The 50,008-nt window shown below is 34.4% G+C and carries 49 protein-coding genes, 1 pseudogene and 1 other annotated feature (1 of these 51 cut by a window edge); of the genes and pseudogenes, 43 read left to right on the top strand and 7 right to left on the bottom strand.

What is annotated here, in order from left to right:
* Positions 1–97 precede the first annotated feature (97 nt).
* Together pepD and JOD07_RS05395 are read left to right on the top strand one after the other, a co-directional pair.
* Positions 98–1,222 (top strand): annotated as a pseudogene (gene pepD / locus JOD07_RS05400) (beta-Ala-His dipeptidase); the annotation flags it as partial.
* 97 nt (positions 1,223–1,319) lie between these two features.
* Positions 1,320–2,522, top strand: coding sequence for an AI-2E family transporter (locus JOD07_RS05395; protein WP_158738833.1), 1,203 nt, complete (start codon positions 1,320–1,322; stop codon positions 2,520–2,522).
* Between the two features lie 31 nt (positions 2,523–2,553).
* Here JOD07_RS05395 and tyrS read toward each other — a convergent pair whose 3' ends face one another.
* From tyrS to JOD07_RS05365, 6 genes are all read right to left on the bottom strand, one after another.
* Positions 2,554–3,780: a tyrosine--tRNA ligase gene (tyrS, locus tag JOD07_RS05390; protein ID WP_204612653.1), complete on the bottom strand. Its 1,227-nt coding sequence runs from the start codon at positions 3,778–3,780 to the stop codon at positions 2,554–2,556.
* A gap of 197 nt (positions 3,781–3,977) precedes the next feature.
* Positions 3,978–4,191: a binding site (T-box leader), on the bottom strand.
* A 115-nt stretch (positions 4,192–4,306) separates the two neighbouring features.
* Positions 4,307–5,521: a peptidase T gene (pepT, locus tag JOD07_RS05385; protein WP_204612650.1), complete on the bottom strand. Its 1,215-nt coding sequence runs from the start codon at positions 5,519–5,521 to the stop codon at positions 4,307–4,309.
* Positions 5,522–5,774: 253 nt separating this feature from the next.
* Positions 5,775–6,188, bottom strand: coding sequence for a twitching motility protein PilT (locus tag JOD07_RS05380; RefSeq protein WP_204612648.1), 414 nt, complete (start codon positions 6,186–6,188; stop codon positions 5,775–5,777).
* Positions 6,189–6,341: 153 nt separating this feature from the next.
* Positions 6,342–6,560: a DUF378 domain-containing protein gene (locus JOD07_RS05375; RefSeq protein ID WP_158738837.1), complete on the bottom strand. Its 219-nt coding sequence runs from the start codon at positions 6,558–6,560 to the stop codon at positions 6,342–6,344.
* A 102-nt stretch (positions 6,561–6,662) separates the two neighbouring features.
* Complete coding sequence (locus JOD07_RS05370; RefSeq protein ID WP_158738838.1) at positions 6,663–7,037, bottom strand: hypothetical protein; 375 nt, start codon at positions 7,035–7,037, stop codon at positions 6,663–6,665.
* Positions 7,038–7,114: 77 nt separating this feature from the next.
* The gene (locus tag JOD07_RS05365) at positions 7,115–7,441 is read right to left on the bottom strand and encodes a YtrH family sporulation protein (protein WP_158738839.1); all 327 of its coding nucleotides are present in this window, start codon (positions 7,439–7,441) and stop codon (positions 7,115–7,117) included.
* A 177-nt stretch (positions 7,442–7,618) separates the two neighbouring features.
* Between JOD07_RS05365 and JOD07_RS05360 the strand changes: the two genes are divergently transcribed.
* From JOD07_RS05360 to JOD07_RS05320, 9 genes are all read left to right on the top strand, one after another.
* Complete coding sequence (locus tag JOD07_RS05360; RefSeq protein WP_330636153.1) at positions 7,619–8,866, top strand: M14 family metallopeptidase; 1,248 nt, start codon at positions 7,619–7,621, stop codon at positions 8,864–8,866.
* Positions 8,867–9,066: 200 nt separating this feature from the next.
* Positions 9,067–9,330, top strand: coding sequence for a metal-sensing transcriptional repressor (locus JOD07_RS05355; RefSeq protein ID WP_158739259.1), 264 nt, complete (start codon positions 9,067–9,069; stop codon positions 9,328–9,330).
* Positions 9,331–9,429: 99 nt separating this feature from the next.
* The gene (locus JOD07_RS05350) at positions 9,430–9,600 is read left to right on the top strand and encodes a hypothetical protein (protein WP_158738840.1); all 171 of its coding nucleotides are present in this window, start codon (positions 9,430–9,432) and stop codon (positions 9,598–9,600) included.
* An 18-nt stretch (positions 9,601–9,618) separates the two neighbouring features.
* Entirely contained in the window at positions 9,619–9,942 is a 324-nt protein-coding gene (locus tag JOD07_RS05345) for a YHS domain-containing protein (RefSeq protein WP_158738841.1), read from the top strand.
* A 49-nt stretch (positions 9,943–9,991) separates the two neighbouring features.
* Positions 9,992–10,753, top strand: coding sequence for an SDR family NAD(P)-dependent oxidoreductase (locus JOD07_RS05340; RefSeq protein WP_158738842.1), 762 nt, complete (start codon positions 9,992–9,994; stop codon positions 10,751–10,753).
* 78 nt (positions 10,754–10,831) lie between these two features.
* Entirely contained in the window at positions 10,832–13,753 is a 2,922-nt protein-coding gene (locus JOD07_RS05335) for an insulinase family protein (protein WP_204612646.1), read from the top strand.
* Between the two features lie 110 nt (positions 13,754–13,863).
* Positions 13,864–14,427 carry a nuclease-related domain-containing protein gene (locus JOD07_RS05330; protein WP_158738844.1) on the top strand — a complete coding sequence of 188 codons (564 nt, stop codon included), beginning with the start codon at positions 13,864–13,866 and terminating at the stop codon, positions 14,425–14,427.
* Between the two features lie 98 nt (positions 14,428–14,525).
* Positions 14,526–15,983 (top strand): copper amine oxidase N-terminal domain-containing protein, encoded by a 1,458-nt coding sequence (locus tag JOD07_RS05325; protein ID WP_158738845.1) that lies wholly within the window; start codon positions 14,526–14,528, stop codon positions 15,981–15,983.
* An 81-nt stretch (positions 15,984–16,064) separates the two neighbouring features.
* Positions 16,065–17,069 carry an RluA family pseudouridine synthase gene (locus JOD07_RS05320; RefSeq protein WP_243144504.1) on the top strand — a complete coding sequence of 335 codons (1,005 nt, stop codon included), beginning with the start codon at positions 16,065–16,067 and terminating at the stop codon, positions 17,067–17,069.
* A 46-nt stretch (positions 17,070–17,115) separates the two neighbouring features.
* On the opposite strand, the gene JOD07_RS05315 is transcribed toward JOD07_RS05320, so the two are convergent.
* Positions 17,116–18,297 (bottom strand): hypothetical protein, encoded by a 1,182-nt coding sequence (locus JOD07_RS05315; RefSeq protein WP_204612644.1) that lies wholly within the window; start codon positions 18,295–18,297, stop codon positions 17,116–17,118.
* Positions 18,298–18,405: 108 nt separating this feature from the next.
* Between JOD07_RS05315 and JOD07_RS05310 the strand changes: the two genes are divergently transcribed.
* From JOD07_RS05310 to JOD07_RS05155, 32 genes are all read left to right on the top strand, one after another.
* Positions 18,406–18,957 (top strand): Holliday junction resolvase RecU, encoded by a 552-nt coding sequence (locus JOD07_RS05310; RefSeq protein WP_158738847.1) that lies wholly within the window; start codon positions 18,406–18,408, stop codon positions 18,955–18,957.
* A gap of 39 nt (positions 18,958–18,996) precedes the next feature.
* Positions 18,997–20,283 carry a glycosyl hydrolase gene (locus tag JOD07_RS05305; protein ID WP_158738848.1) on the top strand — a complete coding sequence of 429 codons (1,287 nt, stop codon included), beginning with the start codon at positions 18,997–18,999 and terminating at the stop codon, positions 20,281–20,283.
* 167 nt (positions 20,284–20,450) lie between these two features.
* Complete coding sequence (udk, locus tag JOD07_RS05300; protein ID WP_274596552.1) at positions 20,451–21,086, top strand: uridine kinase; 636 nt, start codon at positions 20,451–20,453, stop codon at positions 21,084–21,086.
* 238 nt (positions 21,087–21,324) lie between these two features.
* A complete protein-coding gene (hisZ, locus tag JOD07_RS05295; protein ID WP_204612642.1) occupies positions 21,325–22,602 on the top strand; it encodes an ATP phosphoribosyltransferase regulatory subunit in 1,278 nt (425 codons plus the stop codon).
* Positions 22,599–23,240 carry an ATP phosphoribosyltransferase gene (gene hisG / locus JOD07_RS05290; protein ID WP_158738851.1) on the top strand — a complete coding sequence of 214 codons (642 nt, stop codon included), beginning with the start codon at positions 22,599–22,601 and terminating at the stop codon, positions 23,238–23,240. The genes hisZ and hisG overlap by 4 nt, the downstream gene beginning before the upstream one ends.
* A gap of 12 nt (positions 23,241–23,252) precedes the next feature.
* Positions 23,253–24,548, top strand: coding sequence for a histidinol dehydrogenase (gene hisD / locus JOD07_RS05285; protein ID WP_408609338.1), 1,296 nt, complete (start codon positions 23,253–23,255; stop codon positions 24,546–24,548).
* On the top strand, positions 24,541–25,596 hold the full coding sequence (gene hisC / locus JOD07_RS05280; RefSeq protein WP_158738853.1) for a histidinol-phosphate transaminase: 1,056 nt from the start codon (positions 24,541–24,543) through the stop codon (positions 25,594–25,596). Before hisD ends, hisC begins: the two co-directional genes overlap by 8 nt.
* 50 nt (positions 25,597–25,646) lie before the next feature.
* Positions 25,647–26,243, top strand: a complete 597-nt coding sequence (gene hisB / locus JOD07_RS05275) for an imidazoleglycerol-phosphate dehydratase HisB (RefSeq protein ID WP_158738854.1) — start codon at positions 25,647–25,649, stop codon at positions 26,241–26,243.
* A 1-nt stretch (position 26,244) separates the two neighbouring features.
* Positions 26,245–26,868: an imidazole glycerol phosphate synthase subunit HisH gene (hisH, locus tag JOD07_RS05270; RefSeq protein ID WP_158738855.1), complete on the top strand. Its 624-nt coding sequence runs from the start codon at positions 26,245–26,247 to the stop codon at positions 26,866–26,868.
* Positions 26,846–27,568 carry a 1-(5-phosphoribosyl)-5-[(5-phosphoribosylamino)methylideneamino]imidazole-4-carboxamide isomerase gene (gene hisA, locus JOD07_RS05265; RefSeq protein ID WP_158738856.1) on the top strand — a complete coding sequence of 241 codons (723 nt, stop codon included), beginning with the start codon at positions 26,846–26,848 and terminating at the stop codon, positions 27,566–27,568. The genes hisH and hisA overlap by 23 nt, the downstream gene beginning before the upstream one ends.
* A 4-nt stretch (positions 27,569–27,572) precedes the next feature.
* A complete protein-coding gene (gene hisF / locus JOD07_RS05260; RefSeq protein ID WP_158738857.1) occupies positions 27,573–28,334 on the top strand; it encodes an imidazole glycerol phosphate synthase subunit HisF in 762 nt (253 codons plus the stop codon).
* Between the two features lie 32 nt (positions 28,335–28,366).
* Complete coding sequence (hisIE, locus tag JOD07_RS05255) at positions 28,367–29,008, top strand: bifunctional phosphoribosyl-AMP cyclohydrolase/phosphoribosyl-ATP diphosphatase HisIE (protein WP_204612634.1); 642 nt, start codon at positions 28,367–28,369, stop codon at positions 29,006–29,008.
* 56 nt (positions 29,009–29,064) lie between these two features.
* Complete coding sequence (locus JOD07_RS05250) at positions 29,065–29,481, top strand: putative ABC transporter permease (RefSeq protein ID WP_158738858.1); 417 nt, start codon at positions 29,065–29,067, stop codon at positions 29,479–29,481.
* Positions 29,482–29,604: 123 nt separating this feature from the next.
* On the top strand, positions 29,605–30,375 hold the full coding sequence (locus tag JOD07_RS05245; RefSeq protein WP_158738859.1) for a glycosyltransferase family 2 protein: 771 nt from the start codon (positions 29,605–29,607) through the stop codon (positions 30,373–30,375).
* Between the two features lie 28 nt (positions 30,376–30,403).
* Positions 30,404–30,766: an EamA family transporter gene (locus JOD07_RS05240; RefSeq protein ID WP_158738860.1), complete on the top strand. Its 363-nt coding sequence runs from the start codon at positions 30,404–30,406 to the stop codon at positions 30,764–30,766.
* Positions 30,759–32,186 carry an ArnT family glycosyltransferase gene (locus JOD07_RS05235; protein WP_158738861.1) on the top strand — a complete coding sequence of 476 codons (1,428 nt, stop codon included), beginning with the start codon at positions 30,759–30,761 and terminating at the stop codon, positions 32,184–32,186. Before JOD07_RS05240 ends, JOD07_RS05235 begins: the two co-directional genes overlap by 8 nt.
* A 156-nt stretch (positions 32,187–32,342) precedes the next feature.
* Positions 32,343–33,506 (top strand): RNA-binding domain-containing protein, encoded by a 1,164-nt coding sequence (locus tag JOD07_RS05230; protein WP_158738862.1) that lies wholly within the window; start codon positions 32,343–32,345, stop codon positions 33,504–33,506.
* Between the two features lie 64 nt (positions 33,507–33,570).
* Entirely contained in the window at positions 33,571–33,933 is a 363-nt protein-coding gene (locus tag JOD07_RS05225) for a DRTGG domain-containing protein (protein ID WP_158738863.1), read from the top strand.
* A 3-nt stretch (positions 33,934–33,936) separates the two neighbouring features.
* The gene (locus JOD07_RS05220) at positions 33,937–34,347 is read left to right on the top strand and encodes an ATP-binding protein (protein WP_158738864.1); all 411 of its coding nucleotides are present in this window, start codon (positions 33,937–33,939) and stop codon (positions 34,345–34,347) included.
* 26 nt (positions 34,348–34,373) lie between these two features.
* Positions 34,374–35,687, top strand: coding sequence for a [Fe-Fe] hydrogenase large subunit C-terminal domain-containing protein (locus JOD07_RS05215; RefSeq protein ID WP_158738865.1), 1,314 nt, complete (start codon positions 34,374–34,376; stop codon positions 35,685–35,687).
* An 11-nt stretch (positions 35,688–35,698) separates the two neighbouring features.
* Positions 35,699–36,034 carry a DRTGG domain-containing protein gene (locus JOD07_RS05210; protein ID WP_158738866.1) on the top strand — a complete coding sequence of 112 codons (336 nt, stop codon included), beginning with the start codon at positions 35,699–35,701 and terminating at the stop codon, positions 36,032–36,034.
* A gap of 2 nt (positions 36,035–36,036) precedes the next feature.
* Positions 36,037–36,735 carry a PHP domain-containing protein gene (locus JOD07_RS05205; RefSeq protein ID WP_158738867.1) on the top strand — a complete coding sequence of 233 codons (699 nt, stop codon included), beginning with the start codon at positions 36,037–36,039 and terminating at the stop codon, positions 36,733–36,735.
* A 175-nt stretch (positions 36,736–36,910) separates the two neighbouring features.
* Positions 36,911–37,402, top strand: a complete 492-nt coding sequence (locus JOD07_RS05200; RefSeq protein WP_204612623.1) for an NADH-quinone oxidoreductase subunit NuoE family protein — start codon at positions 36,911–36,913, stop codon at positions 37,400–37,402.
* Between the two features lie 20 nt (positions 37,403–37,422).
* Positions 37,423–37,821 carry a (2Fe-2S) ferredoxin domain-containing protein gene (locus tag JOD07_RS05195; protein WP_204612621.1) on the top strand — a complete coding sequence of 133 codons (399 nt, stop codon included), beginning with the start codon at positions 37,423–37,425 and terminating at the stop codon, positions 37,819–37,821.
* A gap of 21 nt (positions 37,822–37,842) precedes the next feature.
* A complete protein-coding gene (nuoF, locus tag JOD07_RS05190) occupies positions 37,843–39,636 on the top strand; it encodes an NADH-quinone oxidoreductase subunit NuoF (RefSeq protein WP_158738870.1) in 1,794 nt (597 codons plus the stop codon).
* Between the two features lie 20 nt (positions 39,637–39,656).
* The gene (locus tag JOD07_RS05185; RefSeq protein ID WP_158738871.1) at positions 39,657–41,420 is read left to right on the top strand and encodes an NADH-dependent [FeFe] hydrogenase, group A6; all 1,764 of its coding nucleotides are present in this window, start codon (positions 39,657–39,659) and stop codon (positions 41,418–41,420) included.
* Positions 41,421–41,670: 250 nt separating this feature from the next.
* A complete protein-coding gene (locus JOD07_RS05180) occupies positions 41,671–42,918 on the top strand; it encodes a DUF1015 domain-containing protein (protein WP_158738872.1) in 1,248 nt (415 codons plus the stop codon).
* A gap of 91 nt (positions 42,919–43,009) precedes the next feature.
* Positions 43,010–43,168 (top strand): YtxH domain-containing protein, encoded by a 159-nt coding sequence (locus JOD07_RS05175; protein ID WP_158738873.1) that lies wholly within the window; start codon positions 43,010–43,012, stop codon positions 43,166–43,168.
* A gap of 154 nt (positions 43,169–43,322) precedes the next feature.
* A complete protein-coding gene (locus JOD07_RS05170; protein WP_158738874.1) occupies positions 43,323–44,354 on the top strand; it encodes a M15 family metallopeptidase in 1,032 nt (343 codons plus the stop codon).
* Between the two features lie 23 nt (positions 44,355–44,377).
* Positions 44,378–47,020, top strand: a complete 2,643-nt coding sequence (gene alaS / locus JOD07_RS05165; RefSeq protein WP_158738875.1) for an alanine--tRNA ligase — start codon at positions 44,378–44,380, stop codon at positions 47,018–47,020.
* Positions 47,021–47,149: 129 nt separating this feature from the next.
* Complete coding sequence (locus tag JOD07_RS05160) at positions 47,150–49,750, top strand: PEP/pyruvate-binding domain-containing protein (protein WP_204612619.1); 2,601 nt, start codon at positions 47,150–47,152, stop codon at positions 49,748–49,750.
* A gap of 54 nt (positions 49,751–49,804) precedes the next feature.
* Positions 49,805–50,008 carry the start of a CapA family protein gene (locus JOD07_RS05155; protein WP_204612610.1) on the top strand. The gene runs 1,053 nt beyond the window's last position, so 204 of the gene's 1,257 nt are visible here — the first part of the coding sequence; its start codon is at positions 49,805–49,807; the stop codon falls past the right edge of the window.

The raw sequence follows: 50,008 nt of genomic DNA, 5'->3' as shown, positions 1-50,008 counted from the left end.
AATACTTTTGCCCTTTTGCCATTGTAGACACTTCCTTCCCTTTTTATATTTTAAGGTGTTCGGCTTTTTGTGTCTACACTAATATACTAACACCACAACTTTAGGTGCGGATAATGGAATTGCTATCGCTTACAGTCTCGCATTATTGGCTTCAGAAGATATTCCTCATCCTCCACTTGAAGTTGTGATTACTACTAACGAAGAGACAGGTATGGAAGGTGCAGCTGAACTGGATGCTTCCAAACTGGAAGGAAAAATATTAATTAATATGGATTCAGAAGCAGAGGGAGAATTTCTAGTAAGTTGTGCAGGCGGAGCAAGAGCTCATTTAGTATTAAAACCTGAATGGATACCAGGAAAGAAAGAAGGAGCAGTGTATTCTATTCAAATCAGAAATTTAAAAGGAGGCCATTCTGGTCAAGAAATTGACAAAGGAAGAGGCAATGCCAATAAGATGATGGGAAGAATTCTCTTTGATCTTCAGGAGAAAATGTCCTTTAATTTGATTTCTGTAAATGGTGGTCTTAAGGATAATGCTATTCCACGAGAGATGGATGCGATTGTGCAAGTTAGTGATAATGAAGTTGAGAAATTAACAGAAGTCATAGATGAATGGAATGAAATATTTAAAAACGAATATAGAACTTCTGATGGTGATGTTAATGTTAGATTGGAGCTTGTAAGAGAATCAACAGATGAAATTTTATCAGAAGAAACCAAGAGAAAAGTCATCGACGTACTTACCCTTATCCCCAATGGAATTCAGACTATGAGCATGGATATGGAGGGATTGGTAGAAAGTTCTACCAATTTAGGTGTTGTAATAACGGACAGAGAATCAATCCAATTTATCAGTGCAGTGAGAAGTTCGGTTAAAACCCGTAAATATGCCATCATCAACCAGATTAAAAGGTTGGCGGATGTAGTCGGTGCTGAGTTTTTTACCCGAGGAGAATATCCTGCATGGCAATATACGCCCCATTCAAAATTACGCAATCTTTTTGTTAAAATCTATGAAGAAAAGTATGGCAAGAAACCTAGTATCAATGCAATTCATGCAGGAGTTGAATGTGGATTCTTTGCAGAAAAAATAGAAGGTATAGACATGATTTCTATTGGACCCAATATGTATGATATTCATACTCCAGATGAAAGATTAAGCATTTCTTCTGCCAAGAGAACTTGGGAGTTTTTATTGGCTGTACTTAAAGAGATTAAGTAAATACTGATTTTTGTATTGTCCTGCGACACTTTAATATGTATAATAACCATAAATGAAATTTGAACTTAAGTCTGTAAGAAAGATGTGATCATTGTTTATGAAATTGCCGTGGGATAAAAACTATTTAAAAATATCTTTTCATGTTATCTTTACACTGCTTGTGATATACGGTATAGCAATTATTATTCAAAATATTATTCCAATATCTGCATGCCTAGGTTTAATTATTTCAAAAATATTTTCAATACTTTCTCCGTTTTTTTTGGGAGTAGTGATTGCATATTTATTGGATCCTCTTGTGGAACTTTATCAAAAGAACCTTGTGGATCCCCTAAATTTAAAATATAGCAATAAGAAAAAATTTCCTAAAAAAATCAATTCAAAGGATTATAATAAAAAAGCCAATACTAGAACGATTTCGACGCTTCTTACGTATATTACAGTGATCTCAATCATTCTTTTAGTGTTGCTTTTATTTTCTTCCAGTATAGGAAACAAAAAAAGTTTTAGGAATGTAGATAATTTAGTAGACATCATTAGAGCTTATACACAGTCCTTTAACAATATGGTATATAATATTCAACAAAAGTTAGACAGTATAGGATTCCTGCAAGAAACTGAGGAAACTATACAAGAGCTTTCAGGGAAATTAGGAAACATTGTGCAAAGTATTACGACAAAAGTGATCGAAGGCATCACCAAGGCGGGCAATCATGTCGTCAATTTTGCCATGGCGATGGTTATAGCATTTTATCTGTTAAAAGATAAAGCCGGTTTCATAAATTTAATGAACAGATTGTTGAAAATCATTTTACCTGAAAGAATTCTTAAAAGCGGGGAACGTCTTTGGAAAGATATTGATTATGTTTTATCCGGTTACATAAGAGGACAGTTAACGGATTCATTGATTATGGGAATTCTGATAGGAGTCAGTGTTGCTATAATAGGAATTGATTTTCCAATAATTATTGGTATTATCGCAGGAATTGCCAATGTTATTCCTTATTTTGGACCCATCATAGGAATGATTCCTGCAGCACTTATGGGATTAATCAGTGATAATCCTATGAAGGCTTTATACGCAGTCATTACGCTTTTAATCCTTCAGCAAATAGATGGGGCAATTATAGCTCCCAAAATTGTAGGAGAAAGCGTGGATGTACATCCAGTTGCCATAGTCGTAGCCCTTGCAGTGGGAGGGTCTTTGTTCGGAATCCTGGGAATGTTATTGGCAGTACCGGCGGCAGCGTTTTTGAAATTGTTACTTGTTCGATATATGGATAGCAGGTCAAATGTTTAAAAACCTTGGGAAGCACATGCTCCCAAGGTTTTTATATTAATTGAACACGATGGAATACTTTTTTACCTTTTTGAATCATTAAAGCATTTTCTGAAAAATCTTTCTCTGTTACTAGGTAATCTAGATCTGTTACCTTTTGATCCTGTACTTTAATGCCTCCTTGCTGAATCAAACGACGTCCTTCTGAACGGGAAGGAGCAAGGCCTGTTTTTTGAAGAAGAGAGATGAGATCCATACCATCTTTAAATTCATCTTTAGAAATTTCAGTGGTAGGGATAGAACCACCCTGTGCACCACCACCAAATAGAGCTTTAGCCGCCGTTTGCGCTTTTTTAGCTTCTTCTTCGCCATGAACAATCTTGGTAACTTCATAAGCCAGGACTTCTTTAGCTTCATTGATTTTAGCACCTTCAAGAGCACTTAACCTGTTTACTTCGTCCATAGGAAGGAAAGTAAGAAGGGAGAGGCATTTTTTTACATCAGCATCTGCAACATTTCTCCAATATTGATAGAAATCGTAAGGAGATGTTTTTTCAGGATCAAGCCAAATGGCTCCTTTTTCAGTTTTACCCATCTTTTTGCCTTCACTGGTTGTAAGAAGGCTAAAGGTCATGCCGTAAGCATCATCATGGCCAATTCTGCGGATGAGTTCAACTCCCCCTAGAATATTGGACCATTGGTCATTGCCTCCTAACTGCAGCTTACAATTATACCTTCTGTATAATTCCAGGAAATCATAGGACTGCATAAGCGTATAGTTAAATTCTAAGAAAGAAAGGCCTTTTTCCATTCTGGTTTTATAACTTTCATAAGTGAGCATTCTGTTTACAGAAAAATGAATCCCAATTTCTCTTAAAAAGGATACATAATTCAGATTAAGAAGCCAATCTGCATTATTGACCATAATAGCTTTATCTTCACCAAATTCTATAAATCTCGAAAGCTGCTTTTTAAAACATTCTGCATTATGAGCGATGGTTTCTTCTGTCATCATTTTACGCATATCGGTTTTACCCGTTGGATCCCCAACCATAGCAGTTCCACCGCCTATAAGGGCAATAGGCCTGTGACCAGCTTTTTGCATATGAGACATAGCCATAATTGTAACAAAATGGCCTACATGAAGGCTGTCTGCTGTGGGGTCAAAACCAATATAGAAAGTAACGGATTCTTTACCAAGCAATTCTCTTATTTCCTCTTCATGTGTTGCTTGTTCAGTAAAGCCTCTTTCTTTTAAAATATCATATACATTTCTCATAGAAAAGCTAACTCCTTTACCTAATATTTTTCACAAGAAAGAGTTTCGTATGCGAAACTCTCGCGCCGAGTGCAGTCGACAAAGCCGACAAAATTCAATATGCGTAAGTGTGCACTTTGCGCGGAGGGTTTTAATTACATAGGAAACTCGGAAGAACTTTCTATGTAATAAAAAACTCTCGCCTTATCATGTGATCATGTAAGGACGAGAGAACCCGTGGTACCACCTTAATTCGTATACAAATGCATTGTATACCTCCAGTCTCATATAACGGTGAGAAGCCGTTAGGTTTTTAGCCTAATGTTCGAGAGGTGTATTTCGCATATTCATGTACTGTAAATCTTTCACCAGCCGATTTACTCTCTGAAATTGTAACCATGAAATGCTACTTAACTCCGTCATCACATTTTCCTTAATAATTGGTCATATCTTACCATAAAATTTGCGGAAACTCAAGGGGGTTATTGCTTTTATGGAGATAGATGTACCATTTTGGGAGAATAAAAACACATTTAAGTTATATTTATCATATTTGGGCGATTTTTACAATCACTTCAACTGCTTTTTTCATTGAGTTCACTGAAATGTATTCGTATCTGCCGTGATAATTATCACCGCCTGTGAAAATATTAGGGCAGGGAAGGCCCATAAAGGATAGTCTTGCACCATCTGTACCACCGCGAATAGGTTTTATGTGAGGCTCAACACCTACAGCTTTCATTGCATTAAAAGCTCTTTCTACAATGTACATTTTGTCTTCTAATTTTTCTTTCATATTGTAGTATTGATCTCTTAATTCTAATTGAATAGTGCCATCACCATATATTGCATTCATTTTTTCAATAGCCTCTTTTACAAAATCTTTACGTTTATTAAAATTTTCCATATCAAAATCCCGAATAATATATACCATTTCAACTTTTTCCACATTACCGTTGAAATTGTTCAAATGATAAAAGCCTTCATAGCCTTCCGTATAGGCAGGAATTTCTTTTTCGGGGAAAAGTTGAGCAAGTTGAATGCCTATTAATACTGCATTTTTCATCTTATTTTTTGCAGTACCAGGATGAACATTTTGACCGTGTATTGTAATTTTTGCCTGAGCAGCGTTAAAATTCTCGTATTCCAATTCTCCAAGCAATCCTCCATCAATGGTATAAGCAAAGTCAGCTCCGAATTTTTTTACATCAAAAAGATCGGCACCTCTTCCAATTTCTTCATCAGGCGTAAAGGCAATGCATATTTTGCCATGCTTGATTTCAGGATGATGAATAAGGTATTCCATGGCAGTTAAAATTTCTGCTATACCAGCTTTATCATCTGCTCCCAGAAGAGTAGTGCCATCGGTTGTAATCAATGTATCTCCTATGCATTTGGTTAAATTAGGAAATGCATTAGGAGACAATACAATATTTTTCTCTTCGTTTAAAACAATATCTTTGCCATTATAATTTTCTATAATTCGAGGATTAACATTTTCACCGCTCATATCAGGACTGGTATCCATGTGGGCAATAAATCCTATTACAGGAACATCTTCTTCGCAATTAGCCGGAAGAACTGCCATAACATATCCATTTTCATCAATACTTATATCTTTTAAGCCAATGGATTTGCATTCTTCTGCCAACATCTTGCCAAAAGCTATTTGGTTTTCTGTACTGGGACAAGTATTTGAACTTTCATCAGAAGTAGTAGGATATTTTACGTATTTAATAAAACGTTCAACTAATTGATTCATTTCTATTGTTGACTCCTTTTTCTTAAATGATTTTAATTAATATTTTTTTATTATAAAGTATTAATCAATATAATGTAATACTATATTTTTAATTTTCAAGTATAATTTATTAAAAAGTTTATGTAATTATTTGTACTATTATAAATGAAAAATTGATTTTTATCCTTTAATGTCATTATAATAATAAAACTCATTAAAATTCCCCAGCTTAGATGGCTGGGGAATCCTTGTATATGTTTATGTTATTAAACATTTATGCTATTAAAAAAGATTTTAAATTTTCGGGGATTTCCTTTTCTTTACAATTCATTCCGATAATAAATTTGACATTATATTTTTCGGATATTTCATTTAGTTTTTCAATAAATGATTGGGCTTCTTCTATTGAGAGACGGGATAACTTCAGCAATCCATCAATATATACATAATCAATATCATGGTCTTGAGATAAAATACCACAGATAAAACCATAAAATTCTTTATATCCAGAAACGGGAAAACCAGTTGTTTCAATAAAACGAATATTATGATGCAAATCGAACATATGATCTCGGTCGTTATCCAGATATACGACATGACCATTACTGCTCTTGGCAGATCGATTGGCCATGTCAATTAAATGCTTGGTTTTTCCTTCACCTTTTTCCCCCGCAATGATTTGTATCATAAGAATCTCCCCCTTTAAAATATTTGTAATTATATATATTAATTATATTCTCCTTGAAATTAAAAAAACCTTTTTTAAAAAAATGATTTTTTTAAAAAAGGTTAATTTTTAAAAATTAATTAACAAAGAAGGAAGACTTGCATTTTTTATAGATTATTCAGTTCTTCTGACAGATTCGTTGTCAATTTTTCCAAATAAACTTAAACCGTAAAGGCCGGCTAATCCAACTAAAGCATAAATGATTCTGCTTAGCCAACCGTCCATACCACCAAATAAAGTAGCAACAAGGTCAAACTGGAAGAATCCAATTAGTCCCCAGTTGATTGCTCCAATGATCATTAAAAGTAAGGCAATAAAATCCATCGTTCTCATGATAAAGCCCCTTTCAATTAATTAAATTTTCATATGGCTTATTTATTATCTATAGTATTTCCCTCTAACAGACTTTTATAATTTAAAATTTTACCAATTGAATTAGCTGTTGCTTTTTTCTACGCGGTAGTAGATATACATAGTGTCTGTCACGATAATACTTCTGATTTCCAATTGATATTCTCCATCTTGAAATTTTAGAAAACGGCGGTTGAGTGCATTATAAATTAAGTCTACATCAATTTTGCTGAGCTCTTTACCAATTTGATTTTTTAATAAAACTTTTATATATTGATCGATTTCATTTTTTGGAAGAAGTTCTTCCTGTTTATTAAGCATAATCGGAGAGATTTGATTTAAAACAGGAATTTCCTTCTTTTGACTGGATTCTTCTAATTTTTTTAATTTAACTATATAGTCTTCCAGTTGGGCAGTAAGATGCTCATTTTCATTTATTAGATTTTCAATTTTATACATATACATAGTATTATAGGATGTTATCCCAATAAAAAATCCAAAGACGAAAATCCAAAAGCCAGAAAAATTTATTTTTTTCATGAATTGTGCACTCCCAACGCATGTAAAATGACATACCCCATGTGTGCTCCGGCAAATGCACTTAAAATGTAGAGGATTTGTTTAATGACCGCCTTAAATTCCCCTTTTAGTATACCTAAATCTAAAATTTCAAAGGAAGAAAAAGTACCTCCCAAGGCAACAATAAGTGCCCAAAGCTTAAGTTGCTCTGAGAAAACAAGCATTGCTTTGACTGGCTTTTCGCCACACAGAATTGCAGCAGCACAGCCAAACAGAGCACCTCCCAGTATTACTCCTAAAGCAATAAAGAAGTTGTAAATCATTGTATTGATCAGTTTATGCATAACATCACTCCTACCAAGCAGTTCTTATATAATTATATGAATATCCGGTTTATTACTTTAGAACCAAAAATTAATAAAGTTAAAAATCAAGAGCACATTTACATGGTTTAATTGATAAAATAATATGAGAATGTTTATAAAAAGTAGGTGAAGCAGTTGAGAGTATTAAGAAAAGGCATGAGAGGTTCTGATGTTGCAGAAGTGCAAAGTATTTTAAAGCTTATAGGATATAATATAAGCAGTGTTGATGGGATTTTTGGAGAAAATACCGAGCAAGCAGTCAAAGCCTTTCAAAGAAATAATGGGTTAAGTGCGGATGGAATTATTGGTCCAAGAACTTATGAGAGATTGGAACCTTTTTTGCTTGGATATGCTTTATATAAAATTAAACCTGGAGATACACTTTATAAAATTGCCAATCAATATTCCACAAATGTATATAGCATCACGACTGCTAACCCCGGAATCAATCCCTTCTTTTTGAATGTGGGAGAAGAAATTATTGTTCCCTTTGGCATTGATGTTGTCCAGACGGATATACCTTATACTTATGATGTGATGGAAAAAGATATTCAAGGTCTGGTAATGAGATATCCTTTTTTAGTAGTGGATACGATTGGAAAGAGTGTTGAAGGAAGAAATTTATATATGATCAAACTAGGGGAAGGGCCAAGAGAAGTTTTTTATAATGGATCTCATCACTCCAATGAATGGATTACTACACCTGTTTTAATGAAATGGATTGAGCAATTTTCTAAAGCATTTGCCATGGATGGCATTATAAGAGGGTATCCGGCAAGGACTATATGGGAACAAGCAACGATCTATATCGTTCCAATGGTAAATCCTGATGGGGTAGAACTGGTCATCAATGGAATATCTCCGGATCATCCAAGATATAACGAGATCATCCAGTGGAATGATGGCAGTACGAATTTCGACAGATGGAAGGCCAATATCAGAGGAGTGGATTTAAATCGAAACTACGATGCCTCCTGGGATGAATTCAAAGAGATGGAAGAAAGTTTAGGAGTAGATGGTCCGGGACCATATTTATATGGAGGACCATCTCCGGAATCAGAGCCAGAATCTAAAGCAGTAGCTGATTTTACCAGGGAACATGATTTTCGTCTGGTATTGGCTTATCATACTCAGGGAGAAGTAATTTTCTGGAATTACAGAAACCTTCAGCCTCCGGAAGCATTAAAAATAGGAGAAATGCTTGCCGCTGTCAGTGGCTATACTCTTGCTGAGCCTGTTGGTGCTGCCCTGTATGCCGGATATAAAGATTGGTTTATTAAAGAATACAGAAGGCCGGGATATACCATAGAAGTAGGAAGAGGAGAGAATCCACTGCCTATCTCTCAATTTGAGGAAATATATGAAAATAACGAAGAATTACTATTATTAGCTGCATTAGTTTAAAATATATCTCATAATATTGACTACAATAAAAATAATATATAAAATTTATGAAACTCTCTTTGCGGAGAGTTTTTAATTTGGAAAGATTTATATTTAGATACAGGTTGATTTGACAATAATTATGCTATAATAAGTATTAAAATATGGAAGTAGAGTTTCATTTCATAGGAATTTTCTTTAGATTAGGAGTGAATGGTTTGATTGAAAAAGACAAAAAAGAAGTACTCAATCTTTTAAAAACTGCAAGAGGACAATTAGATGGAATTATTCGTATGGTTGAAGAGGACAGATACTGTATCGATATATCTAAGCAAATTTTGGCAGTTCAGGCGTTGCTCAAAAAAAGTAATCTTACAGTATTAAAGCAACATATCCATGGTTGTGTAAGACATGCTCTGCTTAATGGAGAAGGAGAAGAAAAAATAGAGGAAATTATAATGATTTTAGATAAATATATGAAATAAAACATACTTGTTCAAGAATTGTTCATAATTTTTTCATATTTATATATTATAATATACTATGAGTATATTTTATTCTATAGAATAAGGAAGTGAATGAATATGGAATGCCCAGTATGCGGCAACCAGCGTTTGGGTACATTAGGAAGAATCAGATATTATTGTCCTTACTGTAATCTCGAAATTGTGGTGAAAGATAGTATGCTAGAAATTTATGAAATAAAAGAAGATGGAGAATTAATACTGATTAAGCAGGAAAAAATGGCATCGTAGTGTAGAGAGGTGATATTGATGGAAACACTTAGTAATTTTTTATGGATGATTGTAATTTGGTGGATGTTTTCGAGAATGCTTAGGACAGCCAGACTTCTTCAACATCAGAGACAGCTTCAAGAAAAAGAGGAAAATCAGATTCATTCTGAACAGACAGATCGAGAGTCAGGTTTGGAGCAGCAGTCTGATGTTCCTATAGAAATGGTTGAAGATCCGGTATGTGGAAAATTTATTGAGAAGCATCATGGCTATCAACTTTCACGAGGAACAGAGACTTTTTATTTTTGTAGTTGGGATTGCCGTGAAAAATTTATTCAAGAACATTTAAAGCAGCCCGAATAAGAAGGGCTGCTTTTTGATCATAAATACTTAATAAAAAAGGGGTGGCAAAATGAAGAACATTGCCATTATAACAGGCGCATCTTCAGGCTTAGGGAAGGATTTTGTGAGACAATTAGACAGTAAATATGAATTAGATGAAATTTGGATGATTGCACGAAGAAAAGAAAAAATGAAAAAGTTGGCAGATAACCTTAAGAACTCGAAAGGAATAGTCATTGACGCAGACTTATCTAAAAGAGAAGGAGTAAGTAAAGTTATAAGCAAATTAAATGCTGAAAAGCCAAAGGTTTTATTTCTTATAAACAGTGCCGGTTTTGGAAAAATAGGTTCTTTTACTGAATTAGAGTTAGATGAGCAGTTGGATATGATTGATTTAAACATAAAGGCACTGACAGCCATGACATATGGTGTTATTCCTTATATGCCCAAAGGTTCGAAAATTATTCAAATTGCTTCTTCGGCAGCATTTTTGCCGCAACCAGGTTTTAACGTTTACGCAGCCACAAAGGCATATGTTTTACATTTCAGTAAAGCTTTGGGGATTGAACTTAAAGGCAAAGGGATTGATGTGCTGGCAGTTTGTCCGGGTCCAGTGAAAACAGAATTTTTTAAGGTTGCTTCTTCGAAAGGAAAACCTTTAGATTGGAAAGCTAAGTTTATGGTAAAGTCAAAAGATGTAGTGGCCAAGGCATTGCAAGATTCTGAGCAAAACAAGATGGAATCTGTTTATGGGATTCCCATGAAGTTGTTAAAGCTCATTTCTAGAATGATTCCTCACAGATGGATTTTAAAAATGTTTAAATGGAATTAAGTATATTACTTATGTATTAGTATATAATTTATTAATTGGAAAATATAAATCTAAAAAAGAAATTTAGGAGATGAGTGCATGGAATTAAAGAGTATAATACATGGATTTAAACTGCTTGATGAAAAGCAAGTTAAAGAATTGAATTCTACAGCTCGCCTGTTTGTTCATGAAAAAAGTGGTGCTAAATTACTTAATATAGAAAATGACGATGAAAACAAAGTATTTGCCATTACATTCAGAACACCTCCAACGGATAGTACAGGACTGCCTCATATACTAGAGCATTCGGTATTATGTGGTTCCAGAAAGTTTCCGGCTAAAGATCCTTTTGTTGAACTGGCAAAGGGTTCATTAAATACATATTTGAATGCTATGACTTTCTCTGATAAAACAATGTACCCAATTGCCAGTACCAACGAAAAAGACTTTATGAATCTAATGGATGTATATCTTGATGCGGTATTTTACCCTAATATTTACAAATATCCGGAAATATTGATGCAGGAAGGCTGGCATTATGAGTTGGAGAAACCAGAAGATGATATAACCTATAAGGGAGTCGTTTACAATGAAATGAAAGGCGCTTTTTCATCACCCGAAGCCATTCTCTTTAGAAAGATTCAGGAATCAGTATTGCCTGACACACCTTATGGTGTAGAATCGGGAGGAGATCCGGAATATATTCCAGATTTAACTTATGAAGACTTTCTTGCTTTCCATAAAAAATATTATCATCCTTCTAATAGTTATATATACCTTTATGGTAATGGAAATCTTGAAGAACAGATGAAGTTTATTAACGAAGAATACTTAAGCAATTTTGATAAGCAGGATATTGATTCATCAATACCCATTCAAGAATCCTTTGATAAGATCAAAGAAATCCATGTGGATTATCCAATCTCTCCTGAAGAAGGAGAACGAGAAAAAACTTTTTTAAGTTTAAATTATGCAATAGATCGATCAACAAATCCGGAAATATATTTAGCTTTTCAAATTTTGGAATATTTGCTTCTTGAAACTCCGGCTGCTCCTCTTAAGAAAGCATTATTGGACGCTGGAATCGGAAAAGACGTTTTTGGCAGTTTTGACATGAGTATTCAGCAGCCTATTTTCAGCATTGTGGTTAAAAATTCTGATAAGGATAAAAAAGAATTATTTGAGAAAACAGTATATGATACCTTAAATAAATTGGTCAATGACGGAATTGATAAAAAGCTTATTCAAGCTGCAGTAAATTCAAAGGAATTTTCTCTTCGTGAAGCAGATACTCGAAGTTATCCAAAGGGGCTTATATATGCCATTAAGGTGATGGACAGTTGGCTCTATGATTCAGATCCTCTGATCAATCTTCAATATGAGCCTACATTAGAAAAAATCAAAGAAAGTTTTACCTCTCCTTATTTTGAAAATTTAATCAGAAAATACATTCTTGATAATACTCATGGAACCTTGCTTATACTCAATCCTAAAAAGGGATTATTAGAAGAAAGAACTAAAAAAGTTAAGCAAAAACTTTCAGAGTATAAAGCTAAGTTATCAGATCAAGAAATTAACGAACTAATTCATCAAACGGAAAAATTAAAGGAAAGACAAACGACGCCAGATGATCCGAAAGATATAGAAAAAATACCAGTGTTATCTTTAAGTGATATTAATAAGGAAGCAGAAAAAATACCCCAGGAAGAAAAGGTAGAAAATGATGTAAAAGTATTGTTCCATCCTTTGTTTACAAATAAAATCACCTATCTGAATCTTTATTTTGATTTGAAAGTTGTAGAGCAAAAACTTATTCCATATGCAGGAATGTTAGTTGGTATTTTAGGTAAAATGGATACTGAAAAGTATTCTTATGCTGATTTAGCTAATGAAATCAATATCCATACCGGGGGTATACATTTCTATGCAGAGACTTATGGTATGAATGGTGACTCAAAAGCTTATGAAAGCAAATTTATTGTAAAAGCAAAAGCTCTTACTGAAAAACTTCCTCAATTAATTGGTTTGATGAAAGAAATTATTATTGCAACTTCTTTTGAAAATGACAAACGTCTTTTAGAGATCATCAGAGAAATGAAATCCCGTATGGAGATGGCATTAAATAGCCAGGGGCATAGTGTTGTTTCTGACAGACTTTTGGCTTATTTTTCAGAGAAAGGTCAGTTTGCTGAAATATTGAAAGGTTTTTCGTTCTACAAATTTGTAGAGGACATTGAAGAAAACTTTGAATCCAGGAAGAAAGAATTGATTGCAAATTTAAAAGAAGCAGCAAATCAAATTTTTAATGTGAATAATTTGCTTATTGGTGTAACTGCTCAAGAAGAAGATTACGTGGAGTTCCAAAAACATATAACGGAATTACTTGGTTCATTGAATACTGCTCCTGTTACACAGCAAAAATATTCTTTTGATTTTTCCATTAAGAATGAAGGATTAATGACTCAAAGTGATATTCAATATGTGGCAAAAGGTTATAATTTCTTAGAATTAGGATATCCTTATTCAGGCAGCCTTCAAGTATTGAAAACCATTATCGGGTTAGATTATCTTTGGAACAGAGTTCGTGTTCAAGGTGGAGCTTATGGTGCATTTATTAACTTTTCAAGAAATGGAAATGTCTATTTCTCTTCCTACAGAGATCCTAACTTAAAAAAGACATTAAAGGTATATGATGAAGCAGGAGAATATCTTGAAAAATTTGATGCTAATGAAAGAGAAATGACAAAATATATTATAGGCACCATCAGCAAATATGATTTCCCTCTTAGCCCTTCCATGAAAGGAGAAAAGGCCGTATCTCAGTACATCAGTAAAATAACTTATGAAGATATTCAAAAAGAAAGAGATGAGATCTTAGGCACAAGAAAAAAAGATATTATAAATTATAAAAAGATGATGCAAGAATTATCACAGCAGAATTATATTTGTGTAATGGGAAATAAAGATGTCATTAAAGAAAACAAAGACATATTTGAACACTTAATTGATGTATTTAAATAATTTTGAAAGGTCTGTGTTTATGCAGACTTTTCTTTTTTCATTTTTTTTGATACACTAAGGTACGAGTGCATTCATTTAATGAAAAATCAAAACAGAGATGGGGGCATAAAATGGCAAAGGTTATACAAGAAGCAGATTACATAAAGAAAAGAAAGCTCAAATATTTTACTCGTACGGCAATCAGTTTAAGTATTATGCTGGGAATATTTATTTTAGGACTAATTTTAACTAAGACCAGAAACAATATTTTTACCCTTGTAGCGATCTTGTTTACTTTGGTTGTTGCACAGAATGGTGTTCAATACATTTCTATTATTCCGTTTAAAGATGGAAGCCGTGAGGTGGCGAAACAGCTTGAAAGTCTTCCTCATGCTTATATTGTTTGGAACAGTGCTTTATTTGGCGATAGTAAGGGGATGACCTCTATTGATCATGTGCTTATTAGTGATCAGCATATTTATTGCATTTTGGATAAGGAACATAAAAACACCAGCAAAAATATAGAAACTATGAAAAGAATTGCAAAGCAAAAAGGCTTGAAAGATAAGGTGATCTTTATTCAAGGTGCAAAAGGGGAATTGAATCAATTATTAAAACGATTGGAAAATAAAGAAGTAAGAGATTCAGAAAGCCAGGAGGTATTTGTAGAAGCACTGAAGACTGCTGCAATATAATATTCGCCTGTTTTAAGGATAAATTATCATTGTAGTTTTTATTATACTATGATATGATTAATCTGGAATAAATTAAAAGTGTGAATGGAGGTATGTTAATGAAAAAGATCAGGGTTTTTCCACTGGTATTAATTATGGTTATGATTTTTTCTTTGTTAACGGGATGTAGTAAAGAAGAAAAGGGACTTTATAATCTTTCGCAAGAAATGAATGGCTTAGATAAATATCAAATTACTGGAGAAATGAGTTTTTCTCTGGACCAAGTGGATCCCGAACTATTTGGATTATCGTCACAAGAGCTGTCTCTAGTTCAATCGATTCTTAATAATTATAATTTTACTTTTGATGCAAAAATTGATACTGTAGCTTCAAAATTAATTTTTACAAACTATATTCAAAATAAGAACACCGGAGAGCAAAAAGTACTTTTGACAGTCTTAAGCGATGGAAATAAAGTTTACTTAAAAATGGATGATTTTTTTAATTACATAAAAAGCTTCGGAAACGAAGAGACAAACCGTGAAATTGATCGGGAATTTGCGAGTGTTCAGTACATAAGTATTGACAGGCAAGAAATGAAGGATATGTTTACAGAATTGTATAACAGCGAACTTCTTGCAGAGCAATTAACTAAAGTATATTTTGATCTTGGTTCTTTTGTTAAAATGAATAAAGAATGGCAAAAGAACTACAAAGATTTAATGGAAAAAGTATACGATGAATATGAAATGGGCATTGTTAAAGAAAGCAATAATAAATATACTGTTTCTTTGTCATTACAGGATACAGTAAATGTTTTTGCTTCTTTCCTTAAATACTCAATAGATCATATTGAAGAATTGGACGTTTATTTAAAGCAAGAAATACCTAATCTTGGACTGGATAATGATAAAATTAATGAAGTTAATATGTTTTTAAATAGTATGGTGAATAATATTAAAGATAATAAAGAATTATATAAATCTCAAATTGATCTTGGTTTATCGGCTGTTGACAGTTCAATTAGCATGTGGGAAGGATCTCAGTTTGAATATTCTCTTGAAAAAACAAAAGATAATGCATATGTTGTAGATTTTAGTGGAAAAATTAATTATCATGATGCTGCAAATGCTGAAAAATCGTTTAAGGGTTCTTGCATAGTAAAGCAAACAGTTAAGGGAATTGATTCTGTTACTTTTACAGTTCCAACAGAGAATATCTTAACAATGACTGAATTAAGAAAGATAGCTGAATCCGCTATTAATGAACCAATTAAATTAAATATTAATTTGAAGAATGGTTCTTATACATCAGGTAATCAAGAAGGAAAACTTGGTATAAAAGTGATTGACTCAACTTCTTACCTTCCTTTAAAAGAGATTGGCAACATATTAGGAGAAAATATAAATTGGGATTCAGCCAAAAAGCAACCTTATGTAGAGAAAAATGGTGCAAAAAATTACTTAAATGCTAAAGTTATTGGTGGAACTTCCTATATCCCTTCAAGAGAATTTGAAAAGTTAGGCTATAAGGTGCTTTGGGATGCGAAGTCCAATACAGTTAATATTGAGCGATAACTTTGTAATCATAAGAAAATAATCTTAAGGAAATAATCATAAGAAAATCGCCTGTTCAGGCGATTTTCTTATGATCAAGATATGAAAGAAGATACGGGTGAGCAGATGAAAGAGATACACATTACACAGAATGATTCCAATCAACGTTTGGATAAATTTTTAATGAAATATTTGAACCAGAGTTCTAAGGGATTCATATACAAAATGCTTAGAAAAAAGCGGATTAAATATAATGGTAAAAAGGGAGAAGGAAATGAAAAACTCCAAATAGGTGATATCATACAGTTGTACCTAGCAGATGAGACAATTGATCAATTTCGTGTGCAAAAATATGTCCGTAAAGTCAACAAAACATTTTCAGTCATATTTGAAGATGAGCATATCTTGCTGTGCAATAAACCTTTAGGGCTTCTTGTTCATCCAGATAAAAATAATGATAAAAATACATTGATGGATGAAGTTTTGTCTTATTTAGTAGATAAAGGAGACTACAACCCTAAAAAAGCTACGGGTTTTACGCCTGCTATTTGTAATCGTCTAGACAGAAATACCAGTGGGATCATTATTGTGGGGAAATCGCTCAACGCACTTCAAACGATGAATCAGATGATTAAAGAGAATAAAATCCAAAAGTATTATTTAACCATTGTAAAAGGTGTTATAAAAACACCGGGAGTTTTAAAAGGCTATCATAAGAAGAACATAAAATCAAATGAAGTAGAAATCATTGATGCGTACGAAGAGGGAAGCAAATATGTTGAAACCCATTACAGGCCCATAGTAAGCAATTCTCATTATACGCTTTTAGAAATACAACTTATTACAGGAAGATCCCATCAAATTCGAGCCCATCTTTCTAAAATAAACCATCCGATTATTGGAGATAGTAAGTACGGAGACAATAAAGTTAATGCTTATTTTAAAGCCAAATATCATTTGAAACATCAGTTTTTACATGCCTATAAAGTAAAGTTTACAGAATGCCCTGAGGAATTCAAGTACTTGGAAAATCATAGTTTTAAAGCAGAATTGCCCTATATATACAGAGAGATTTGCGACAAAGAAAAATTAAAGATTGATTTTTAAAAAATATTTTCAAATATAATTAGGGTGAACATTGTTCACCCTAAAATTATGCAGGATAATTTTTAATAAAAAAGTAATTTTCAATTTCTAACGGAGTTTTACCGGACAGCATCAAGCAATTTTTACATTCTTCTTTATTGTCTTCCAAAAGATAATAATGGGCTGCTTGTTCATAATATCCAATGTCCTTTAAAACAGCAGCTGTTTCAGAAGACTTTGGCAGTAGTTTTGCCAAATGAGCAACATAGTCAAGCATATTTTCTTCTTTAAAATATTTAATACCTTCATTGATATTACTAGTTTCTTCAAAAATCCATAAGATTTTTTCATAGTTTTTCTTTTCTTTATAATATGAAAGTAAAAGAGCATGTAAATTATGTTCTTTTGCAATTTTTATAGCCTTGTCTTCATTTTCATTTTTTAAATACAAATATACAGTTTCTTCCCATTTCTCTTGATTGATCAGCAGGCGTGCAGCATTATCAATATCCTGTATTTTTATATATAATGAAAAGGCTTTTGAAGTATCCAATTTTTCATAATAATACGCAGCTTGTTGAATATCATTCTGATCCAATGCTTGTCTTGCCAATTGCTCATAAAGAATCTTAGAAGTATTTTCATCCTTTATTTGCTCAGAAAGATTTAAAGCTTTTTCTAAAGAATTGATTCGTGTAAAAAGTTTTATGGCCTCTTCATAATTTCCTTTTGAAGACAATTCCTCACCTATTTGCTCAATTTTTTTATAATATTTTTTCTTTAATTCTTCCGAAGAAATGTGCTCGATACATTCGATTGCTCTAAGCCATTGCATAGCCTTTATGTAACAATTAGCGGCTTTATCCCAGATGCGTTCTTGTTTATATAGGGATGCTGCTTTGATAGGATTGAAGTAGGAGTACATGTGAGCAGCTTTAATAAACTCTCCTTCTTTCTCGCAAAGGGGAGCGCCCAGTTCATACAGTTCATAGATTTCTGCTGTTTGCATCGCTTCATATATTTGGTTGTTTTTTACTTGATAAATGAATACTTGCTTATAGTCTTGAAGACGGCGACTTAAGTCAATGACTTTTTCATAATTATCGAGTAGCATATATTTTTTTCTTGCCATCCTATATCTTGATTTTTCTTCTAAATAAACAGCCTGATTTTCTAAATCCATAGACAGATACTGAAAAATTTCCTGAGCAAAGGCACATAATTTAATTATCCATTTTATACCAATCATTACATATTCCTCCTTACACTATTAAGTATAATACATTTTTACAAAATACTCAATGAATAGATTTAAGATTTATGCTAATATAGTAAAAAAAGAATTTGGAGTGTTATTATGGGATACTGGAACACCAGAGGTTTAAGAGGAAGTACATTAGAAGAACTGATTAATTTTACCAATGAAAGATATAGGTCAAGGGGCTTGGCAGTGATTCAAAAAGTGCCTACCCCAATTAAACCTATTCAAATTGATCAAAAAAGCAGAACCATCACTTTAGCATATTTTGACCAAAAAAGTACCGTAGACTATATTGGGGTTGTACAGAGCATTCCAATATGTTTTGATGCAAAAGAGACAAGCAAGAAAAGCTTGCCTATACAGAATATTCACCCTCATCAAATTCTGTTCATGGAAGATTTTCAAAAACAAGACGGCGTAGCATTTCTGCTGGTTTACTTTATCGAATACGATCAGTATTTCATGTTGCCCTTTGAAATATTGAAAAAATACTGGGACAGGGCTCAGGAGGGAGGAAGAAAATCCATTCCTTATGAAGCATTTCCGAAGGAATTAGAAATATTCAGTAAAGGAGGAGCCTATATTCACTATCTCGAGGCATTGAACACATATCTTGTAGGAAAAAAGCAAAATAGGAATAAAAAATAATATAAATGGAAAAGATATCATGTGAAGGAAGGGATTTGTGTGAAGCTGAAACTTTCTCATATGATGATCTTTTTATTTTTATTCTTAACAAGTTGCAGTACATCAAAAAAAGATAACGCGCCTATAACTGATACAGAAGAAAAAGAAGTATCAGCAGCTCAGGCGATTATTGAAATAACCGATTATAAACTTTACAGGAGTATTTCAAGACCGCTCAGTTTATATGAGCCTAAAGAAGGCTGCTATCTGGGGGCTTATATTTTATCAAATTCCGATATTAATTTTGACATTGAAACTTTCGAAAAAATTACTGAAATCAGTCACGCTATTTATTTAAGAAATATGAGATTAGGTGCTATTTTTCCGATTGAATGGGTTTTAGAGTGTACGTCTCGTATGAAGACGCCATGCATTATTTTACAACCTCCTTCAAAAGATTTTCCCTATCAGGATTATTTGTTGGAAGAAACCGCAAAAGAATTCGGCTATTATTTCATTCCTATGTTTGTTCAGTTTTATCCTAATCCACATCAATACGACAACCCGAAAGAATACAAAGACTTCTTTCTAAAAGCAAGGAAAACTTTTAAAGAATATGCTCCCAATGTAGCTTTTATATGGAGCGTCAATTTGGAAAATTGCAAAGACAGCTTGACATATTATCCTGGAGATGAAGCGGTGGACTGGATAGGTATAGATGTTTATGATTCAATTTATATTCGTAATGAAAAGAATGACAGAAATGTATTTGAAGATATAGATTATATTTATTATACTTTTCAAGGGAAAAAACCAATGATGATTTCGCAGCTGGGAATATCCCATTATTCCAACAAAGACCATGGATATTACATAGACGAAGCAGCTCAAAAAATTACTACCCTTTATAATACTATAAGAACTCATTATCCTCAAATTAAAGGCATAAACTATATGGATTTTGACAATATTGAGGTTGCTCCTGATGGAATGGGACAAGACAATTTTAAAATTACTGGTGAGAGCCAACTGACAGAAGCTTATAAAAAAGCCTTGAAGGATCATTACTTTATTGATTCCCTTGACATCCAAACTACATCTGCCGTAGAAAAGCAGTGGATTGTCAGCTACTATCCTATTTATAAGCAAAATGAAAAAATATATATTTCCGAAAAAGTTATAAAATATGAATGGAATGACATGGGATTTGAGATCGATGAAGAAAAACCAATCTGGGTGAATCAGAATGCATATTATTCATTAGAAAACTTGATAGAGGGCAGTAACTTTAATATGTATATTGATTCCAAGAATAATCAAATTAAGATTCAAGAAAAAGGTATATAAGGAAGCTATTATCCTTATATATCTTTTTTATTTTAAAAATCTTTAAGTCATTTTGCAATATAGAGTATGAATATTGGATAAAAATAAATTTCATTCCTGCAAATAAATATCTTTTAATGCAGAAGAAATTTATATATAATAGAGAAGACATTTAAATCATAAAACTATTGAGGAGAGAAATTATGGGGAATGTAATTGTTATTGGTGTAGCCGGGGGAACGGGATCTGGTAAAACAACTTTAGTCAATCGATTAAAAGAAGAATTTAATAATGAAGTCGTTACAATTAGTCATGACCATTATTATAAGTCTAATGATCATTTGCCTCTGGAAGAAAGAAAAAAATTAAATTATGATCATCCCAATGCTTTTGATACAGCACTGATGGTCTCTCATATAAAAAGACTAAAAAATGGAGAAAGCATAGACCGCCCTTCCTACTCTTTTGTGGAGCATACAAGAACAAAAGAAACGGTACATATTACACCGGCAAAAGTAATTATTGTAGAGGGAATTTTAATTTTCGAAAATAAAGAGTTGTTAAGTTTAATGGATATTAAAATTTTCGTTGATACGGATGCAGATGTACGACTGATTCGAAGACTTTTAAGGGATGTAAAGGAAAGAGGAAGAGATTTAGATTCAGTCATCAATCAATATCTCACAACTGTAAAACCGATGCACGAAGAATTTGTTGAACCCAGTAAGAAGAATGCCGATGTTATTATTCCTGAAGGTGGATTTAACAGTGTTGCACTTTCTATGATTATAGATAAAATTAAAACTTTCCTGTCTCATGAGTAAAAGTTATTGTAAATTGAATAATAATCATAATAAAGTCGCCCACCGGGCGATTTTATTATTTTGCAAAAAAACTTATCCTACTTCCAAATACCTAAATTTTTATTTCACAAATGAAAAGAACTCGATTTCTTATATAAGAAAAAATTGACAAAATATCTATTTAGTTATATAATGTTTGTAATTTATTAATTTATAACTTCACACTGATAAAGAGATGCATCAGTAAAGGAGGGCTACTGTGAAAGATTATAGACTTCATACGCCAGAGGGAGTCAGAGATTTGCTTCCCCGAGAATGTGCTAAAAAGATAGAAATCGAGAGAAGGATTGAATCTGTTTTTAACAGATATGGATATTATAATGTCCAAACGCCTACTTTTGAGTATTATGATGTTTTTTCAGAGGATAATGGTAAGATTCAGCAGAAACATATGTATAAGTTTTTTGACAGAGAAGGAGCAATTCTGGCTCTAAGACCTGATATGACACCTCCTATTGCCAGAATGGCTGCTACGACACTGAAAGATGAATCAAAACCTATCCGTCTTTGTTATATTGATAAGGCATTTCGATATAATGAAAGTTATCAGGGAAAGACAAGAGAGTTTTCTCAGGCAGGAGTAGAATTGTTGGGAATGAATTCTGATGAAGCCGATGCAGAGGTCATTGCTTTGGCGGTCAACAGCTTAAGTGCAGCAGGACTTAATGAGTTTCAAATTGATTTAGGTCAGATAGATTTTTTTAAAGGGGTATTAGAAGAGGCTGGTTTAAGTGCAGAAGAGGAAGAAGAGATCAGACAATTAATTGAAAATAAAGATTTTATTGGAGTAGAAGAGTTTATAGAGCAATTTCCTATTGCTTCTGACTTAAAACAACTGTTTTTGGATTTGCCTAAACTTTGTGGCTCAATAGATGTTATAGAAAAAACAAAGAACTTAACCAATAATTCAAGATCAAAAGAAGCTTTGGAAAAATTAAAAAGAGTTTATGAGATTTTGTGTGATTATGGTGTTGAGAAATATATCTCATTTGATCTTGGAATGGTCAGCAGAAGCAATTATTATACAGGAATTATTTTTAGAGGATACACTTATGGAACAGGTTTTACGATTTTAGAGGGAGGGCGCTATGACGGACTGGTTGGAGAATTTGGGAGAGATTGTCCTGCAGTAGGCTTTGGAATTACTGTAGAACAACTTATGAATGCCATTAACAGGCAAAAAATAGAGATACCTGTCTGGAAAGTAGATACCCTTCTGGTTTATGAACCAAAAGGAAGGAAGCAAGCATTAATGACTGGAGACCTCCTTAGAAGCCAGGGCATGTATATTGAAAATAGTTTAATTCATGAAGATATAGAACAAAATAAAAAGTATGCCCGCTCAAAGAACATAGGAGGAATATTATACTTTGAAGATGATCAAAATGTACAGCTTATTAACTTAATGACTAATCAAACCATAAGGACGACTGTGGAAGAATTGATTCAAAAGGCAGATAAGGGGGAGACTGAATGAGATACTTAACATTTGCCCTGGCCAAAGGAAGATTAGCGGATAAAACCATGGAACTACTTGAGTCTATTGGTTTTACTTGCGAGGAAATGAAAGAAAAATCGAGAAAATTAATTTTTACTAACGAAGAATTAAAACTCAAATTCTTTTTGGCAAAGGCTACGGATGTACCTACATATGTAGAATACGGGGCAGCAGATATAGGGGTGGTAGGAAAAGACACCCTGTTAGAAGAAAAAAGGAATTTATATGAAGTACTCAATTTAGGCTTTGGGAAATGTCGTATGGTTGTAGCAGGTCCAAAAGAAATGAAAGAAAAATTGGAAAGCGGTCAGGATTTATTGCGGGTAGCCACCAAATATCCCAATATAGCCAGTGATTATTTTTATCATAAAAAGCAGCAAACTGTAGAAATCATTAAACTAAACGGTTCTGTAGAATTGGCGCCTATTGTTGGATTGGCAGAAGTGATCGTTGATATCGTTGAAACTGGAAGTACTTTAAAGGAAAACGGGTTATTTGTGTTAGAAGAGATATGTCCTTTATCTGCCAGAATGGTGGTCAATCGTGTAAGCATGAAAATGGAATACGATCGAATAACTGATCTTATTGAAAAAGCAAAAAAAGTAATCAATGAATAGGGTGAGAAAATGATAAGAATAATAGATAATCAGGATTATAAAGCTGAAATTTTTATAGAGGAATTGTTGAAAAGATCCCAGCTGAATTTTAAAAATGTACAGGATATAGTGGATGATATCATAGACAATGTACGCAATAATAAGGATGAAGCAGTTTTAGACTATACTCGTCAATTTGATCAAGTATCTTTGACATCCCAAACGATCAAAGTCACAGAAGATGAAATTCAGGAAGCTTATAAAAAACTGGATGAAAAATTAATATCCATTCTTCAAAAAGCAGCTGACAGGGTTAGATCTTTTCACGAAAAACAAAAAGGAAACAGTTGGATTGCACCGGATGAAAAAGGAACCATATTAGGTCAAATGGTAATGCCTATGGAAAGCGTTGGAGTATATGTACCCGGAGGTAAAGCTGCCTATCCTTCTTCAGTACTTATGAATGTTATTCCGGCACAGGTTGCAGGAGTAAAAAGAATTGTAATGGTAACTCCTCCTCAAAAAGATGGTAGTGTTAATCCAGGCGTATTAGTAGCTGCTAAGATCAGTGGTGTTACAGAAATATATAAGATAGGAGGAGCTCAGGCAGTTGCAGCCCTGGCTTTCGGAACAGAAACCATTCCTAAGGTTGATAAGATTGTAGGACCCGGAAACATTTTTGTCACTCTGGCTAAAAGAACTGTATTTGGCCATGTAAGTATTGATTCCATCGCAGGGCCCAGTGAAATTCTGGTGGTGGCAGATGACAGTGCAAATCCAGTATTCGTTGCTGCAGATTTGTTATCCCAGGCAGAGCATGACGAATTGGCTTCATCCATTCTTGTAACAACCAGTAAGGAATTAGCTTATGCTGTAAAAGATGAATTGATTCGACAAACAGAAAAGCTTTCTCGAAAAGAAATTATCACAAACTCTTTAAAAGATTTTGGGGCTATTATCATCGTTAATACCATAGATGAAGCCATAGAAATCAGCAATAAGATTGCACCAGAACATTTGGAAGTCTGCACCAGGGAGGCACTTTCTTTACTGCCTAAAATTAAAAATGCAGGGGCAATCTTTTTAGGACATTATTCGCCAGAGCCTCTAGGGGACTATATGGCAGGGCCTAACCATGTTCTTCCTACCAGTGGAACAGCTAAATTTTTCTCTCCTCTTAATGTAGATGATTTTATGAAAAAATCCAGTGTGATCTTCTTTCCGCAAGAGGCTTTAAAAGAACTAAGTGATGATATCATTATTTTTGCAGAAGCTGAAGCATTAACGGCTCATGCGAATTCAGTGAGAGTGAGGTTTGAAAATGCTTAAAGACTATATAAGGAAAGAGCTGAGAGAATTTAAACCCTATCATGCAGCATTCAGACCTCAGAAGATTAAGTTGGATGCCAATGAAAGTCCTTTTTCTCTAAGTGAGAATGTAAAAAGTAAATTGATCCAATGGATTGAAAAGGAAGAAAATCTCAACCTCTATCCGGACACGGATTCGACAGAATTAAGAGAAGCTCTGGCTTCTTTTTGGAAAGTTAATGTGGAAAATGTAATCTGTGGAGTAGGTTCAGACCAGCTTATTGACTGTATGATGAAAGTGTTTCTGGAACCGGGGGACAGGGTTGTAATACCTGATCCTTCGTTCAGCATGTATCGCTCCACAACTATTTTAAATCACGGGGTACCGATAGAAGTTAAATTGAATGAGGATTATACCTATCCTGTTTCCGAGATCATTAAAACGTGTAATAAGTACAATTCTAAAATACTCATTTTATGCACTCCAAATAATCCTACAGGTAATCTGCTTCCAACCAGGCAAATTGAGGAAATTGCCCAAAATGTGAAATGTCCTATTCTTATTGATGAAGCTTATGGCGAATTTTCTAATGAAACTATGATTCCTCTTATAGAGAAATATCCTCACATGGTAGTCTTTAGAACTTTCTCAAAAGCCTATGGATTGGCGGGCCTTAGAGTAGGATATGGTATTGGAGACAGGGAGATCATAGATGCTATCTATTTAACGAAACCCCCTTATAATCTCAATGTGCTTTCTCAAAAAATAGCAACATGGGTATTACAAGACGAAAAAGTCAATCGAGAAAGAATAGATTACCTTAAAACTGAACGAGAGTATTTAATCAAGGAATTAAGAAAAATTCCCAATATTAAAGTTTTTGATTCTGATGCCAATTTTATCTTAATTGAAACTCAGAATTCTGAGCTGGCCAATCAATTAGAGAAAAAAGAAATCTTTGTGCGTTCCTTTGGTGTCTGTGAAGGAACGTTATTACTTAGGATTACTGTAGGAACTAAAGAACAAAACGAAAAATTATTGAAGGTTTTAAAAAGCATCATCATTTAGATCAGGTAAGTGTCGGTAAATTCTATGAGATCAGTAAAGGAGAATATAAAATGCTTGAAAGAAAAGCTCAGGTTCATAGAAAAACTAACGAAACAGATATTAAAATGTCTATCAATTTATACGGTTCGGGGATCTCTCATATAAAAACGGGTATTGGTTTTTTTGACCATATGTTAACTCATATATCCAGACATGGATTCATCGATTTAAATGTTGAAGCCAAAGGGGATTTGGAAGTTGACTGCCATCATACCATAGAAGATGTAGGCATCGTTCTGGGACAGTGTATTGCTAAAGCTCTGGGAGATAAAAAAGGTATCAAAAGGTATGGTTCCATGATTTTACCTATGGAAGATGCTTTGGTGTTGTGCGCCATCGATCTGTCTGGCCGCCCATATCTGGGGTTTGATGCACAATTTACTGTGGAAAAAGTTGGAGAAATGGATACAGAGATAGTGGAAGAGTTTTTTAGAGCAGTATGTATTCATGGAGGACTGAATGTTCATATAAAAGTCTTAAGCGGAAAAAATAATCATCACATCATTGAAGCGATGTTTAAAGCATTTGGGAAGGCATTGGATGAAGCCACACAGTTAGATGCCAGAATTGAGGGAGTGCTTTCTACCAAAGGCATTTTGGAGGTGTGATATGAGTATTGCAATTATTGATTATGGTATGGGAAATCTGAGAAGTGTCCAGAAAGCTTTTGAATTTTTAGGATATGAAGCACAGGTTACTGAAAATAAAGAAGAAATACGTAAAGCAGATCAAGTTGTTCTTCCGGGGGTTGGAGCATTTCGTGATGCCATTAAAACTTTACAGGAAAAAAGACTGGATGAAGAGATTTATAGGGCAGTAGAAGATGGGAAACCATTCTTAGGAATTTGCCTGGGTATGCACCTGATTTTTGAAAAAAGTTATGAATATGGTGAGTATCAGGGGTTGGGATTATTAAAAGGAAATATCGTAAAGCTTCCTAATACCGTTAAAGTTCCTCATATAGGATGGAATTCCTTAAAGATTGAAAAACGAGCACCCTTATTTGAAGGACTGCCGGAAGAACCTTATGTTTACTTTGTGCATTCCTATCACTTGGAAACGGATGCTTCGGTTGTATCTGCAACAACCTTTTATGGCAAGGAAATACAAGTGGCGGCACAAAATAAAAATATATATGCAACTCAATTTCATCCTGAAAAAAGTGGTAATATAGGCCTTAAGATATTAAAAAATTTTGGAGGATTAAAGAATGAGAATTTATCCAGCGATTGATATAAAAGGTGGAAAATGCGTAAGACTTTCTCAAGGGCGATTTGATCATGTAACAGTATACAGCGATAATCCGGTTGATATGGCAAAAGAGTGGGTAAAAAAAGGAGCTTCATTTATTCATATTGTGGACTTAGACGGAGCATTATCAGGAGAAGAGGCCAATAAAAATGTCATCAAAGAAATTGTTAAAAATATGAATGTGCCTGTTCAAACCGGAGGAGGGATCAGATCAATTGATTCCATCAAAGACAGACTGTCTTTAGGAGTGAATAGGGTGATTATCGGGACTGCAGCAGTTAAAAACCCGGATTTAGTGAGAGAAGCAATCAAGCTCTTTGGTTCTGAGAGAATTGTTGTTGGAATAGATGCCAAAGACGGTAGAGTTGCTGTAGAAGGTTGGGAAGAATTAAGCGATGTATCAGCAGTGGACTTATGTCTTCAAATGAAAAAAATCGGTGTTAAAACGATCATTTATACCGACATTTCTAAAGACGGCATGCTCTGTGGCGTCAATATTGAAGCTACGAAAGATTTAATTGATAAAACTGATATGGATATTATTGCTTCTGGAGGGGTAGCTGCTTTATCGGATTTAGAGAAGGTAAGCCAAATTGGTGCAGAAGGCGTTATTATTGGAAAAGCACTTTATCAGGGGACTATAGACTTAGCACAGGCAATTCAGCGATTTGAATCGAGGTGAGATGATGCATACAAAGCGAATCATTCCTTGCTTAGATGTTAACAATGGAAGGGTAGTTAAAGGTGTTAATTTTGTAAATTTAGTAGATGCAGGAGATCCTGTTGAGATTGCTGCAGCTTACAATGAAGCTATGGCAGATGAAATTGTGTTTTTGGATATTACTGCTTCATCAGATGACAGAAGAATTATGATCGATGTTGTTGCAAAAACAGCAGAAAAAGTATTTATACCTCTTACTGTTGGAGGGGGTATTAGAAGTATCGATGATTTTAGAAACATTTTAAGTGCAGGAGCAGATAAAATTTCTGTCAATTCTGCTGCTTTAAAGCGACCAGAGCTTATTACAGAAGCAGCAGAACGCTTTGGAAATCAATGTGTTGTAGTGGCAATTGATGCAAAAAAAAGAAAAGATAATACTGGTTGGGACGTATATTTAAACGGAGGTCGTGTCAATACTGGAAAAGATGCTGTACAATGGGCAATAGAAGCAGAAAAAAGAGGAGCTGGAGAAATACTTTTAACAAGCATGGATTGTGATGGAACGAAAGCAGGATACGATTTAGAGCTAACCAAAGCTATTTCTCAAGCCGTTTCTATTCCTGTTATTGCTTCTGGTGGAGCAGGTACGATGGAGCATTTCTATGAGGCATTAACAGAGGGTGGGGCGGATGCAGCATTGGCTGCTTCCTTATTTCACTTTAAAGAAATGGAAATTAAAGATCTAAAAGAATATCTTAAAAGAAAAAATGTACCAGTTAGAATATAACTTATAGTTTATAAACAGGAGGACTGAATAATATGGAGATCATCGATGATATAAAATATGATGCCCAGGGATTAGTCCCTGCAATTACTCAAGACATATATTCAAAAGAAGTGCTAATGGTTGCTTATATGAATAAAGAAGCACTGCAAAAAACTTTAGAAACTGGAAATGTTCATTATTATAGCCGAAGCAGGCAAAAGTTATGGCTTAAAGGGGAAACTTCCGGACATTTTCAAAAAGTAAAAGAGATTTCTTTTGATTGCGATTTAGATGCAATTTTAATCCAAGTTGAACAGATAGGAGCTGCATGCCATACAGGCAATCGTACTTGCTTTTATCGCTCTCTTAAAAATAATGAATTGGTCGAAAAAGAAGCCAAAGATCAAAATCAAGATAAATTTGAAGTCTTACAACAAGTATATGATGTGATAGTGGACAGAAGAAAGAATCCTAAAGAAGGTTCTTATACAAATTATCTTTTTGATAAGGGAATTGATAAAATGCTAAAGAAAGTAGGAGAAGAAACTGCAGAAGTGATTATTGCATCAAAGAATAATGACAAAGCAGAAATTACTTATGAAATATCTGATCTTCTGTATCATTTGATGGTTGTTATGGTGCAAACAGGTGTTCAATGGGAAGACCTTTGCAATGAATTGCTGAAGAGAAGATAAATTGGGAAAAGCTTCATTATAAATATTTATAATTATTTTGGAACAAAATAATCCATATGAAAAAAAGATTTATTATATATGGATTAGCTGGATGGTGTTTGGAAATTATTTGGACAGGTTTAGGTTCTTTATTAAAGGGAAATATTGTTTTAGAAGGTGGAACATATATTTGGATGTTCCCAATATATGGATTAGCTATTTTCTTTGAACCAATTCATAATAAAATGAGAAGCTGGCCGGTTATCATCCGAGGAGGTGTATACACCGTTTTAATCTTTTTTATAGAATATTTTACCGGTTGGGCTCTGCAAATGCTTATAGGAGTTTGTCCCTGGGATTACAGCGGAACCCCGTATTCAATAAATGGTTTTATTCGTTTAGATTATGCTCCGGCATGGTTTGTAGCAGGTTTAATTTTTGAAAGGCTGCATGATCTATTAATCAATATTCATTTGACAAGAACTAAAATATGAATTATAAGCACTTTTCCTTAAGAGATAGTATATCAATCAAGGAAAGTGCTTTTTTTTATTCATAAAAATGAAAAATAGTGAACAGAATAAATTAAAGAAAAGTATAAAGAAAGAAGGGCATCAATGAATTCTAAAGTATTTATCGGTCTTCCTGCATATAATGAAGAAAAAGCACTTCCGGCAGTTTTGGAAAAAATTCAATATGTCCGTGAATCTATTGACCAACCTTTAGAAGTGATTGTAATTAATGATGGAAGTACAGATGGAACAAGAAGAGTTTTAGATGAGTACAGCAAAAAGTATGATTATATTCGTTCTATTCATCATGAGACCAATCGAGGCTTAGGTGCTGCCATTAATACATTGTTTCACACTGTCATAAAGTATGCCAATGATGAAGATCTTCTCGTTACAATGGATGCAGATAATACTCATAATCCTTCCCATATTATAGACATGATTAAGAAGATGAATGAAGAAAGATTAGATCTTATTATTGCTTCTCGTTTTGCAGAAGGGGGAAAGGAGATTGGAGTACCTATTATAAGAAGAATTTATAGCAGGGGAGCGAAATATTTTTTTAAATTATTTTTCAATATTAAAAATATCAATGATTATTCTTCAGGCTTTAGAGTATATCGTATAGGTTATTTACGTCAATCGATGGCTTTGTATCAAAATCAACTCATCACGACCAACGGATTTGACTGTATGGCGGAAATTTTAGCCCGTTTTAGCAAAATCGGTATAAAAGCGGCCGAATATCCATTGATGCTCGAGTATCACTTAAAAGACAGCCAAAGCAAAATGAAAGTTGCCCAGACCATTAAAGGCTATTTTGATTTGTTGCGCAGAGTACGGAAACCAACTTTAAAGAAAGCAGGGCAAAGATAAAATGAAATATACATACATGGAGGTTATTATGAAGAATATATGGGTTGCTTTATTATCGGTTTTTTTGGGGGCAATTGGTCAGGTCATATTAAAAGTCGGAGCGGATCAATTAGGAGAACTGCCGTTTTCCTTTAAGACGTTACCGAAAGATATAATTCATATTATAAAAATACCTCAAATTATATTAGGAATCATACTTTTTTCAGTGAGTTTTCTATTGTGGATTAAGGTACTCACGAAAAATGAGTTAAGCTATAGTTATCCTTTGGTTAGTTTAAATTATATTATCATCATGATTATGTCTGTTTTTTTGCTTGGAGAAGAAATTTCGTTACGTAAAATTCTTGGAACAGTTTTAATCGTTTTGGGGGTTTGGGTGGTTTATGTCTAAGATAAGAGAAAAACTAATCACGTTTATTATTATCTGTCTGATTTTATGTCTTAGAATTCCATATATTAATCAATCTCCCTATGAACAAGGAGAAAGGTGGAGGCAATCTGATACAGAATCCATTGCCCGTAATTTTATTGAACACAGATTTAATATTTTTTATCCCCAATTTAATTACGATGGACCGATGCCAAATTATGTTCAATTAGAATTCCAAGTCACCACATTTCTGATTGCCATTTTGTATAAATGTTTTGGGTATAAATATATGCTTGCCAGAATTGTTCCAATTTCATTTTTTATAGGTTCTTGTGTTTTTTTATATTTAATTGCCAGAAAATATTATTCAATAGAGCAATCCAGAATAGCTCTTCTTCTTTATGGTATTTTTCCAATAAACATCTTCTTCTCCCGCGCAATTATGCCTGAATCTTCGGCATTATTTTTTTATTTGGGGGCTTTTTACTTCTTTGTTGTCTGGATTGAAAAAGTACAGAGAAAGTATATTTTTCTTGCTTCAATTTTTACTGCTTTGGCCATTTCTCAAAAGATCCCTACGATTTTTATTGGTATACCCATGTTAGCGATGGCAATACATAAATATAAAATGAAAATTTTTAAGGTTTGGGAATTATATTGCTTTGGGATTATTTCTCTTGGGACACCTTATTTGTATTTTCATTGGATCAAAAACATTGCAGAATTCAAATTTGTAAATGATATTGCCCAAAAACATATTTTTGTAAGATTTTTTCAGGATTTCTTTACGAGAGAAGCCATGGAATTTTTTCGGGATAAACTTCCTCAAGGCTATACTTTGCAATTATTATGCTTGTCTGTAATCGGATTGATTTTGATGAATTGGAAAGATGAATTTCCTATCGGGATTTGGGCAGGAGCCATGGCTTTGGAATTGATTTTGATTGTTGCAGTGATTCGTTTATATTACTACTTGATATTTGTTGGTCCGCTGATTGCATTGATGGCATCTAAACCATTAAATATGATTTGGAGACATAAATATGGAGGAGTATGGATGACATTAATTATGATATGGGTCGGTTATTCTGCTTATATCAGCTTGGTACCATTCTATATTGAAAAAACTGAAATCATTAAACAAGCCAATATGGTTAAAAAATATACAGAAAAAGAAGATTTAATTGTTGTAGGAACACCTGATCCTGCTTTGCTGAATGCTTGTGAGAGAAAGGGCTGGAGAGCTAATATAAAATATTACGACTATATTCCTAAGGACCCTGTAGAAGAGATAGACTATTATATTAAAAATGGAGCGAAATATTTTGTTCCGATGAAAGGCTGGATTGCCAATGACAATGGTGAATATAAGAAATATCTTGATAATAACTTTACTAAAATCATAGATGAGGAAGGTTATTATATCTATCAATTACAATAAAATATGAACTCAGAAAAATGCGTTCTTCTACTGCAGTAATTTTTTATATACAATATAATTAATTATAAAATTTTTTTGATATTGGGTAATCAAAAAATATTTATTAATGTTTAAGCATAGGAATAGTTAAAGATGATCTTAAGAAGGTGATCGGAAGTGGACATAAAAAAACTAGAGCAATTGCTTAGTCAGCCGGAAGGATTTAAACTGGATTTTAAAGAGAAGCTTCAATTGGACACAGAATCGGCCAAAAAGGAATTTGTTAAAGATGTTTGTGCAATTGCCAATACCAATGGAGGAAGAGGCTACATTGTTTATGGCGTCAAAGATAAATCAAAGGAAATCGTTGGGGTTAATTTAGAGCCTTTTAATGAAGAAAAAATTCAGCAGATTATATGTAACCGCTGTGATCCTCCGGTTCCCATAAGAGTAGACGTGGTGAATTACAGGCAAAAAAATATTGCTGTTATTACAATTTTTAAAAGCGATCAGCGTCCTCATCAGGTAAGGCAGACAGGAACTTTTTATATTCGCAGAGGCTCGACAACGGATATTGCCAGAAGACATGAGATAGCAAACATGCTTCAGGAAAATGGATTATCAAGTTCAGAGCAGATCGTTTGCAGAAAAGTTCCACTCAGTGAACTGGATGATACTCTTATAAAAAAGCATATCTTAGGAAACGGAGTGATTCCTGAAGAAAATCGACTTATTTTGCTAGAAGGATTGGGGATCATAGGGAGAGAGTCTGAGAGATCTACATATCATCCTACAATGGGAGGCCTTTTGCTATTCGGAAGGTATCCTCAAAATTATCTTCCACATACAGGCATAAAAATAGAATATAATGGACAAGGTTATGCGATCAGAGGGAATCTTTTAAAAATGTTGGATAGTTCGGAAGAACTTATTGCATCTTTTTTCAAAGACTCATCTTATCCGGTTCAATCGATTTATGATGCTTTATGCAATGCAGTTGTTCACAGGGATTACTGGGACATGACGCGAGAAATCGTAGTTACGATTGACAGCCATAAGATAGAAATTTCCAACCCAGGCTCTATTTGGATTGGAGGGAGCATTAAGAAGTTAATGGAAGATCAAAATCCTCCCAGAAGAAATCCCTGGCTTTATCAAAGATTACTTTTAATTGATCAAAAAGAACGTTTCCTTAAATATGGTTTAGGAATGAAAAGAATTAAGAAGCCTTTTAAAAATATCGGGCGGGTGAAGATCTTTAATTTTCCTAACAAGAATTTATTTAAAATTGTACTTCCTGGAGAAGCTATTTTTCAACTCCACAAAAATTATTCTATCTGATATAATAATGTTTAAAATAAAAATTTTTAAAATTAAGTTTTCAATTGCAAATGGAGGAAAGGGTATGAAGTTAAGGGAAGTAAAAGAGATTCTCAATGCAGAAGTTTTAGTAGGTGAAGATCGTTTAGACAGAGAAGTTTTTTTGGCTTGTGGTTCTGATTTGATGAGTGATGTTCTTGCCTTTGTAAAAGAAAAAATAGTGCTTTTGACAGGGCTTGTAAATCCCCAAGTAATTCGAACGGCAGAAATGATGGATATTAAAGCAATTGTTTTTGTAAGAGGAAAGAAAGTTACGCAAGATGTTCTTGAACTGGCAGAATCGAAAAAAATGGTTATTTTGGCCACTCAGCATCCATTATATATCGCTTGTGGTTTGCTGTACAGTAATGGGCTAACAGGAAAAGAAGAAAAAGCGGAGGAAAACTAAACTATGAACCTTAGTTTCAAAGTAGATGGAGATGAGTTTACTTTAGCAGGGGAATCTTCAAGTCAAGTAAAAAAAGTATTGAAGCAGTTGGGAATTGCTCCTGAAATTATTCGAAAAATAGCAATTGCAATGTATGAAGCTGAAATCAATATGGTTATTCATGCCAATGGGGGGACTATTGACGTCGAGATTACTCCTGAAAAAGTATACATCGTTTTAAAAGATACAGGTCCTGGAATACCTGATATTGATTTGGCGATGCAGGAGGGGTATTCTACTGCTTCTGAGCAAGTTCGTGAGTTAGGGTTTGGCGCAGGTATGGGACTTCCGAATATGAAAAAATATAGTGACAATTTAAAAGTAACATCAGAAGTCGGTAAGGGGACAACGGTAGAAATTACAGTATACATTTAAGAGAGAAAGTCGGAGAAGGTGATTAAATGTGGGAATGTTTACACTCCGTGACTCTCCAGGAAGAGAAGTGCAGGGGATGTACGGATTGTATTAAACGATGTCCAACGGAAGCCATAAGAGTAAGAAACGGTAAGGCTAAAATTATTAGTGAACGTTGCATTGATTGTGGTTTGTGTATAAGGGTATGTACCAATCATGCCAAAAAAGCAGTAACCGATACTTTGGACAGTTTTTCGGAATTTAAATATAAAGTTGCGATACCTGCACCTACTTTATATGCGCAGTTTAAGGATATATTGGATATAAATATTATTTTAACAGGGCTTAAAAAGCTTGGATTTGATGAAATTTATGAGGTCGCCAGAGGTGCAGAAATTGTAACGGCGGCTTCTAAAAAGATATTAGAAACCAATGCGATCCCTAAGCCGGTTATATCATCTGCTTGTCCAGCGATCGTCCGTTTCATTCAAATAAGATTTCCTGAATTGATTCATCATATACTTCCAATTATTTCTCCCATGGAGGTTGCAGCAAGAGAGGTCAAAGCCAATTTAGTCAGGAAAGGAATCAATGAAAAAGATATAGGTGTATTTTTTATAAGTCCTTGCGCTGCGAAAGCTACGAATGTAAGAAATCCCATAGGTTTTGATAAATCTTCTGTTGATAAAGTACTTTCAATTAAGGATGTATATATGAAGCTTATCCCAGTATTAAAAAAAATCGAGCATCCAGAAATTCTCAGACAAAGCTCCAGCAATGGGATTGGATGGGCTATGTCTGGCGGTGAAGGAGAATTTTTAGGCATTGATAATTACATAGCTGTTGATGGTATAGAAAATGTTAATAAAATCTTGGAAAAGGTAGAAAACGGAAAACTTATAGATGTTGATTTTATTGAAGCATTAGCTTGTCATGGAGGGTGTTTAGGAGGGCCATTGACTGTCGAAAACAGTTTTGTAGCCAAAAATCATCTTAAAAAGCTTTTACGTCATTCAGCGACATTAAAAGAACAAGATGATAAGGAGCAATTAATCAGCGACTCCAATCTTATATGGAATAATCCAGTGAATTCAAAGCCAGTTATGACATTGGATGAAGATATGGAGAAGGCAATCAAAAAGCTGGAAGAATTAGAGGGAATATACGATACCCTTCCGCAGATTGATTGTGGCTCCTGTGGTGCACCAAATTGCAGAGCTCTGGCTGAAGATATTGTAAGAGGCAATGCAAATATTGAAGACTGCATTTTTATGTTAAGACAAAAAGTTAGGGAAATGGCAGAAGCCATGGTTAATCTTTCACAGAAGTTGCCTCCGGCTTTTAGAAAAAATGATGATTAGGAAGTGATGAAATGACCGTAAGAGAATTAATGAAAACTCTTGGATTATCCATAGTTGCAGGGGAAAATGGATTGGATAAGGAGATTACAACAGGATATGTTGGAGACTTATTAAGCTGGGTGATGGCCAATGCGAAACCAGGGGCAGCTTGGATTACTATTCAAAGTCACGTGAATATTATAGCCATTGCGTCATTATTAAATTTATCTTGCATTATTATTGCAGAGGGTGCTCACATAGATCAGGATACTATCGAAAAAGCTAATGAAGAAGACATTCCTGTATTCTCTTCAGAGATCAATGCATACCAGCTTGTGAAAAAACTAACCGAAATAGGAATATCTTAGCAATGAAATATGCTTATGATTTCCATATTCATACGGCCCTTTCACCCTGTGGGGATAACGATATGACCCCCAATAATATCGTGAACATGGCATTGTTAAAAGAATTAGATATTATCGCTATTACTGACCACAATTCCTGTGAAAATGTTAAAGCAGTCATGAAAGTAGCGGAAGGGACAGAACTTATTGTTATCCCAGGGATGGAAGTTGAGACATCTGAAGAAATACACGTGGTTTGTCTATTTCCCGATCTCGTTTCGGCATATCAGATGCAAGACTTGGTTTATAAACATTTACCGCCCCTGGAAAATAGAGTGAGTATCTTTGGAGAGCAACTAATTCTTAATGAGCAAGATGATATTATTGGAGAAAACAAAAGATTACTTTTAACTGCAACTTCATTAAGTGTTTACGACGTAGTAAAGTATGTTAGAGCCTTTAGTGGAGTTGCTGTTCCTGCTCATATAGACCGTTCATCTTATAGTATTTTATCAAATTTAGGATGGATTCCAGAAGATTTAGATGTTCATACACTTGAAGTTTCAAAGAATGCAGATTTAGAAAAAGCTAAGTTAAAATACAGTCAATACAATGTGATCCGGTCTTCGGATGCGCATTATTTGCAAGATATTTCTGAAAGAGAGCAGTTTATCGAATTAGAATCAAAATCTATAAGTCAAGTTATTAAATTATTAATATGAAAGGTTTGTACATTTATAAAGATTTATGTTATAATATTGACAATGAAGTTGAAAGTGTGCTAACTTCATAGTTGTGCTAATAACATATTTTTTTTGCTAATCAATTCGGCTTCTTTATGAAATCGAAATTTGATTACGCCTAATTTAATTTCATATACTTGAAGGGGGAATAAAAATGGCTAATTGTGCAAATTGCACAAACGAATTGTCTGAACGCGGTTTCCGTGAGTTAGAACAATTTATTGACGAACTAAGTGATAAAAATGGAGCTCTGATCTCTGCATTACATAGGGCTCAAGAGATTTTTGGATACCTTCCAAAGGAAGTACAGCAGTTTGTAGCAAAGAAGTTGAACATACCTGTATCTAAAGTATATGGTATTGTAAGCTTCTACTCATTCTTCACCATGATTCCTAAAGGAAAATACCCAATATCTGTTTGTATGGGAACAGCTTGCTATGTTAGAGGTGCTGATAAAGTTTTAGATGAGTTTAAAAGAGAATTAAATATTGAAGTAGGAGAAACAACGGCTGATGGAAACTTTTCGCTGGATGCACTGCGCTGCGTAGGGGCATGCGGATTGGCTCCCGTAGTTTTAGTTGGAGAAAAAGTATATGGTCGTGTTACTCCGGACCAAGTAAAATCAATTCTTAAAGAGTATGAATAGGTTATTGGGGAGGGAATGTCATGGCTAAAATAAAATCTTTAGATGAATTAAAGCAATTAAGAGAGCAATTTAAATCAAAAGTGGATATAAGAGAAAAAGGCGACAACATGGAAAAATTAGTTCAGATCCGTGTGGCAATGGCAACCTGTGGAATAGCGTCAGGAGCTAGAGAAGTTATGAATGCATTAGTTGATATTGTTGCCAATGAAAAATTAGATAATGTAGTTATATCTCAAACTGGCTGCATGGGATATTGTTATGCAGAGCCTACAATAGAAGTTGCTATTCCGGGAGAAGAACCAGTGGTATTTGGGGAAGTAACCGTAGAAAGAGCTAAGGAAATAGTAGAAAAGTATGTGAAAAATGGCGAACTATTAGACGGAATCATACCTGTGAGTCATAAAACAGTGGATGAGTAATTGTAAAAGGAGGCTTTCATAATGTCCAAGTATAAAATGCATGTTTTGGTTTGTGGTGGAACAGGCTGCATTTCTTCTAATTCCACACAGATCGTTGATAATATAAAGGCTTTATTAAAAGAAAATGGAATGGAAAATGATGTTCAGGTTTTAAAAACAGGATGTTTTGGTTTTTGTGAAAAAGGACCTATCGTAAAAATTCTTCCTGATAATACTTTTTATGTACAAGTTAAACCTGAAGATGCTGAAGTTATTGTTAAAGAACATTTAATCAAAGGAAGAAAAGTAGATCAATTATTATATAAAGAACCAGCTACGGATCAATCCATCGAAGACTCTAAGCATATGGATTTCTACAAAAAGCAAATGAGAATTGCTTTAAGAAACTGCGGATTTATCGATCCTGATAATATAGATGAGTATATTGCAAGAGACGGTTATCAAGCTTTAGGAAAAGCATTAACTGAAATGACACCTGAATCCGTTATTGAAGAAATGAAAAAATCCGGATTAAGAGGAAGAGGTGGCGGTGGATTCCCAACAGGACTTAAATGGGAATTTGCACATAAAAATCAATCTGATCAAAAATATGTTGTATGTAATGCCGATGAAGGAGACCCAGGGGCTTTTATGGACCGTTCTATCTTAGAAGGAGACCCTCACTCCGTTGTAGAAGCTATGGCAATCTGTGGTTATGCTATAGGTGCATCCCAAGGATTAGTTTACATCCGTGCGGAATATCCATTGGCAGTAAGACGTCTTAAAAAAGCTATTGAAGATGCAAGAGCATACGGATTACTTGGAAAAGATATTTTAGGAACAGGATTTGACTTTGATATTGAAATAAAATACGGTGCAGGAGCTTTCGTATGCGGTGAGGAAACAGCTCTTATTCACTCCATGGAAGGAGAAAGAGGAGAACCTACGACGAAACCTCCATTCCCAGCAGAATCTGGTTTCTGGGGTAAACCAACCAATGTTAATAACGTAGAAACTTTTGCTAATGTTCCTGTAATTCTCTTAAAAGGTGCTGATTGGTTCAGTTCTATTGGTACCGAAAAATCAAAAGGAACCAAAGTTTTTGCATTGGCAGGTAAAGTTAACAATGTTGGACTCATCGAAGTTCCTATGGGAACTACCTTAAGAGAAGTTATTTTTGATATCGGCGGAGGAATTAAAGGCGGTAAGAAATTTAAAGCAGTTCAAACTGGAGGACCATCTGGTGGATGCTTAACAGAGAAAGATTTGGATACACCGATTGATTTTGACAACTTACTTGAAAAAGGTTCCATGATGGGATCCGGTGGTATGATTGTTATGGATGAAGACAACTGTATGCCAAGCGTTGCAAAATTCTATCTGGAATTTACTGAAGATGAATCCTGTGGTAAATGTACACCTTGTAGAGTAGGAACAAAGCGTTTGTCTGAATTATTAACCAAAATCACTGAAGGCAAAGGAACCATGGAAGACCTTGAAACATTAAAATCATTAAGCCAGATTATTAAGGATACGGCATTATGTGGATTGGGACAAACCGCTCCAAACCCAGTATTGTCTACTATCGATACTTTCTGGGATGAATACGTTGCCCATGTAAAAGAACATAGATGTCCTGCCGGACAATGTAGTGCACTTCTTAGATATTTCATTCTTGAAGACAAATGTATTGGTTGTACAGCTTGTTCAAGAGTATGTCCTGTAGGTGCAATTTCTGGCAAAGTAAAATCAACCCATGTGATCGATCAAGACAAATGTATTAAATGTGGCGCTTGCTTTGAAAAGTGTAAATTCAGCGCAATTATTAAGAAATAAAGAAAAGGAGTGTAAAACCAATGTCAGATGTTAAAGTTACGATAGATGGTAAACAGGTGGAAGTTCCGAAAGGAAGTACGGTTTTACAAGCAGCGCAAAAAGTAGGAGTTCATATTCCAACATTATGCCATCTTGATTTACATGATATAAAAATGGTTAATAAAGCCGCTTCCTGTAGAATCTGTGTTGTTGAAGTAGAAGGAAGAAGAAATTTAGCTCCTGCTTGCGCGACACCGGTGTTTGATGGAATGGTGGTAAAAACCAATACAATTCGTGTATTGAATGCGAGAAAAGTTGTATTAGAATTATTATTATCCGACCATCCGAAAGATTGCTTGATTTGTCCAAAATCTGGACAATGTGAACTTCAAAACTTAGCGGAAACCTTTGGACTTAGAGAAGTTCGTTTTAAAGATGGTGCACAATCCACCTATAGAAAAGATGCTTCCAAATCCATTATCCGCGATATGGATAAATGTATTATGTGCAGACGTTGTGAAACTATGTGTAATGAAGTACAAACAGTAGGCGCGCTGTCTGGAGTAAACAGAGGATTCAATGCGGTTGTAGCGCCGGCATTTGAAGTAAATCTTGAAGATTCAGTATGTACTCATTGCGGACAATGTGTTGCTGTATGTCCTGTAGGAGCATTAACTGAGCAAGATAATACATGGAAAGTAGTAGAAGCGTTAGCAAATCCGGACAAAGTTGTTGTTGTTCAAACTGCTCCGGCTGTTAGAGTTGCATTAGGTGAAGAATTTGGCTATGAACCTGGTACATTAGTTACTGGAAAGATGGTAGCTGCTCTTAGAAGATTAGGTTTTGATTATGTATTTGATACAGATTTTGCAGCAGATTTAACGATTATGGAAGAAGGAACTGAATTATTAGACAGAATTAAAAAATTCTTAAATGGTGACAGAGATGTAAAACTTCCAATTCTTACATCATGTTGTCCAGGATGGGTAAACTTTATTGAAAGTCAGTTCCAAGATTTATTGGATGTACCATCCAGTGCAAAATCACCTCAACAAATGTTTGGCGCGATCGCAAAATCTTATTATGCTGAAAAATTAGGAATTCCTCGTGATAAGATGGTAGTTGTTTCTATTATGCCTTGCTTAGCTAAAAAATATGAAGCTACCAGAGAAGAATTCTCAGTAGATGGAAATCCTGATGTGGATATTTCTATCTCTACAAGAGAACTGGCACATTTAATTAAACGTACCAATATTGACTTTAATGAGCTTGAAGATGAAGATTTTGACAGACCATTGGGAGAATCTACTGGTGCTGGTGTAATTTTCGGAACAACAGGCGGTGTTATTGAAGCTGCAACAAGAACAGCTTATGAATTGTTCACAGGTAAGCAATTGGATAAAGTTGAATTCGAACAATTAAGAGGACTGGATGGCGTTCGTGTTGCAACTGTAAAAATGGGTGATATAGACCTTAACATTGGAATTGCCCATGGTTTAGGAAATGCAAGAAAACTTCTTGAAGAAGTTAAAGCGGGAAATCCAAGAAAACTTCATGCGATCGAAATTATGGCTTGTCCTGGAGGATGTATCGGTGGTGGCGGACAGCCATATCATCATGGAAATCTTGAAATTCTCAAAAAACGCGCTGAAGCAATTTATCGCGAAGATGCAGGTAAACCAATCAGAAAATCTCATGAAAATCCTGCTATTAAAGAGTTATATGAAACTTATTTAGGTCACCCAATGAGTGAAAAAGCTCATCATCTCCTACACACAAACTATACTCCAAAAGACAGAGTATAGTAAGATCAATAGCTTAAAACTTCCGTCATATGACGGAAGTTTTTTTATAACATGGGTTTCTTATGCCAAAAAACTTCCGAGTAGGATATGCTTGCACATATTGTATTTTGTCGATTTTGCCAATTACGCACGATGGGAGAGTGTGCCTGAGAAACTCTTTCTGGTGATTGAAACATAAGTAAGATTATTGTAAAATGTCAAATATTAAGGAATAATAATATATAATATATATGATAAGAGGGGGAAGATTATGGCTGTATTAAGACCATTTAAATCACTCAGGCCAAGAAAAGATTTGGTTCATAAAGTAGCAGCTCTTCCATATGATGTAATGAGTAGCGAAGAAGCGAGATCAATGGTAAAAGATAATCCATATTCTTTTCTGCATGTGGATAAAGCAGAGATCGATTTAGACCGTTCAATTGATTTGTATGATCAAAGAGTGTACGAAAAAGCAAGAGAGAATTTAACCAGAATGATTCATGATGGGATATATATAAAGGATAAAAGCTCCTGTTTTTATATATATAAATTAGTTATGGATGGAAGAGAGCAAACTGGAATTGTAGGATGTACATCTATTGATGATTATCAAAACAATATTATAAAAAAACATGAGTTAACCAGAGAAGATAAGGAACTGGACAGAATTAAACATGTAGATTATTGCAATGCCCACACCGGACCAATATTTTTAACCTATCGTTCAAAAAAAGAAATTAACGACATGATTGAATTTTGGATGAAGAACAATGATCCAATTTATGATTTTACAGCAGAAGACAACATTCGTCATATTGTTTGGATGATTGATGACCAATCTGTGATAGACCAGATAAAAGATGTTTTTAATAAGATAGATTATTTATATATTGCGGATGGCCATCATAGAGCTGCTTCCGCTGTTAAAGTAGGTTTAAAAAGAAGAGAAGAAGGAAGTTATACCGGTGAAGAAGAATTTAATTTCTTTTTATCTGTCTTATTCCCGGATGACCAGCTTCATATTATGGATTATAATCGCGTAGTAAAAGATTTAAACGGTTTATCTGAAGAAGAATTTTTAAAAGCTTTAAATGATAAATTTATAGTTGAAAAATTTGAAGAATCTAGTCCTTACAAACCCAGAAAAAAACATGAGTTTGGAATGTATATAGATCATACATGGTATAGACTTACAGCAAGAGAAGGAAGCTTTAACGATAAAGACCCTGTGGAAAGACTGGATGTATCCATTTTGCAAAATAATTTGCTCCATCCTATTCTTGGAATTGCAGATCCAAGGACGGATCAAAACATTGATTTCGTTGGAGGAATAAGAGGTTTAAAAGAACTAGAAATTAGAGTACAAAATGGAATGAAGGTCGCTTTTTCCCTATATCCTCCTTCAATAAAAGATTTAATGGATATTGCGGATGCCAATAAAATCATGCCTCCAAAATCCACTTGGTTTGAGCCAAAACTAAGAAGTGGGATTTTTATTCATTCCCTAGAAGAATGAATATTTTACACCACATCATAGCAAACTAAATATGCGAGATTCTACAATTATCTCCAAAATCAATCTAAAAATTTTGAAAGGAGTTTCTATGATGCTGAATAAGTTTACAGCGGGTATGGTGCTTGGCGGTGTTGCAGGTGCTATGGGAGTTAAAATGATGACAACCTCAAAAAGAGGCAGACGTAAAATGATGAAAAATGGCAGAAGGATGCTTGAAAAAGCAACAGATTTATTAGATGAATTAAGATAAAGGTGTGCGCAGCACACCTTTTTTTTGTACAAATTTGAGTTCTATTGACAAAATTCGTATATTTTTTTATAATTGTAGAGATAGATTATAGATGACATTACTGAAGACCTCGTTCCAGTAGGGATGGGGTATTTATTTTGAGGGGGGAGTATTTATGGGTAAAAAGTTAGCATTTGTGTTTGTTTTTATTTCAGTCATACTGGTTGCTATATATTCATATAGATTAAAGAATGATGATTCTAAAAATGCATTTAACCATACAGATCAAAGAGTTGAAATATCTGATACTGAGGGAGGAGAAGCAATGGATACCTCTCCCATAGATGGACGTTTGGTTGAATATGATGGCGATGCCAAGGAAGAAATAGATGTGGATTCAATTTTTGAGGAATTAGAAATTCAAAAAACAGATCAGCTTATTTTGGTGAATAAGTGGAATACTTTAAGTGAGCATTATGAACCTTCAACCTTAGTGAATATTGTAAATGATGTTCCTTCATCCAAAAATGAGATATTATTACAAGAATCTGCTTATAAAGCAGTTATAGACTTGTTTCGAGATGCAAATAATGATGGCATAACAGGGCTTAGAGCTGTGAGTGGGTATAGGCCTTATAGCTACCAAAGTCAATTGTATAATGCAAAGGTAAATTATTATTCGAGTGAATATGATTTAGAAACTGCAAAATTAAAAGCTTCTGAAGTGGTGGCGATTCCTGGAACCAGTGAGCATCAGACAGGACTTGCACTGGATGTGTCCTCATTAGAGCTATTAAATACAGCAGATCCTCTTGTAGAAGAATTCAAAAATACCCCTGAGGGACAATGGTTATACAATAACAGCTGGAAATACGGATTTGTATTAAGATATCTTCCTGAGAAAAAGGATATTACAGGGATCATTTCAGAACCTTGGCATTTTCGATATGTGGGCATTCCTCATGCAGAGTATATGACTGAAAAAAATTTAAGTGTTGAAGAATATATCAATTATATAAAAGAAGAAAAAATGATTATATTTGAGGATTTTAATGGCAATAAATATCAAATATACTATGTTCAAAAGGGAAATCATGATATACTACAAGATGATGTATTTGATTCAGAAAAGCTTGTAAATGTCTCTGAGATAGGAGAAGACGAATATATCATTACACAAATGATGGATGAATCAATAAACGATTGAAAAGATTATAAGGAGGCAAAGGGATGAAGTTTTTAGGTTTAAATGAAATCAGAGAAAAGTATCTGTCTTTTTTTGAAGAAAAAGGTCATTTGAGAATGGGAAGTTTTTCGCTTGTACCTCAGAATGATAAAAGTTTGCTTTTAATTAATGCAGGAATGGCACCTCTAAAACCATATTTTACAGGCCAGGAAAAACCTCCAAGAAAAAGGGTAACAACTTGTCAAAAATGTATTCGCACTGGAGATATCGAGAATGTTGGTAAAACTTCCAGACATGGTACCTTTTTTGAGATGCTCGGAAACTTTTCTTTCGGAGATTATTTTAAAGAAGAAGTCATTCCATGGGCATGGGAATTTGTAACAGAAGTTCTGGAAATTCCTGTAGAAAGACTTTATGTTTCTGTTTATGAAGAAGATGATGAGGCGTATAAGATCTGGAATGAAAAGGTAGGGGTTAGCTCTGATCATATTGTTCGATTGGGGAAAGATGATAATTTCTGGGAAATAGGTGTAGGTCCTTGTGGTCCATGTTCAGAAATTTACTTTGACAGAGGAGAAGAATATGGTTGTGGTAGTCCTGATTGTGCACCAGGATGTGACTGTGACAGATTTGTAGAGTTCTGGAATCTTGTATTTACTCAATTTGATAAAGATGAAGCAGGAAATTATAATCCTCTTCCCAATCCCAATATTGATACCGGTGCAGGCCTTGAGAGAGTTGCTTGTATTATGCAAAATGTAACTTCCATATTTGATGTGGATACGGTTAAAGCAATTCGTGATCATGTATGTGAAATAGCAAATGTGCAATATCAGACAGATTTCAAAAAAGATGTATCTATTCGTGTCATCACAGACCATATGAGAGCAGTAACATTTATGGCATCTGATGGGATCCTTCCCTCTAACGAAGGAAGAGGCTATGTATTCAGAAGACTGCTTAGAAGGGCAGTGCGTCATGGTAAATTATTAGGCATTAACAGATTGTTCTTAGCAGAACTTGCTTCTACAGTCATTGAAACCTCCAAGAATGCATATCCTGAGCTGGAAGAAAAGAAAGAGTACATCTTAAAAGTACTTTCAGTAGAAGAAGAAAGATTCAACGAAACTATTGACCAGGGACTAGAAATCCTGAAAGATTATATCGATGAGTTGAAAGCTTCAAAGCAAACTGTTCTGGAAGGGGAAAAATGTTTTAAGCTTTATGATACTTATGGATTCCCTATAGATTTGACAAAAGAAATTTTAGCAGAGGAAGGCTTTACAATAGATGAAGAGGCTTTTATAAAGGAAATGGAAGCTCAAAGAGAAAGAGCAAGAGCAGCCAGAGAAGAGACAACTTATATGGGTTCAGAAGAAAGTATATATACCCATCTTAATAAAGAATGGACAACTCAGTTTGAAGGATATAAGACCCTTGTTGTATCCGATGCTGTAATCCGGGCGATAGTTGTTAACAATGACTTTGTTGATACAGCAGAGGTCAACCAGGAAGTATCCATTATTGTTGACAAAACTCCTTTTTACGCTGAAAGCGGTGGACAAGTTGGAGACAAGGGTATCATAAAAACATCCAATGGAACAGTTGAAATTACGGATTGTATAAAGGTTACCGGCAATAATTTTGCTCACATAGGAAAAATAGTAGAGGGAACCATTTCCGTGGAAGAAAAAGCATATTTGGAAGTCAATAAAGCAAACAGAATGGCAACAGCAAGAAATCACAGTGCAACCCATTTGCTTCAGAAGGCTTTAAGAGATATCCTTGGTAATCATGTAGAACAAGCAGGATCTCATGTATCTCCGGAAAGGCTTCGATTTGACTTTGTTCATTTTGCTCCTTTAACGCAGGAAGAACTGCAAAAAGTAGAACAGGAAGTGAATGAAAAGGTATTTGAAAATCTGCCAATCAATATATGTGAAACCGATATTGATGAAGCAAGAAAAATGGGAGCAATGGCGTTATTTGGAGAAAAATACGGTAAAACTGTTCGTGTGGTAAATATGGGAGATTACAGCATAGAATTATGTGGAGGAACTCATCTAAGCAATACCGCGGCTATTGGAACTTTTAAGATTATTTCCGAATCCGGGGTTGCAGCTGGGGTTAGAAGAATCGAAGCTTTAACAGGACAGGCAGCCTTAAATTATTACAGACAGCAAGAAAAATACGTTAAAGAAGCTGCAGGGTTGCTCAAGACTTCACCAGATGGTATATTAAAGAAAATAGAATCTCTCATTACGGAAACTAAGGAAAATCAAAAAGAAATCGAGCAGTTAAGAGCAAAGATGGCTGGAGAAGCTGTACAAGATATTTTATCAGGGAAAATAGAGGTAAATGGCGTAAGTTTATTAACTGCCAGATTTGATGAACTCGATATGAATGGCTTAAGAAATATGGGAGACAATTTAAAGAATAAGATTGGTTCTGGCGTTATTGTGCTTGCTACCGGTAAAGATAATAAAGTGAATTTTGTTGTAATGGCTACTGACGATGCCGTTAAGAAAGGAGCCCATGCAGGCAACTTAATCAGAGAAATTGCGAAAGTAGCTGGAGGCAGTGGTGGCGGACGACCCAATATGGCTCAGGCCGGAGGAAAGGACGTATCTATGATTGATGAAGCCCTTTCTAAAGCGTCAGAAGTATTAAAAACTCAAATTCAGTAGTAATATAAATTTAAATAGAACGTTCCAATGGGGGAACATGCATAAAATTAGTTTATGTGTGTTCCCTTTTATATTTTTTAAAAACTTGTAGTATGATTTAGAGATAAAGTTTACTAAGGAGGGAAAAAGTTGAAATTCGAGAAAGCGAGTACAGGTCATAAAGGGTTGGATAATATAATCAACTATTTACGAATTGGAGATAATGTTGTCTGGCAAGTGGATGCCATAGAAGATTATATAGAATATGCCAAAACTTTTGCCAATGTAAGTTTAAAAGAACATAAAAAAGTCATTTATATGCGTTTTGCAGCTCATCCTCCCATTTTAGAGAATCAAGATGTTTTTAAAACATATGTCTTGGATCCATCAGTTGGTTTTGAATCTTTTACGACAGAAGTTCATCGTATTATTACAAAAGAAGGACTTGAAGCCTTTTACATCTTTGACTGTTTATCCAATCTTTTGGAAGCATGGGCGACAGATCTTATGATAGGAAATTTCTTTCAGGTGACATGCCCGTACTTATTTCAAATGGAAACGATTGCATACTTTGCTATTATAAGAGGGAGTCATTCTTTTGAAACAGTTGCGAGAATACGAGAAACGACACAGTTGTTACTGGATTTATATAATATTCAAGACAAACGCTATATTCATCCGTTAAAAGTATGGAACAGATATTCTTCTACTATGTTTCTTCCTCATATTGAGCGCAATGAAGATATGATTCCTGTAACCAGCAGTGCTGAAGCTGCAACACTTTTTAAATATTTACCCAAACATGGATTTGGAAATGTAAAGAGGCATTTAGATTATTGGGATAAGTTATTTATGGATGCAGAGAATCTCCTCTATAATAAAGACAGTCATGTTGAAGCAAGTAAATATGACATGCAAAAAATGATTGAACAGTTGTGTAAGTTTATGCTGAGCAGAGAGAAAAGAGTTTTGGAACTGACTACGAAATATTTTACTCTCGAAGATCTTCTTTCAATAAAGGCCAGACTGATTGGGTCCGGATATATTGGAGGGAAAGCTGTTGGAATGCTTTTAGCTAGAAAAATATTACATAATGACCCTAGGATCAACTGGGATGATTATCTCGAACCCCACGATTCTTTTTATATAGGTTCAGATGTGTTTTACACTTACTTAGTTCAAAATGGCTGGTGGAATCTGAGGGTGGAGCAAAAAAGCAAAGAAGGATATTTTAAAGCAGCAGAAGTTCTTAGGGAAAAGATGAAACATGGGAAATTTACTGAGTCTATTAAAGAGCAGTTTTTACAGATGCTTGAATATTTTGGTCAGTCTCCAATTATCGTCCGTTCGAGCAGTCTTTTAGAAGATGGCTTTGGCAATGCATTTGCTGGAAAATATGAAAGTGTTTTTTGTGTCAATCAAGGTACACCCGTTGAGAGGTATAAGCAGTTTGAAGCAGCTTTAAAGACTGTTTATTCCAGTGCATTAAACAAGGATGCTTTGGAATATCGTTTAAAGAGAGGATTGGATCAGGCTGATGAGCAAATGGCAATTTTAGTACAACGGGTTTCGGGAGATTATCATAAGAAATATTTTTTTCCTTTCCTTGGCGGCGTGGGATTTTCATACAACAGTTATGTATGGAAGGAAGATCTCAAACCTGATGCAGGAATGATTAGATTAGTATTGGGACTTGGAACTGCTGCAGTTAACAGAGTAGAAGGAGATTATCCCAGAGTAGCAGCTTTAGACCAGCCAATGGTTCAACCTTTAGGGAATATGGAGGATATTAAGAAATATTCCCAACATAAAGTGGATGTACTGAATCTAGAAAAAAACAAGCTTGAAACGGTATCTTTAAACAAGCTGATGTGGGAAAAAACAGGGATTCCAATGGAGTTGATCGGGATCTTAGATTATGAAACCAACCGAAAGATCAGGGAATATAATATCAAAGAACAGGAAGCCTGGATATTAACCTATAAAAAACTTTTCAAAGATACAGAATTTATTCATATAATGCAAAATATACTTAAAACTTTGGAAACGGCATATAGCTATCCCGTAGATATTGAATTTACAGTGAATTGTTTATCGGATAACAGTTTAAAGATTAATTTGGTTCAATGCAGACCACTGCAAACTAAGGGAGTGGGTGGAAAGATTGATATTCCAGAAGACTTAGATGAAAAAACTCTTTTATTTGCGACCAAAGGACATTTTATGGGCGGAAGCATCAATCAAATTATAAAAAGAATTATTTATATTGATCCAAAAGCTTACAGTAATCTTTCAGTCCAGGATAAGTATGCTTTAGCCAGATTGATAGGAGTGCTCAATAAGTTGAGCGCAGACCAACAGGATGCTCCAACCATGCTTGTGGTACCAGGGAGAATTGGAAGCAGTACAGTGTCCTTAGGCCTTCCTGTAACTTTTTCTGAAATCAGCAATATGAGTATTATATGTGAAACGGCTTATGAGATTATGGGTATGGTTCCGGACTTATCTTTTGGAAGTCACTTTTTTCAGGATCTGGTGGAAGCGGGTATTTTCTATGTTGCTATTTTTCCCAATAGCGAAGAAACTCTGTTCAATATAGATTTTTTTGAAAACGTTGCGAATGATTTAAAAGATATCTTGCCCAAAGAAACGAGGTTTGAAAATGTTTTGAAGGTAATAGATACCCAATCACAGATTCAAATTAAAGCTGATCTAAAAACTCAAAACCTCAAATGCTATAGGATTGTGTGATTCTGTGTTATAATGATTCATATTGATAAATCATCAATTCTTAGAGGTGTACAAATGAGAAAACCATTTTTTATAATCATAGTTATATTTATGTTCTCATTAATCGCCTGTTCTTCTAAGCAGACAAACGCGAAAAAAGAAACCTGGATCATAGAAGAGCAGGAAGGATCAAAAGATCTAAAAGAAGCAAAAGAAATTGAAGAACCTGTGATCGAAAATAAGGAACCTAAAGTATATTCTGCAAGAATGAGAGTTGTT

This window comes from Defluviitalea raffinosedens (assembly GCF_016908775.1).
Classification (GTDB): domain Bacteria; phylum Bacillota; class Clostridia; order Lachnospirales; family Defluviitaleaceae; genus Defluviitalea; species Defluviitalea raffinosedens.
This window is presented reverse-complemented; position numbering and strand designations above follow the sequence as displayed.

Coding starts and splice junctions, on each gene's coding strand:
- JOD07_RS05395 (WP_158738833.1), top strand. CDS start 1,320: ATGAAATTGCCGTGGGATAAAAACTATTTAAAAATATCTTTTCATGTT.
- tyrS (WP_204612653.1), bottom strand. CDS start 3,780: ATGAGAAATGTATATGATATTTTAAAAGAAAGAGGCTTTACTGAACAA.
- pepT (WP_204612650.1), bottom strand. CDS start 5,521: ATGAATCAATTAGTTGAACGTTTTATTAAATACGTAAAATATCCTACT.
- JOD07_RS05380 (WP_204612648.1), bottom strand. CDS start 6,188: ATGATACAAATCATTGCGGGGGAAAAAGGTGAAGGAAAAACCAAGCAT.
- JOD07_RS05375 (WP_158738837.1), bottom strand. CDS start 6,560: ATGAGAACGATGGATTTTATTGCCTTACTTTTAATGATCATTGGAGCA.
- JOD07_RS05370 (WP_158738838.1), bottom strand. CDS start 7,037: ATGTATAAAATTGAAAATCTAATAAATGAAAATGAGCATCTTACTGCC.
- JOD07_RS05365 (WP_158738839.1), bottom strand. CDS start 7,441: ATGCATAAACTGATCAATACAATGATTTACAACTTCTTTATTGCTTTA.
- JOD07_RS05360 (WP_330636153.1), top strand. CDS start 7,619: ATGAGAGGTTCTGATGTTGCAGAAGTGCAAAGTATTTTAAAGCTTATA.
- JOD07_RS05350 (WP_158738840.1), top strand. CDS start 9,430: ATGGAATGCCCAGTATGCGGCAACCAGCGTTTGGGTACATTAGGAAGA.
- JOD07_RS05345 (WP_158738841.1), top strand. CDS start 9,619: ATGGAAACACTTAGTAATTTTTTATGGATGATTGTAATTTGGTGGATG.
- JOD07_RS05340 (WP_158738842.1), top strand. CDS start 9,992: ATGAAGAACATTGCCATTATAACAGGCGCATCTTCAGGCTTAGGGAAG.
- JOD07_RS05335 (WP_204612646.1), top strand. CDS start 10,832: ATGGAATTAAAGAGTATAATACATGGATTTAAACTGCTTGATGAAAAG.
- JOD07_RS05330 (WP_158738844.1), top strand. CDS start 13,864: ATGGCAAAGGTTATACAAGAAGCAGATTACATAAAGAAAAGAAAGCTC.
- JOD07_RS05325 (WP_158738845.1), top strand. CDS start 14,526: ATGAAAAAGATCAGGGTTTTTCCACTGGTATTAATTATGGTTATGATT.
- JOD07_RS05320 (WP_243144504.1), top strand. CDS start 16,065: ATGAAAGAAGATACGGGTGAGCAGATGAAAGAGATACACATTACACAG.
- JOD07_RS05315 (WP_204612644.1), bottom strand. CDS start 18,297: ATGATTGGTATAAAATGGATAATTAAATTATGTGCCTTTGCTCAGGAA.
- JOD07_RS05310 (WP_158738847.1), top strand. CDS start 18,406: ATGGGATACTGGAACACCAGAGGTTTAAGAGGAAGTACATTAGAAGAA.
- hisG (WP_158738851.1), top strand. CDS start 22,599: ATGAGATACTTAACATTTGCCCTGGCCAAAGGAAGATTAGCGGATAAA.
- hisC (WP_158738853.1), top strand. CDS start 24,541: ATGCTTAAAGACTATATAAGGAAAGAGCTGAGAGAATTTAAACCCTAT.
- hisB (WP_158738854.1), top strand. CDS start 25,647: ATGCTTGAAAGAAAAGCTCAGGTTCATAGAAAAACTAACGAAACAGAT.
- hisH (WP_158738855.1), top strand. CDS start 26,245: ATGAGTATTGCAATTATTGATTATGGTATGGGAAATCTGAGAAGTGTC.
- hisA (WP_158738856.1), top strand. CDS start 26,846: ATGAGAATTTATCCAGCGATTGATATAAAAGGTGGAAAATGCGTAAGA.
- hisF (WP_158738857.1), top strand. CDS start 27,573: ATGCATACAAAGCGAATCATTCCTTGCTTAGATGTTAACAATGGAAGG.
- hisIE (WP_204612634.1), top strand. CDS start 28,367: ATGGAGATCATCGATGATATAAAATATGATGCCCAGGGATTAGTCCCT.
- JOD07_RS05250 (WP_158738858.1), top strand. CDS start 29,065: ATGAAAAAAAGATTTATTATATATGGATTAGCTGGATGGTGTTTGGAA.
- JOD07_RS05245 (WP_158738859.1), top strand. CDS start 29,605: ATGAATTCTAAAGTATTTATCGGTCTTCCTGCATATAATGAAGAAAAA.
- JOD07_RS05240 (WP_158738860.1), top strand. CDS start 30,404: ATGAAGAATATATGGGTTGCTTTATTATCGGTTTTTTTGGGGGCAATT.
- JOD07_RS05235 (WP_158738861.1), top strand. CDS start 30,759: ATGTCTAAGATAAGAGAAAAACTAATCACGTTTATTATTATCTGTCTG.
- JOD07_RS05225 (WP_158738863.1), top strand. CDS start 33,571: ATGAAGTTAAGGGAAGTAAAAGAGATTCTCAATGCAGAAGTTTTAGTA.
- JOD07_RS05220 (WP_158738864.1), top strand. CDS start 33,937: ATGAACCTTAGTTTCAAAGTAGATGGAGATGAGTTTACTTTAGCAGGG.
- JOD07_RS05215 (WP_158738865.1), top strand. CDS start 34,374: ATGTGGGAATGTTTACACTCCGTGACTCTCCAGGAAGAGAAGTGCAGG.
- JOD07_RS05210 (WP_158738866.1), top strand. CDS start 35,699: ATGACCGTAAGAGAATTAATGAAAACTCTTGGATTATCCATAGTTGCA.
- JOD07_RS05205 (WP_158738867.1), top strand. CDS start 36,037: ATGAAATATGCTTATGATTTCCATATTCATACGGCCCTTTCACCCTGT.
- JOD07_RS05200 (WP_204612623.1), top strand. CDS start 36,911: ATGGCTAATTGTGCAAATTGCACAAACGAATTGTCTGAACGCGGTTTC.
- JOD07_RS05195 (WP_204612621.1), top strand. CDS start 37,423: ATGGCTAAAATAAAATCTTTAGATGAATTAAAGCAATTAAGAGAGCAA.
- nuoF (WP_158738870.1), top strand. CDS start 37,843: ATGTCCAAGTATAAAATGCATGTTTTGGTTTGTGGTGGAACAGGCTGC.
- JOD07_RS05185 (WP_158738871.1), top strand. CDS start 39,657: ATGTCAGATGTTAAAGTTACGATAGATGGTAAACAGGTGGAAGTTCCG.
- JOD07_RS05180 (WP_158738872.1), top strand. CDS start 41,671: ATGGCTGTATTAAGACCATTTAAATCACTCAGGCCAAGAAAAGATTTG.
- JOD07_RS05175 (WP_158738873.1), top strand. CDS start 43,010: ATGCTGAATAAGTTTACAGCGGGTATGGTGCTTGGCGGTGTTGCAGGT.
- JOD07_RS05170 (WP_158738874.1), top strand. CDS start 43,323: ATGGGTAAAAAGTTAGCATTTGTGTTTGTTTTTATTTCAGTCATACTG.
- alaS (WP_158738875.1), top strand. CDS start 44,378: ATGAAGTTTTTAGGTTTAAATGAAATCAGAGAAAAGTATCTGTCTTTT.